44 protein-coding genes and 14 pseudogenes (1 of these 58 only partly in view) are annotated in these 57,671 nt (G+C 43.6%); 33 read left to right on the top strand and 25 right to left on the bottom strand.

Going from position 1 to position 57,671, the window contains the following annotated elements; all coding sequences use genetic code 11:
* The 11 genes and pseudogenes from V6N89_RS09235 to V6N89_RS09285 all read left to right on the top strand — a co-directional run.
* Positions 1 to 303, top strand: the 3' end of a protein-coding gene (locus tag V6N89_RS09235; protein WP_338517297.1) for a beta-ketoacyl-ACP synthase III. 663 nt of this gene lie to the left of the window's left edge; 303 of the gene's 966 nt are visible here — the last part of the coding sequence; the start codon falls outside the window, past its left edge; its stop codon occupies positions 301 to 303.
* 62 nt (positions 304 to 365) lie between these two features.
* Positions 366 to 1,297 (top strand): annotated as a pseudogene (fabD, locus tag V6N89_RS09240) (ACP S-malonyltransferase).
* A gap of 9 nt (positions 1,298 to 1,306) precedes the next feature.
* Entirely contained in the window at positions 1,307 to 2,047 is a 741-nt protein-coding gene (gene fabG, locus V6N89_RS09245; protein ID WP_338517298.1) for a 3-oxoacyl-ACP reductase FabG, read from the top strand.
* Between the two features lie 199 nt (positions 2,048 to 2,246).
* Positions 2,247 to 2,486 (top strand): acyl carrier protein, encoded by a 240-nt coding sequence (acpP, locus tag V6N89_RS09250; RefSeq protein WP_012518211.1) that lies wholly within the window; start codon positions 2,247 to 2,249, stop codon positions 2,484 to 2,486.
* Between the two features lie 83 nt (positions 2,487 to 2,569).
* Positions 2,570 to 3,809 (top strand): annotated as a pseudogene (gene fabF / locus V6N89_RS09255) (beta-ketoacyl-ACP synthase II).
* A gap of 135 nt (positions 3,810 to 3,944) precedes the next feature.
* A complete protein-coding gene (pabC, locus tag V6N89_RS09260; RefSeq protein ID WP_338517299.1) occupies positions 3,945 to 4,775 on the top strand; it encodes an aminodeoxychorismate lyase in 831 nt (276 codons plus the stop codon).
* Between the two features lie 41 nt (positions 4,776 to 4,816).
* Positions 4,817 to 5,836: an endolytic transglycosylase MltG gene (gene mltG / locus V6N89_RS09265; protein WP_338517300.1), complete on the top strand. Its 1,020-nt coding sequence runs from the start codon at positions 4,817 to 4,819 to the stop codon at positions 5,834 to 5,836.
* Between the two features lie 75 nt (positions 5,837 to 5,911).
* Positions 5,912 to 6,552 (top strand): annotated as a pseudogene (tmk, locus tag V6N89_RS09270) (dTMP kinase).
* 23 nt (positions 6,553 to 6,575) lie between these two features.
* Positions 6,576 to 7,457, top strand: a complete 882-nt coding sequence (holB, locus tag V6N89_RS09275) for a DNA polymerase III subunit delta' (RefSeq protein WP_346993686.1) — start codon at positions 6,576 to 6,578, stop codon at positions 7,455 to 7,457.
* Between the two features lie 64 nt (positions 7,458 to 7,521).
* On the top strand, positions 7,522 to 8,301 hold the full coding sequence (locus V6N89_RS09280; RefSeq protein WP_338517303.1) for a TatD family hydrolase: 780 nt from the start codon (positions 7,522 to 7,524) through the stop codon (positions 8,299 to 8,301).
* Between the two features lie 27 nt (positions 8,302 to 8,328).
* Complete coding sequence (locus V6N89_RS09285; protein WP_338517304.1) at positions 8,329 to 8,667, top strand: pyridoxamine 5'-phosphate oxidase family protein; 339 nt, start codon at positions 8,329 to 8,331, stop codon at positions 8,665 to 8,667.
* 275 nt (positions 8,668 to 8,942) lie between these two features.
* Here V6N89_RS09285 and V6N89_RS09290 read toward each other — a convergent pair whose 3' ends face one another.
* Both V6N89_RS09290 and V6N89_RS09295 read right to left on the bottom strand, forming a co-directional pair.
* Positions 8,943 to 9,578 carry an SDR family oxidoreductase gene (locus V6N89_RS09290; protein WP_338517305.1) on the bottom strand — a complete coding sequence of 212 codons (636 nt, stop codon included), beginning with the start codon at positions 9,576 to 9,578 and terminating at the stop codon, positions 8,943 to 8,945.
* Positions 9,579 to 9,782: 204 nt separating this feature from the next.
* A pseudogene (locus tag V6N89_RS09295) lies at positions 9,783 to 11,606 on the bottom strand (M2 family metallopeptidase).
* Between the two features lie 526 nt (positions 11,607 to 12,132).
* Between V6N89_RS09295 and V6N89_RS09300 the strand changes: the two are divergent.
* The 5 genes from V6N89_RS09300 (at position 12,133) to V6N89_RS09320 (ending at position 13,963) form a co-directional block, all read left to right on the top strand.
* On the top strand, positions 12,133 to 12,468 hold the full coding sequence (locus tag V6N89_RS09300) for an iron chaperone (protein ID WP_338517306.1): 336 nt from the start codon (positions 12,133 to 12,135) through the stop codon (positions 12,466 to 12,468).
* A 259-nt stretch (positions 12,469 to 12,727) separates the two neighbouring features.
* Positions 12,728 to 12,862 (top strand): hypothetical protein, encoded by a 135-nt coding sequence (locus V6N89_RS09305; RefSeq protein WP_338517307.1) that lies wholly within the window; start codon positions 12,728 to 12,730, stop codon positions 12,860 to 12,862.
* A 130-nt stretch (positions 12,863 to 12,992) separates the two neighbouring features.
* Positions 12,993 to 13,358 (top strand): DUF4870 domain-containing protein, encoded by a 366-nt coding sequence (locus V6N89_RS09310; RefSeq protein WP_338517308.1) that lies wholly within the window; start codon positions 12,993 to 12,995, stop codon positions 13,356 to 13,358.
* A 2-nt stretch (positions 13,359 to 13,360) separates the two neighbouring features.
* Positions 13,361 to 13,621: a hypothetical protein gene (locus V6N89_RS09315; protein ID WP_346993687.1), complete on the top strand. Its 261-nt coding sequence runs from the start codon at positions 13,361 to 13,363 to the stop codon at positions 13,619 to 13,621.
* Between the two features lie 96 nt (positions 13,622 to 13,717).
* The gene (locus V6N89_RS09320; protein ID WP_346993688.1) at positions 13,718 to 13,963 is read left to right on the top strand and encodes a hypothetical protein; all 246 of its coding nucleotides are present in this window, start codon (positions 13,718 to 13,720) and stop codon (positions 13,961 to 13,963) included.
* On the opposite strand, the gene V6N89_RS09325 is transcribed toward V6N89_RS09320, so the two are convergent.
* Positions 13,948 to 14,709, bottom strand: coding sequence for a hypothetical protein (locus V6N89_RS09325; protein ID WP_338517309.1), 762 nt, complete (start codon positions 14,707 to 14,709; stop codon positions 13,948 to 13,950). The genes V6N89_RS09320 and V6N89_RS09325 overlap by 16 nt on opposite strands.
* Before the next feature lie 263 nt (positions 14,710 to 14,972).
* On the opposite strand from V6N89_RS09325, the gene V6N89_RS09330 reads away from it, so the two are divergent.
* Positions 14,973 to 15,575 carry a hypothetical protein gene (locus tag V6N89_RS09330; protein WP_346993689.1) on the top strand — a complete coding sequence of 201 codons (603 nt, stop codon included), beginning with the start codon at positions 14,973 to 14,975 and terminating at the stop codon, positions 15,573 to 15,575.
* Here the strand turns inward: V6N89_RS09330 and V6N89_RS09335 are convergent.
* Together V6N89_RS09335 and soxR are read right to left on the bottom strand one after the other, a co-directional pair.
* Positions 15,544 to 15,720 (bottom strand): hypothetical protein, encoded by a 177-nt coding sequence (locus tag V6N89_RS09335; protein WP_346993690.1) that lies wholly within the window; start codon positions 15,718 to 15,720, stop codon positions 15,544 to 15,546. The genes V6N89_RS09330 and V6N89_RS09335 overlap by 32 nt on opposite strands.
* 162 nt (positions 15,721 to 15,882) lie before the next feature.
* Positions 15,883 to 16,332, bottom strand: coding sequence for a redox-sensitive transcriptional activator SoxR (gene soxR, locus V6N89_RS09340; RefSeq protein WP_338517311.1), 450 nt, complete (start codon positions 16,330 to 16,332; stop codon positions 15,883 to 15,885).
* Between the two features lie 88 nt (positions 16,333 to 16,420).
* On the opposite strand from soxR, the gene V6N89_RS09345 reads away from it, so the two are divergent.
* Complete coding sequence (locus tag V6N89_RS09345; RefSeq protein ID WP_338517312.1) at positions 16,421 to 16,741, top strand: antibiotic biosynthesis monooxygenase family protein; 321 nt, start codon at positions 16,421 to 16,423, stop codon at positions 16,739 to 16,741.
* Between the two features lie 74 nt (positions 16,742 to 16,815).
* On the opposite strand, the gene V6N89_RS09350 is transcribed toward V6N89_RS09345, so the two are convergent.
* On the bottom strand, positions 16,816 to 17,220 hold the full coding sequence (locus V6N89_RS09350; RefSeq protein ID WP_338517313.1) for a YchJ family protein: 405 nt from the start codon (positions 17,218 to 17,220) through the stop codon (positions 16,816 to 16,818).
* A gap of 271 nt (positions 17,221 to 17,491) precedes the next feature.
* Complete coding sequence (locus V6N89_RS09355; RefSeq protein ID WP_338517314.1) at positions 17,492 to 17,890, bottom strand: deoxyguanosinetriphosphate triphosphohydrolase; 399 nt, start codon at positions 17,888 to 17,890, stop codon at positions 17,492 to 17,494.
* A 284-nt stretch (positions 17,891 to 18,174) separates the two neighbouring features.
* Between V6N89_RS09355 and V6N89_RS09360 the strand changes: the two genes are divergently transcribed.
* Complete coding sequence (locus V6N89_RS09360; RefSeq protein ID WP_431189794.1) at positions 18,175 to 18,573, top strand: YqaA family protein; 399 nt, start codon at positions 18,175 to 18,177, stop codon at positions 18,571 to 18,573.
* Here V6N89_RS09360 and V6N89_RS09365 read toward each other — a convergent pair.
* Together V6N89_RS09365 and msrP are read right to left on the bottom strand one after the other, a co-directional pair.
* A complete protein-coding gene (locus V6N89_RS09365; protein WP_338517316.1) occupies positions 18,565 to 19,218 on the bottom strand; it encodes a sulfite oxidase heme-binding subunit YedZ in 654 nt (217 codons plus the stop codon). The genes V6N89_RS09360 and V6N89_RS09365 overlap by 9 nt on opposite strands.
* Positions 19,219 to 19,234: 16 nt before the next feature.
* Positions 19,235 to 20,242: a protein-methionine-sulfoxide reductase catalytic subunit MsrP gene (gene msrP, locus V6N89_RS09370; protein ID WP_346993691.1), complete on the bottom strand. Its 1,008-nt coding sequence runs from the start codon at positions 20,240 to 20,242 to the stop codon at positions 19,235 to 19,237.
* Between the two features lie 271 nt (positions 20,243 to 20,513).
* Here msrP and V6N89_RS09375 point away from each other — a divergent pair, with 271 nt between their 5' ends.
* Positions 20,514 to 21,341 carry a hypothetical protein gene (locus V6N89_RS09375; RefSeq protein WP_338517317.1) on the top strand — a complete coding sequence of 276 codons (828 nt, stop codon included), beginning with the start codon at positions 20,514 to 20,516 and terminating at the stop codon, positions 21,339 to 21,341.
* Positions 21,342 to 21,620: 279 nt separating this feature from the next.
* Here V6N89_RS09375 and V6N89_RS09380 read toward each other — a convergent pair.
* Positions 21,621 to 23,052, bottom strand: a pseudogene (locus V6N89_RS09380) (anti-phage deoxyguanosine triphosphatase).
* A 155-nt stretch (positions 23,053 to 23,207) separates the two neighbouring features.
* Between V6N89_RS09380 and V6N89_RS09385 the strand changes: the two are divergent.
* Positions 23,208 to 23,837 carry a hypothetical protein gene (locus tag V6N89_RS09385; RefSeq protein ID WP_338517318.1) on the top strand — a complete coding sequence of 210 codons (630 nt, stop codon included), beginning with the start codon at positions 23,208 to 23,210 and terminating at the stop codon, positions 23,835 to 23,837.
* Between the two features lie 439 nt (positions 23,838 to 24,276).
* On the opposite strand, the pseudogene yfbR reads toward V6N89_RS09385, so the two are convergent.
* Positions 24,277 to 24,877 (bottom strand): annotated as a pseudogene (yfbR, locus tag V6N89_RS09390) (5'-deoxynucleotidase).
* A gap of 1 nt (position 24,878) precedes the next feature.
* Positions 24,879 to 26,101, bottom strand: a pseudogene (locus tag V6N89_RS09395) (pyridoxal phosphate-dependent aminotransferase).
* Positions 26,102 to 26,369: 268 nt separating this feature from the next.
* Here V6N89_RS09395 and V6N89_RS09400 point away from each other — a divergent pair.
* Both V6N89_RS09400 and V6N89_RS09405 read left to right on the top strand, forming a co-directional pair.
* Positions 26,370 to 27,164, top strand: coding sequence for a DUF2189 domain-containing protein (locus V6N89_RS09400; RefSeq protein ID WP_338517320.1), 795 nt, complete (start codon positions 26,370 to 26,372; stop codon positions 27,162 to 27,164).
* Positions 27,165 to 27,545: 381 nt separating this feature from the next.
* Positions 27,546 to 27,878, top strand: a complete 333-nt coding sequence (locus V6N89_RS09405) for a DUF3718 domain-containing protein (protein ID WP_338517321.1) — start codon at positions 27,546 to 27,548, stop codon at positions 27,876 to 27,878.
* A 132-nt stretch (positions 27,879 to 28,010) separates the two neighbouring features.
* Here V6N89_RS09405 and V6N89_RS09410 read toward each other — a convergent pair.
* The 5 genes and pseudogenes from V6N89_RS09410 to V6N89_RS09430 form a co-directional block, all read right to left on the bottom strand.
* A pseudogene (locus tag V6N89_RS09410) lies at positions 28,011 to 31,116 on the bottom strand (efflux RND transporter permease subunit).
* Positions 31,113 to 34,453 (bottom strand): annotated as a pseudogene (locus tag V6N89_RS09415) (efflux RND transporter permease subunit). The pseudogenes V6N89_RS09410 and V6N89_RS09415 overlap by 4 nt, the downstream one beginning before the upstream one ends.
* Before the next feature lie 25 nt (positions 34,454 to 34,478).
* Positions 34,479 to 35,589: pseudogene (locus V6N89_RS09420) on the bottom strand (efflux RND transporter periplasmic adaptor subunit).
* Positions 35,590 to 35,790: 201 nt separating this feature from the next.
* Positions 35,791 to 36,183, bottom strand: coding sequence for an OsmC family protein (locus V6N89_RS09425; protein ID WP_338517322.1), 393 nt, complete (start codon positions 36,181 to 36,183; stop codon positions 35,791 to 35,793).
* An 8-nt stretch (positions 36,184 to 36,191) separates the two neighbouring features.
* Positions 36,192 to 37,085 (bottom strand): CvfB family protein, encoded by an 894-nt coding sequence (locus tag V6N89_RS09430; protein WP_346993692.1) that lies wholly within the window; start codon positions 37,083 to 37,085, stop codon positions 36,192 to 36,194.
* 65 nt (positions 37,086 to 37,150) lie between these two features.
* Between V6N89_RS09430 and V6N89_RS09435 the strand changes: the two genes are divergently transcribed.
* From V6N89_RS09435 to V6N89_RS09450, 4 genes are read left to right on the top strand one after another with little or no spacing between them, the layout of a single operon-like run.
* A complete protein-coding gene (locus tag V6N89_RS09435) occupies positions 37,151 to 37,876 on the top strand; it encodes a 5-oxoprolinase subunit PxpA (RefSeq protein ID WP_346993693.1) in 726 nt (241 codons plus the stop codon).
* A 58-nt stretch (positions 37,877 to 37,934) separates the two neighbouring features.
* On the top strand, positions 37,935 to 38,666 hold the full coding sequence (locus tag V6N89_RS09440; RefSeq protein ID WP_338517325.1) for a 5-oxoprolinase subunit B family protein: 732 nt from the start codon (positions 37,935 to 37,937) through the stop codon (positions 38,664 to 38,666).
* Positions 38,656 to 39,606, top strand: a complete 951-nt coding sequence (locus V6N89_RS09445) for a biotin-dependent carboxyltransferase family protein (RefSeq protein WP_338517326.1) — start codon at positions 38,656 to 38,658, stop codon at positions 39,604 to 39,606. The genes V6N89_RS09440 and V6N89_RS09445 overlap by 11 nt, the downstream gene beginning before the upstream one ends.
* Entirely contained in the window at positions 39,603 to 40,469 is an 867-nt protein-coding gene (locus tag V6N89_RS09450; protein WP_338517327.1) for a D-amino acid aminotransferase, read from the top strand. Before V6N89_RS09445 ends, V6N89_RS09450 begins: the two co-directional genes overlap by 4 nt.
* 52 nt (positions 40,470 to 40,521) lie before the next feature.
* On the opposite strand, the gene fur is transcribed toward V6N89_RS09450, so the two are convergent.
* On the bottom strand, positions 40,522 to 40,950 hold the full coding sequence (fur, locus tag V6N89_RS09455) for a ferric iron uptake transcriptional regulator (protein WP_338517328.1): 429 nt from the start codon (positions 40,948 to 40,950) through the stop codon (positions 40,522 to 40,524).
* Between the two features lie 465 nt (positions 40,951 to 41,415).
* On the opposite strand from fur, the gene V6N89_RS09460 reads away from it, so the two are divergent.
* Positions 41,416 to 43,269 (top strand): methyl-accepting chemotaxis protein, encoded by a 1,854-nt coding sequence (locus V6N89_RS09460; protein WP_338517329.1) that lies wholly within the window; start codon positions 41,416 to 41,418, stop codon positions 43,267 to 43,269.
* Positions 43,270 to 43,339: 70 nt separating this feature from the next.
* On the opposite strand, the gene fldA is transcribed toward V6N89_RS09460, so the two are convergent.
* From fldA to V6N89_RS09485, 5 genes and pseudogenes are all read right to left on the bottom strand, one after another.
* The gene (gene fldA / locus V6N89_RS09465; RefSeq protein ID WP_338517330.1) at positions 43,340 to 43,864 is read right to left on the bottom strand and encodes a flavodoxin FldA; all 525 of its coding nucleotides are present in this window, start codon (positions 43,862 to 43,864) and stop codon (positions 43,340 to 43,342) included.
* A 26-nt stretch (positions 43,865 to 43,890) separates the two neighbouring features.
* A complete protein-coding gene (locus V6N89_RS09470; protein WP_159624996.1) occupies positions 43,891 to 44,109 on the bottom strand; it encodes a DUF2788 domain-containing protein in 219 nt (72 codons plus the stop codon).
* A gap of 117 nt (positions 44,110 to 44,226) precedes the next feature.
* Entirely contained in the window at positions 44,227 to 45,003 is a 777-nt protein-coding gene (locus tag V6N89_RS09475) for an alpha/beta fold hydrolase (protein ID WP_338517331.1), read from the bottom strand.
* An 86-nt stretch (positions 45,004 to 45,089) separates the two neighbouring features.
* Positions 45,090 to 45,488, bottom strand: a complete 399-nt coding sequence (locus V6N89_RS09480; RefSeq protein ID WP_338517332.1) for an H-NS family nucleoid-associated regulatory protein — start codon at positions 45,486 to 45,488, stop codon at positions 45,090 to 45,092.
* Between the two features lie 120 nt (positions 45,489 to 45,608).
* Positions 45,609 to 47,258 (bottom strand): annotated as a pseudogene (locus V6N89_RS09485) (electron transfer flavoprotein-ubiquinone oxidoreductase).
* 371 nt (positions 47,259 to 47,629) lie between these two features.
* Here V6N89_RS09485 and V6N89_RS09490 point away from each other — a divergent pair.
* Both V6N89_RS09490 and V6N89_RS09495 read left to right on the top strand, forming a co-directional pair.
* A pseudogene (locus V6N89_RS09490) lies at positions 47,630 to 48,384 on the top strand (electron transfer flavoprotein subunit beta/FixA family protein).
* The gene (locus tag V6N89_RS09495; protein ID WP_338517333.1) at positions 48,381 to 49,307 is read left to right on the top strand and encodes an electron transfer flavoprotein subunit alpha/FixB family protein; all 927 of its coding nucleotides are present in this window, start codon (positions 48,381 to 48,383) and stop codon (positions 49,305 to 49,307) included. The pseudogene V6N89_RS09490 and the gene V6N89_RS09495 overlap by 4 nt, the downstream one beginning before the upstream one ends.
* A 138-nt stretch (positions 49,308 to 49,445) precedes the next feature.
* Here the strand turns inward: V6N89_RS09495 and V6N89_RS09500 are convergent, their stop codons facing one another.
* Positions 49,446 to 49,718, bottom strand: coding sequence for an isoamylase early set domain-containing protein (locus V6N89_RS09500; RefSeq protein ID WP_346993694.1), 273 nt, complete (start codon positions 49,716 to 49,718; stop codon positions 49,446 to 49,448).
* A gap of 497 nt (positions 49,719 to 50,215) precedes the next feature.
* On the opposite strand from V6N89_RS09500, the pseudogene V6N89_RS09505 reads away from it, so the two are divergent.
* The 3 genes and pseudogenes from V6N89_RS09505 to V6N89_RS09515 all read left to right on the top strand — a co-directional run bounded on the left by V6N89_RS09505 (position 50,216) and on the right by V6N89_RS09515 (position 55,098).
* A pseudogene (locus V6N89_RS09505) lies at positions 50,216 to 51,447 on the top strand (efflux RND transporter periplasmic adaptor subunit).
* Positions 51,448 to 51,449: 2 nt separating this feature from the next.
* Positions 51,450 to 54,605: pseudogene (locus V6N89_RS09510) on the top strand (efflux RND transporter permease subunit).
* A 136-nt stretch (positions 54,606 to 54,741) separates the two neighbouring features.
* Positions 54,742 to 55,098 (top strand): hypothetical protein, encoded by a 357-nt coding sequence (locus tag V6N89_RS09515; RefSeq protein WP_338517334.1) that lies wholly within the window; start codon positions 54,742 to 54,744, stop codon positions 55,096 to 55,098.
* Positions 55,099 to 55,171: 73 nt separating this feature from the next.
* Here the strand turns inward: V6N89_RS09515 and V6N89_RS09520 are convergent, their stop codons facing one another.
* A complete protein-coding gene (locus V6N89_RS09520; protein ID WP_346993695.1) occupies positions 55,172 to 57,448 on the bottom strand; it encodes a TonB-dependent receptor in 2,277 nt (758 codons plus the stop codon).
* Positions 57,449 to 57,671 lie beyond the last annotated feature (223 nt).

Below are 57,671 nucleotides of genomic sequence, written 5' to 3' on the forward strand. Positions count from 1 at the left end.
ACAAAGCTTTCAGAAGTAGTCGAACAGACACTAGCTGCAAACGGGATGGAAAAATCTGATCTTGACTGGTTAGTCCCACACCAAGCAAACTTTAGAATTATAAAAGCGACAGCCAAAAAGCTAAATATGTCGCTTGACCAAGTTGTGCTTACCTTGGAGCAATACGGCAATACGTCAGCGGCAACCGTGCCTACAGCACTAGATACCGCAATCCGCGACGGGCGTATCCAACGAGGACAGCATTTATTGCTAGAAGCATTTGGTGGTGGTTTTGCGTGGGCATCTGCATTGGTGCGTTACTAAAACACGTTTTCAAATTTGGTTCTCTTGTTCCTAGCGACAATTAAAAATAATAAGGAATCTTCATGACAAAAACAGCCTGTGTATTTCCAGGGCAGGGCTCGCAAAGTGTGGGCATGCTAAAAGAGTTGGCAGAAACCTCTCCTGTAATTGAAGCGACGTTTAAAGAAGCGTCAGACGCATTGGGCTATGACCTTTGGGACTTGGTGCAAAACGATACAGACGGCAAGTTGAACGAAACACACGTTACTCAACCAGCTTTGCTAACGGCAAGTGTGGCAATTTGGCGTGTTATTCGAGAGCAAGGCATTGACGTAGATTATCTGGTAAGCCACAGTCTTGGTGAATATTCAGCCCTTGTTTGTGGTGGTGCCATGGACTTTGCTGATGCAGTCAAACTAGTAGAAGCGCGCGGTAAATACATGCAAGAAGCTGTACCAGCAGGTGCGGGCGCAATGTATGCGATCATTGGTCTTGAAGATGCTGCCATTGCAGACATTTGTCAGCAAACTGCCATTGCTACTGGCGATGTTGTTGCTCCAGTAAACTTTAATTCACCGGGCCAAGTAGTTATTGCTTAGGTGAAAAGAGCGCAGCTGAACAAGCCGCTACCGCGTGTAAAGAAGCCGGTGCAAAGCGTGCACTGCCGTTAGCGGTAAGCGTGCCTTCTCATTGTGAACTAATGCGTCCGGCTGCTGATAAACTCGAAGATGCACTATCTTCTTTAAATATTCACGAACCTGCAATCAACATCGTTAATAATGTTGATGTAACTATTGAGACGCAAGGTGAAGCAATTAAAAATGCTCTTGTTCGTCAGTTGTATTGCCCGGTTCAGTGGACTCGTTCGGTTGAGTATCTCGCTGCCGCTGGCGTGGAACGTATTATAGAAGTAGGCCCTGGTAAAGTACTAACCGGGCTAAACAAACGAATTAACAAAAGTCTTGAGTCTATTGCTGTTAATACACCTGAGGGTGTGGAAGCATTAAAACAATAAGGAATTGCAATGAGTCAATTAGACGGAAAAATTGCTCTTGTCACAGGTGCCAGTCGCGGAATCGGTAAAGCGATTGCAACGCAGCTTGCGCAGCAAGGTGCAACGGTAATTGGAACGGCGACAAGCGACAGCGGCGCTGACGCCATTTCTAGCTACCTTGGTGAATTTGGCGGTAAGGGTCTTGCACTCAACGTTACTGACAAAGACAGTGTTGATGCGGCTATCAAAGCGATAAATGAAGCGCACGGTGGTATCGACATTTTAGTCAATAATGCCGGTATTACGCGTGATAATCTGCTAATGCGCATGAAAGATGCAGAGTGGCAAGATATCATCGATACGAACTTGACCTCTATTTTTACTCTGTCAAAAGCAGTACTACGCGGTATGATGAAAAAGCGTTTTGGGCGCATTGTAAACATTGGGTCGGTAGTAGGTAGTGCAGGTAATGCGGGTCAAGCTAATTATGCAGCAGCGAAAGCTGGCGTTATTGGTTTTTCAAAATCAATGGCGCGTGAGGTCGCTTCTCGTGGTATTACTATTAACGTAGTAGCGCCTGGTTTTATCGACACAGACATGACAAAAGCATTAAGTGACGACCAAAAAGAAGCCATTTTTAAAGATATTCCGGCAAATCGTTTAGGTGAACCTGATGAAATTGCCGCCACTGTTGCTTTTTTAGTGAGCGACGGTGCTGCCTATATTACAGGCGAAACTATCCACGTAAATGGTGGGATGTATATGGGCTAAATTCGCAAAAATTGCGAATTTTCCTTAGTTTGGGGTGGTATTTACCCGAACTTGGATGTAAAAATAGTATTTTACGAATTTGGAATGTCGCTGGTTTGACCAGAAAAATTGTTTAATCTGGTGCTTGCAAGGGCTGACCTTGCAAAATAAACTAGCGGCAACTTTATTATCTAGTGACGTTTAAGGGAAACCTAGAATTATGAGTAACATTGAAGAACGCGTTAAGAAAATCATCGTTGAACAACTTGGCGTGAAAGAAGAAGAAGTAAAAGCAGAAGCTTCATTCGTTGACGATTTAGGCGCTGATTCACTTGACACTGTTGAACTGGTAATGGCTTTAGAAGAAGAATTCGATACCGAAATTCCTGATGAAGAAGCTGAAAAAATCACTACCGTTCAATCAGCTATTGATTACATCAACGCGAACAAAGACGCTTAAGTCTTAAGTAGCGAAAAAGCGGCTCTACTCTAGAGCCGTTTTTGTATCTCCTACCTTTTTTAGTTCCAAAGCGAGGACTTTTTGTGACAAAACGTCGCGTAGTGGTTACTGGTCTTGGAATGCTTTCACCGTTAGGTCTGAATAGCGAAGACACATGGCGCAAATTGCTAGCAGGCGAGAGCGGCATCGGTGAAATCACCCATTTTGATTGCAGTAATTATTCAACCCGTTTCGCAGGTCAGATTAATGACTTTGACCCGCAGGAATATATTGAAAAGAAAGAAACGAAAAAGATGGACCGTTTTATCCAGCTTGGCATTGCCGCGGGTAAACAGGCACTCATCGACTCGGGTCTGACTATTTCAGAAGACAATGCGCATCGCGTAGGTGTGGCAATTGGTTCTGGTATCGGTGGTTTAGAGCAAATAGAGCAAAACCATACGAAATTGCTAAATAGCGGTCCTAAGCGCGTTTCTCCTTTCTTTGTGCCTTCAACTATTACCAACATGATTTCAGGGTTTCTGTCTATCATGGAAGGGTTGAAAGGGCCGAACATTAACGTTGTGACTGCTTGCACCACAGGCGTTCACAATATTGGTATTGCAGCACGTACGATTGCATACGGCGATGCAGATGCAATGTTAGCTGGCGGCGCAGAAGCGTCTATTACGCCACTAGGCATTGCAGGTTTCGCTTCTGCGCGAGCGTTGTCATCGCGTAATGATGACCCGCAAGCCGCTAGCCGCCCATGGGATAAAGACCGTGACGGTTTTGTCATGGGTGAGGGCGCTTAACGTTGTAATGTTAGAAGAGTACGAAGCTGCTAAAGCTCGTGGCGCATCTATTTATGCTGAGCTAGTTGGTTTTGGTATGAGTGGTGACGCTTATCACATGACATCACCGCCTGAAGACGGCGAGGGTGCCGCGGCCTCAATGCAAAACGCTTTGGTTGATGCGAAGCTTGATGGCAAAGAGATTGGCTATGTAAATGCCCACGGCACATCGACGCCAGCAGGTGATGTTGCTGAAGTTGCTGCGGTTAAACGCGTGTTTAACGAACATGCATATGATTTGCTAGTGAGTTCAACGAAATCAATGACGGGCCACTTACTTGGCGCGGCTGGTTCAGTAGAAGCAATCTTCACTATCTTGGCGCTACGCGACAAGATGGCACCGCCAACAATTAATCTTGATGAGCCTGGCGAAGGCTGTGACTTAGATTTTGTTGCTAACAAAGCTAAGGCATTCTCGTCTGATTACGCTTTATGTAACTCATTTGGGTTTGGCGGTACAAACGGCTCATTGATTTTCAAGCGCGTTTAACACCTAAGTTCGTACGCACTCGATGTGTTACGTTCTTTTTTAAAAAAGGCAGCAATCACGCTGCCTTTCTTGTTTGGCTACAGCAACTTGGTATACTCGCCATATTAAAATTAAAAGAGCGGTACTGAAAAAGTAGTGCAAATACTCTCTAGTGATACCCCTGTCAGCGTCAGTGATAGAGCGTTTAATTACGGCGACGGTGTATTTTCAACTTTGCTGGTTGAAAACGGAAAAGCACAACTGCTCTCCTATCATATTAATCGACTGGTTCACGATGCCAATGCCATTGGTGTTCATGTTGACTCTGCGCCCTTAGAACAAGCGATTATCAGAGAAATAAGTTCCGTTGACGATAAACGTGTCTTTAAAGTGCATATTTCTAGCGGGGTTGGCGGAAGAGGGTATGCGAGAGATACCGCAAACCTTGTCAATGTACGTTTTTCTTTTCATGTTTACCCAACTCACTATCGCGCATTAACACAGCGAGGAATGTCGTTGATTTGCGCAGAAACCAACCTTGCTATTCAACCTCGCTTGGCGGGTGTAAAGCACATGAATCGCCTAGAGCAGGTTTTAGTAAAACAAGAAGTCGATGCTCACAATGCCGATGACGCGGTTGTGTGCGATACACAGGACAATATTGTTGAATCAAGCGCAGGTAACCTCTTTTTTTACCTTAATGGCTGTTGGCATACGCCGTCATTAAAAGGAAGTGGAGTGAACGGAGTGGTAAGGCAATGTCTTATTCAGGCTTTGTTTAACGAAAATCACCCTCTTAATGTAGGAGAATACTCGTTAGAGCAACTTAAGCAGGCCCAGGCTATTGTAGTTACTAATGCACTTATGGGAGTTATGCCTGTGAAATCGGTTGTGTATCCTGACACCCAAGTTGTTGAGTATACCCTTGATAGTATGCCCCAGCGTCACCTCAGTAACCTTCTTCATCAGCAAATTAAATCAGAATGAACTGTGATTGTTTACACACTGCACCCAAGGAATAGATGTTAATGAAGCGGCTCTTTGTTTTTTTGCTCGTTGTATTGGTATTGACTGCTGTTGGCGCTGGTGCTGGCGTGCTATACATTTCAGATAAGGTAAACTCCTCGTTGTCACTGCAACAGGAAACCCTTTTTACCATTGATAAGGGAAGCAACGCTTATCGCACTATCAAACAATTAAGAAATAAAGAGTACACCAATGTAACGCCGTTAGTGGGCAAGCTCTGGCTTAAATTTTTTGCAGGAAATACATCTGTAAAGTCTGGAACTTACATGATTAAGCCAGGTGACTCTTTGGTGAGTGCCTTTAATACCTTTACACAGGGTGATGAATACTTATTTGCTGTGAGTTTAGTGGAGGGGTTAACGCTATCTCAATGGATTGAAATCCTTAACGGACACGGTGAATTGGTCTTTGATATAGACCGCAGAACACTTAATCAATCTATAGGCCAATCGACAGCGTCATGGTGTTGCGACGAGGTTGAACACAATGAAGGTCTCTATCTCGCTGACACGTATTTTTTCACAAAAGGTACCAAAGCCAGTGAAATATTGTCTCGGGCGCACAGTGCGCTAGTTGACTATATCGCAGTAGCGTGGCAACAGCGCGCCGTTGATTTGCCATTGCACAGTCCCTACGAAGCGCTTATTTTGGCTAGCATTATTGAAAAAGAAACGGCAGTACCTGAAGAGCGAGATCTTATTGCAGGCGTGTTTGTAAATAGACTCAATAGCAACATGCGCTTGCAAACAGATCCCACAGTGATTTACGGCATTGGGCCATCATTTGATGGAAACATTACGCGAAAACATTTGCGCACACCGACACCGTACAATACCTATGTGATTAAAGGGCTGCCGCCAACACCTATTGCCATGGCAGGAAAAGCCGCAATAGAAGCCGCGCTAAAACCTCGGGAAACTGACGCGCTTTACTTTGTTGCAAAAGGTGACGGAAGCCATCAATTTTCAACAACACTGGATGCACACAACGCTGCTGTGCGAAAATACCAACTTAAACGTTAATACGTGTTAGGAAGGGCTGAACTATTCGGCTTTTCACGTTCACCAAAGCTTATTAAAGAGATAAAGAAATACATGATGCGCGGAAAATTTTTGGTAGTTGAAGGTCTTGAAGGTGCTTAGGTAAAAGTTCAGTCATAGGCCTCATTGTAGACGCGCTAAAAGCACAAGGAATTACGGTCGAACAAACCAGAGAGCCTGGTGGCACGCCAATGGCAGAGGCTATTCGTGAATGTGTAAAACATGCTTGGGAAGAGCAAGTGGCTGAAGAGACCGAGCTGCTCTTAATGTATGCTGCACGCGTTCAACTGTTGACTAATAAAATAACGCCCGCACTTGAGAGTGGACATTGGGTTGTAGGCGATCGACATGACTTGTCTTCTCAAGCATATCAAGGCGGTGGAAGAGGTGTAAATTCAAACACGATGTCGGCTATTAGTGACATCGCGCTTAAAGGCTTTAAACCTGACATTACCATCTATCTAGACGTAGAACCCGCAGAAGGGTTGTCACGTGCTCGAGGTCGTGGCGAATTAGATCGAATAGAACAGGCAGGCCTTGCTTTCTTTGAGCGCACTCGAGCGCGTTACTTAGAACTGGCAGAGCAAGACGAAAATATCTTTGTTGTAAGCGCTATGCAGCCGATGGAAGATGTCCATAAGGATGTTTTGAGCGTAGTAGCCACGTATTTATCACGTAATTCTGATACCACTCACTAACTCGACATGAAGCACGAAAACTAATGTATACCTGGTTCACCGATTTATATGCGTCGCTGCTTTCGCGATACTTAGCTCGCAAACTCCATCACGGGCTATTGTTTAGTGGTGCAAAGGGAATAGGAAAGTTCAGTTTAGCTGAACAACTCAGTCACACATTACTGTGTAAACAGCCAACTGTTGACGGTCCATGCGGACACTGTCAAAGCTGCCATTTACGCGCAGCAGGCAATCATCCTGACTATCATATTTTAGAAAGTGAGAAGCAACTTGGTGTAGACAAAATAAGAGAAGGAATTGCAAAGTTATCGGGTACTGCACAAATGGGAGGCAATAAAGTATTGCTCATTCCTAAAGCAGATACGATGACTGAGGCGGCTGCCAATGCGCTGTTAAAAACGCTAGAAGAGCCTACAGCAAATACTTATCTCGTGCTCATCACTGATAGTATTAACAAGTTAATGCCCACTGTTTTGAGTCGATGCGAAAAGCATGTGTTGCCCTTACCATCCATTCAACAGAGTTTGAACTACTTGCATGAAAAGGGCGTAAAAGAGGCTGACGAAGCGCTACTTGGTGCCTATGGAAATGCACCGCTGCGCCTTGAAGAGGCCCTTGAGGGTGGTGATGAATTTAACTATCGCGTATTTAGTGATGGCATGCAGGCACTTTTGGTAAGCGACCCTAAAATGCAACCTCAAAATCTTTCCAGTAAATGGCAAGATGACGCTATCCAGGTAGCGTTGTGGTGTCAGTTGCAGGCACAGCAAAACTATATTCAGCACCAAAGCCCGCGATATTACGCGCATTACAGCGCTTGTGTAGAAGCCGTTAGAACGCTGCAACACCCAGGGGTGAATAAATCGATGGTGCTATTTGGTTTACTTAAAACGTTTCAGCGGTAATACGGGCCACGTGGTGTCAACGCATGGTAAGCGCGTATTACTCAATTAAATTTATAGGTGTAGTTTGTTTGTAGATTCTCACTGTCACTTAGACAGATTAAAACAAGGGCCAGACGCCCTGTCAGAAACCCTTAACTTTGCCAGAATGCGTGGTGTAGAGCACTTCCTTTGCGTTTGTGTCTCTGTCAACGACTATGACACCATGCTGGACACGGTAAGAAGTTTCGAGGATGTATCCGTTTCTTGTGGTGTGCACCCGCTTCATCAAGACGAAGCATGTAGTTATGATGAATTACTGGAAAAAGCGCGGCAAACTGAAGTTGTCGCTATTGGTGAGACTGGTTTGGACTATTTTTATAGCCCAGAGAGTAAAGCCGTTCAACTGACGTCTTTTGTTGACCATATAAAAGTGGCAAATGAAACCAGAAAACCACTCATTATTCATACTCGCGATGCGAGAGAAGACACCATTAATTTGCTAAAAGAGCACAAAGCGCAGCACACCAACGGCGTACTTCACTGTTTTACAGAGTCACTGGAGATGGCCGAAGCGGCTATCGAAATGGGCTTCTATATATCAATATCCGGTATTGTGACCTTTAACTCTGCTGATGAACTGCGAGAAGTGGTAAAAGCGATACCGCTTGACCGTTTACTTATTGAAACGGACTCACCATGGCTTGCACCTGTCCCTCACCGCGGGAAACAAAATCAGCCTGGCTATGTGGTTGAAGTTGCAGAGTTTATAGCTGAATTAAAAGGTATCGATGTTAAAGAGTTGGCTAAGGTCACCACAGAAAATTTTTACAACTTGTTTCCTTTGACGAAGAAGTCAGCGAGTTAACGTTGAGACATTGAGGAGTGTGCAGTTATGCCACGCTGGCGGCAAGAATTAACAAAAAGCCTTCACCAATCTCGTAGCATGCCAGAAAGCCGATACTTTCAATTAGCGTCAGTTGGACTATCTGGAGAGCCGTTTTGCCGAACTGTAGTCTACAGAGGACTAACTGATGACAATCATTTGATTATCATTTCTGATACGCGTTCTGAGAAATTCACGCAGCTTATGCACAACGCAAACGCCCAAGTATGTTGGTATTTTTCTAAAACTCGTGAGCAGTATCGATTTAGTACACGCGCAAACATAAAGACACTAGAACACGATGAAGCGTTTGTTCAATCGTATTGGGAGAAACTCTCAGATGCTTAAGCAAAAAGCAGTTTCTGTGGGGCGAGCCCGGAAGCGTGAGGAATGATGATCGTGCGCTCACCGTTAGTGGTGACTTCAAAACCGTTCCCACGCATTTTTGTGTAATCATGCTATCTATTTATGAGGTGGATTACTTAAACCTACGCGGAAACCCTCAGTACAGAGAACGCCATCATATTGATACAAGTGGAAATTGGACAAGCCAGTCACTTATACCATAGCGTGATAAAGCCCCTGTATTGGGGCTTTATTTATATACAACGCTTACATCGCTTCTATTGAAACACCTGTGCAATAGGCGTTTCACCTTTGAATAAATAAGTAATAACGTCATTGTTGTTTTCACGCGCGACGCTTTCAACAATAGCGGTTGCGACATCTTCTCTGGGAATGACCGCTTCATTTTTATTTGTGGGCATATCTGTGCGCACTAAGTGGGTGCCTGGCTCGTTAAGTAATGTACCAGGGCGCAAGATAATATAGTGCAAACCACTATGAATTAGATGTTCATCTGCCATATGTTTTGCCACGAGATAAGGTTTTATTGGCGACTCAACTGCATCTGGGTCTCCGGCACCAATAGAGCTCACCATTATAAACTTTGGCACTTTTGCTGACTTTGCATAATTGACTGCATTGCGTGCAGCCCAAAGGTCGATTAATAATGTTTTTTCAGCGCCAGTATTGCCACCTGAGCCAGCAGTAAATACGACAGTATCAACGCCTTCAAAGTGAGCAGAAAAGTCCTTCTCTAAATCCTGCTCAACCACGCTTAGGTGCGGGTGTTCAATGTCTGATAGTTTGTCTTTGTTGCGAACAGGTGCAACGACGTGGTGTCCCGCATCCAGTAATTTGCCAACGGCTTGTTTTCCAATTTGTCCTGAAGCGCCAATAATAAGTGCATTCGCCATAATACTCCTCCTTGGGTTAATTAAGTCAGTAATTTATAGGCTTGAACCCAGAACTAGATCACCACTGTCGCTGAAATGCATATGCTCTCGGCCAGTAACTTTATGTGTTAACTCACGGTAAATATATGGCTAAATACAAAAAAGCCTCGCAAAATGCGAGGCTTTATCGATGTTATGGGTTGTGTTGGTTAATCCAGTTTTTAACTACCAACCACACTGACGAGTAGCGTTTTGCTCGTCTAGCCACGTTTTCAATGGGGCAAAGTACGCTGCTATCGTGCTTGCATCCATTTCCGGAGAACCAGTCAGCGTTTCAAGTGCGTTTTGCCAAGGTTGGCTCATGCCCATCTCTAGCATTTTATTTAACGCCTTACCTGCTTCTTCACTGCCGTAAATTGAACAACGGTTTAGCGGACCTTCATCACCCGCAATATCACACAGCGCTTTATGGAATTGGAACTGTAAGATGTGCGCCAAGAAATAACGTGTATAAGGCACATTTGCAGGAACGTGATACTTCGCGCCTGGATCAAATGCGTCTTCACCACGTGCAACGGGCGCCATCACACCTTGATATTTTTCGCGTAGCTCCCACCACAGATCGTTGTATTGTTCAGGTGATACTTCGCCAGACATGACCTTCCATCGCCATTGGTCAACCATTAGGCCAAATGGGATAAACGCAATTTTGTCTAACGCAACTTGCATGAGCATGCCAATATCATTAGATGCATCTGGAATCTCATCAATCAAACCTATTTGCTTCAGATACTTTGGCGTAATTGAAAGGGCAATAGTGTCGCCAATCGCTTCGTGGAAACCATCGTTTGCCGATCCACGATAAAGCAGAGGCTGGTCTTTGTAAGCTCGTTGATAGTAGTTGTGACCAAGTTCATGGTGAATGACGTTAAACTCTTCACCTGTCTTTTGAATGCACATTTTGATGCGCAAATCGTCTTTGTCATCTAGATCCCACGCAGAGGCGTGGCATTGTACATCACGATCCTCTGGTTTTTGGAACATAGAGCGCTCCCAAAACGTCTCAGGAAGCTCTTCAAAACCGAGAGAAGAGAAGAATGACTCAGCTTGTTTAACCATGCTGATTTCATCATAACCTTGTGCATTTAATGCCGCAGTAACATCTGGCACCTTCATTTCTTGTTGAGGTTTTACTATGTCATAAACGTTGCCCCACGTTTGTGCCCACATATTGCCCAACAAATGCGCGGGAATTGGCTTATCTTGAGGAACTACATCTTCGCCGTAATGCTCGCCAAGTTTAGCGCGCACATGACAGTGCAGAGACTCGTAGAATGGCTCTACTTGCGACCACAATCTGTCTAGCTCTTTAGGGAATTCGTCGGCTAAGCATGTCATACTTACCACGCCATAGTTCACTGACATTAGCAAAGCCAAGTTCAGCTGCTCCTTCATTGGCTATGTTTACTTGTTCGGCATAAAGCGGTGCCATTGGTTTAGACACTTCGCGCCAGCCCTTCCAGTATTCAAGAAGTAAATCTGCATCGCGTACCGTTGCCATTTCGCCGCTCATTTCAACCAAGCTTTTGCAGACGCCTTCAGTATTACAGTATTCACCAGAGCCATACATAGCGCTTAGGTCAGAGCCAATTTTAGCCAAACGTTCTGCTTTTTTGGTATCAGACGGTGGCGGCATTGTCAGACCATTTTTAAGTAAGTCGAGTTGACGACGGGTATCAGCATCTACTTCTACGTCGTTAAACTTAGCAGCTTCCTTCGCTAACTTTGCAACCTTGGTTGAAAGTACTTCGCTAAAATATGCGCTTACTGCAGCAGTATCGAAGTTGATATTAGTGGCATAACTCCATTGCGCATGTGCTGCAGGTACCTGCATTTTTTCAATGTCGCGTTGTGCTTGTTCTAAGAATGCTTTTGCATCTTGTGCATTTAGTTCAGGTGCTTAAGCGCACTTTGCGTTGCGCTCTCCCCACAACCAAATAGCGACACGCTAACAAGAGCGGCCAAAAGAGTTCGTTTGTGCTTGATCATTGTCTGTCCTTATTTTTTGTGTTTTTACTGTGTTAAACAGAGACATGCTCAAACATTGTGAAACGCTGCTGACAATTTGTAAAACAATAAAAGAACACCAGGTACTTTTAGTTGTAAAAATGAACACACATCGTCTTCTCTGTTCCAGTTCCTTACTTTTGATTAATGTACAAATACTTACAAATTTTGCGTAGGCACCGTTCGTTTTTTGAGACTGATAGGGTTATTGTGTGAAGTCTTAGAGTAAACATTGTGATTACGGCAACTATGTCGTTCACGCTGACAAATTAAGGAGTCACCATGAGAGTGATACTGCGTATTGTTGGTACTTTGGGGTTACTCGTGGCAGCGTTGGCTTTCTATAGTATGGGAATGAAAACCTAGCGCACTCTTTTTTATCTTACTTGGCTTTATTTGTGAAGCGGGTTTTTGGCTAGGACTGTTTCCGTTAAAGCGGAAAAAAACAAGTTCCCCATAAAGCTACTCGTGCCCTATAGTAAGAGGGCAGGTCGGTTGGAGGTGAGAAATGGTATTGAATTCGTATTTAGAAGCCCTTCCAAAAGCGCGTCGCATCAAGTTACAGCGTTTGGCTGACCTAATAATTTCACTCTATCCCAGTGCCGAAGTTTCAATGAAGTACAAAATGCCTACGTTCTCTATAGACGCTGGCTGGGTGGCGATTGCCAATCAAAAAAATTACGTATCGCTCTATACTTGCTCCGCGCAACACCTTGAACAGTTTAAGCAATGTTACCCTACCATTAAAACAGGGACAGGTTGCATCAACTTTAAAGACAAGGATGATTTGCCCATTGATGCGCTAAAGCAGGTCATAACAAGTGCAATGGATTTTGGCCATTAACACCGCAAGATTTTAAACGCCTAAGTAATAGATATTTAACTATGACCTCAGACAATTTATTTATATATGGCTCTTTGGCACCAGGTTGTCCAAATCATCATGTCGTCTCTCATATCAAAGGCAATTGGGTTGAAGGAAAAGTGAGAGGTAGGCTTGTTGAAGAAGGGTGGGGCGCTGCTTTGGGTTTTTCCGGTATTATCTTAGACACCGAGCAACGTTCGGAGTACTTTGTTGAGGGGGGATCTTATGCTCAGCCTGTTTGTCAGATAACTGGCCTATGCTTGATGAATTTGAAGGCACTGGCTATGAAAGAGTTATCACTGAAGCACTGCTTGCAACTGGTGAAAACGTTGCGGTGCATGTTTATCAACTAAAACGCGCTACAGAGCTTTGAAGTGATGATAAGATAAACAAAAATATCGATGTGGTGATTAGTCCCGAAGTCGATTAAAGTATAAATAATACGCACAAAACAAGCATGATGTAGATGCGTAAGGTTTATAAAAATCATAAAAAAGGAAGCGATGTCAATGGAAGAAAAAATGTATTGGGGTATGACAAGTCGTACTTACTGCACGGTAATTCACCTTAGTCAGTTATCTAGCTTTATAATCCCTGGTCTTGGTTTGATCTTGCCAATTGTTTTGTGGATTGCCCACAAAGATCAAGACGAAGCAATTAACCAGCACGGCCGAGTAACCGCAAATTGGTTGTTAAGTTTACTCATCTATTCCGTAATTTGTACCGTGCTTGCTTTTATACTTATTGGCTTTTTGGGTTTTGCTTTGTTAGGTTTACTCAATCTGATATTTGCAATTGTTGCTGCAATGAAGGCGAATAACGGCGAGTTGTGGCCATATCCTTTGAGTATTCAATTCTTTAAAGGGTAAATGTGGCAACGCCAGGAGGCAAAGTGAATATCGGTATTTTTATCTATGATAACGCTGAAGTACTCGATATTGGCGGACCATTTGAAGTATTTAGTGTCGCCAAAAGGCTGTTTGAAGAAACATGGAACGTCTTCACAATAGCTGATACCAAACATACCGTATATGCTCGTGGCAATCTGCCTATCGTGCCGCATTATTCCCTAGCTGAACACCCTCCCATCGACATACTTTGTGTAGTGGGGGTGAACATTTTGCGATGCTAGACAACGAGCGTGTGCTTAGGTGGCTTAGGCATTGTAACGGTAACACTACCATTACCTGTAGCGTGTGCACAGGCGCCTTCATACTAGCGGCGGCCAATGTTTATCAATCCATGCTTAGTCACTACACATTGGGAAGATCAAGACGCGCTTGAGACCATGTTTCCACAGCTTGATGTTGTTCGAGACAAGAGATGGGTTCATCACGGAAAGTTTATTTCATCAGGTGGTATTTCAGCGGGTATTGATATGAGTCTTTATATGGTTTCAACCTTGATTAGCCTTGATGCGGCTAAAGGGGTAGCGCGACAAATGGAGTACGAGTGGTCTTACTCATGCGAATAGCGCGTATTGTTGATATGTCTTTGGAGCGATTCTTCATACAAGTTTTGCGCTAAAAATGCTTTGATGTAGCCATTGATTACGTCTTTGGCTTTATTCTTGGACGGATGCATTATAAGTCGAGCGGCTACTACACTTGTTGGTGACTCAAGACGGTAAAATGGTATATCTTTAAACATATCTTGTTGCTGTAATGCCCTCATGTTTTTCACATTTAACTCGGCAGCATCGCATCTGCCTAGCAACAACATTCTGAGCATAGTTTCATGATTAGATGAGTCTATCCGCACATAGTTACCTTTTTCAAACCATGGTTGAAGGCCAGGGTAGTGAAATCCGCGTCTCGTGCATATTCGAGCATGAGTACTAGCGTTAGCGCCAAAGCCTGCAGGAAAAGGTTGATGTGAATATAGGTAGCTTTTATGCAGAAATATGGGGTCTGTGGCAATAAATCTCCCAGGCTCATCCAGCCATTCAAGGCTTGAATAGAACATGTCTAGTTGCCCTTCAGCGACAAAGGTTTCACTTCTGCTTCGGTGAGAGTCAACATAAGTCACTTCGATAGCATTGTCATTTTCAGCAGTTGCTAATATGTCGGCAATGACGCCGACATAGCGATTTTGTGTGGCATCAAAATACAAATGCGGGGGAGTGCCTGGAGAGTTGATAGCAAGAGACAGCTTAATCGGCTTGGCGTTTAAATGATTGCACAGCAATACCAAAGAAAAAGCCAAAATCAAGCGAAACATACTTAAAACCTCTAATGAAAGTAATCCGCCTTGTTAAAAGGGGTGTAGCTTAAAATATAAAACAGTGTGCTGCCCATTTGCACTGCGTTTCAATTTTCTTCCATGAGAATGTAACTCGTCAAATTAATAGTGCCTTAAATGCGATAACGCGGTTATTAGCAATTAGGATGAATTTACATTTTTGCCGATGTATTAGGTACTTACCTTTGCTACATTCCGGCTCAGCGCTAATTCAAAAATAACAAAAAACGAAAAGGTATCTCGTGAAATTAACTATTGTCTTAATGCTAGTTATAGCATTAATTTTCCCTTTTTGTGCATCAGCAGGCTTTATCACCGTCATCGGCGATGTAAATGCTGACGAAAGACCCAATACACAACTTTATAAAAACCTTCTCGGCTCGTCCAATAATGTCTTATTTAGCCGTCTTCGGTATCTGGGGGTAGATGGAATTGCTAATCTTTACTATCAACTCAATGTTGAATCCGTTGTTATCGGAAGTAGTACCATTACGCAAGACATACTAGCCGATGTTGATTTACTAGTATTTAATCAGTTTCGACGCAATAACACGTTGTTTTATTCTCAGGATGAATTAAACGTAATCAATTCCTTCGCAAAGAGTGGTGGCAATCTCATCGTGGTAGCTGAAACTCAGTTCGATAGACACTATGACAATATTAATAGCTTTTTATCGGGCGTGGGAAGCAGTATCCGTTTTGACGGTTTCTCGGTCGAAAGCGCCATTGCTAATGCGGCAAAACACCCATTTACACAAGATATCGCCACCTTGGCTGTTAGTAGTTTCAATATGTTAACCGGGGAAGCGCGCTTTATACCACTCGCAATGGCCATACGGTTGTAGCGACCGAAGAGATAGGCGGCCCTACGTTAGCAAATGCCGCATTTTCAATATTAAATGCTTCAAATGGCAGCACGGCTACTTCGCTACCAAGCCCTTCAAGTTCGTGGCTTTTATTACTTGTACTGCCGCTGATGTTTACGCACAAGGGGCGCTCGAAATAGCCAGCGAAACAACGCAGATAGTCAAAAAGAGCGTTCTCAAAGTTGTCAGTATAGGGCTTCAGTGAAGTGCGCTCTCTTAATACATGAACAAAATTAAGCGCGAGGTAGCACGATACACGCGAGCGAATTCAACAGACAAACGCAACTTACTCGTTACGCAAATTATCTAACAAAACTGCACCAGTACCTTTTTTGCTCAGTTCGTCATTTGTATTGTATATAGGGCAATTTTCCATAGACAGGCATCCGCAGCCAATGCATCCGGTCATGTTTTCGCTTAAGTTCTGAAGAAAACTAATTCTTGAATCTAACTCTTTCTTCCAATATGTCGCTAAGTTATTCCAGTCTTTGTTCGAAGGAGCAGTTCTGAGGGGTAAAAAAGACATAGCTTGTTTTATTGATTCTAGTCCAACCCCCATTTTCTGAGCGGCTTTGATGACTGAAACTCGCCTGAGTACATCTTTCTTATAAATTCTATGATTTTGGTTATTTCTAAAGCTAGCTATAAGGCCTATCGATTCATAATAATGAAGTGTGCTCACCTTCACACCAGAGCGTTTTGCGACAGCCCCAACAGTCAAATTATCTCGCGACATTCATATCTCCCAAAATAAACTTGACCTCAAGTTAACTTGAGGGGGTAGAGTTGTCTATAAGTTTTATGGCTGAATAGGAGCAAGATGGATGTATGCGATCGTTATTGAATTTGATGTAAAAGCGGGAAAGGAAACTGAATTTGTTAAATACTGGAGCCAAACAACAGAGTATTTCTTAAACGTTCACAATAGCTGCGGTTCGAGGCTACATAAGTCGGATACTGGCCTGTACGTTGCATACGCGCTTTGGCCGAGTAAAGCTATATATGAAGAAGCAACGAGGAAAGCGCCTGAGGTTTCCGCACGTGTGCTTATGCGGAAAACGTTGAAGAACAGTTCCCCTAAGGTATTACAAAAAATGAATGTACAGTCTGATTACTTGGTGAATGTTTATGAAGGAAAGCAATAGACAATACTAAGAGGATGAGTTGCGCATCTTACTGCGCTTTACTTTAGTACAGAGCACTAACTTAACACTCAACTTTAGCGTAACTTAGTTGAACAACACTGTTTAAATTTCTTTTTGCTACCACAGAGGCAGGGAAGGTTGCGACCAACTTTTATTTTTCCGCAGTCATTGTGCAAAGCTCCATCGTGGTAGCGCCATACACCGTTCTCTTTGATGAAATTTGATGTTTCATGTAGTTGAAATACCTGCTTGTTCTCAAAATAATAAGCGGTAAATTCTACAGTGTCTCGCTCAAGCGTATCTCTGCTAAATTCAGGTAATGACGGTGATGATGCGTTAATAGCAAGTGCAAACCATGTTGAGCCTTGCGCACTTTCAGCAAGGTTTTCAACACTAAGCCCTGCTTGTTTTTCCTCTGTGTACGTTTGCAATACATAGCGGTAATTTCCCTGAGCATAAGCAGAAAAGCGCGAGCGCATGAGCTGTTCAGCATAATCAGGTATAGCAGCCCCAGTTAAGAAAGGTTCGCAACATTGATTATAGGGAAGAGGTGAACAGCAAAAACAACGCATTATGAAAGCCGCAAATAGTAGAGAATTAGTCGGCTATTATATTCCCGATGTAACACCTTTCCAGTACTTTTGCTTAATTCAACGGGCGGTTTACATCCAGTATAAACTGCGAAGGAAAGCTGGCCACGAGGCTGTTTACTTAATGGTCTTTACCCAGAGCTATTTAACCAAGGGCCATTTACCATGGGCCTATGGCTAGGCCATTGTTCAAACTAGAGTGGTCTACACGCACGTTAACTAGGCTTACAGAGTACATTTCACAGAGCTTTTTGATCATTTCACTATCAGTTGGCTGTAAGTCTAAATCAATATTTTCTACATATAGCGTTTTACACTGACCTCCAGTAATCAGTTTGCTGATCCACTCTGGTACTTTCTCTTTCTCAGGCTTCTGAATACGAATTGCGTGGTCAACGCTTTTAGAAAATGAAACTGTGTTTGCCAGTAGATAGTTCCACCCTTTTCCATTGCCGCCTTTTCCATCGCCGGGGAACCCTTCGAAGGGTAGAGGTAGTTGTACAACATTTGAAACCGATGTGCGAAGCGCGTTGAATCGTGAAACTGAAGATGTGCTCATAACTAGACCTCTTTAATAAACTGTTTGCCTATACAGTGTGTATGTTTATACAGTAGTTTTAATTAAATGGTTTTGCAAGCAAAAATTGTTTTTTTTTCAATCAATATGCTCGTGTGGCTGAAATTTTCATATTCCACGTGGCTTGTACAACAATGTCTGGTATAACGACTGCGCGCTTGAAGGCATTAAAAGCGCGAACAATGAGCAGTTTTAAAGGTTAGAAAAGCGTGCAACGACGCAGAGGATGATTCGTGGGTAGTTTGGCAAGTCTTGGGTATATTGGCATGTTTCTATCTGCCTTTTTGGCAGCAACCATTTTACCTTTGAGCTCTGAAGTGGTGCTTGCAGCTTTATTTGCAAGTGGTTTTTCGCCCCTACTGTTACTTGTTGTTGCCTCTATGGGTAACATTTTGGGTTCGCTTGTGAACTATGTCCTGGGCTACCGATACGGAAGAGTTGTTGCTACGAAATGGTTAAGAATCGACAACAACAGCTTTGTACGTGCGAGTCACCTTTTTGAACGATGGGGAAAGTGGAGTTTATTGCTGGCGTGGGTCCCCGTTATTGGAGACCCAATCACCTTAGTAGCGGGTGTATTACGCACAAACGTATGGTTTTTCCTATGCTGCGTGATTGTAAGTAAAACATCACGCTATGCGATTTTGCTGTTTGTATTAAGCTAATTGTGGTTTGGTTTTTCTTTTGCGATCTCTCTGGCGCCTGACCATCCACGCTTTCACGCGAGGACTTAAAACGACTAAACCAATGAGCCAATACCAAATAGGCTCTTGCCAAAAGGTTTTTTGAGACCAGCTGAAATGAAGTAGGGTTAATGGCAATATTAAATACACGGTGTTGTGCAGCGACTGCCAACGTTTCCCCATTTTTCTTTGAATGCGTTTAAACGACGTTGCCGTTAAAGCAAGTAACAAAATAAGCGCGATCATTCCCACCACAATATAAGGGCGGCTGACGATTTCGCTGAGCACCAGCGCCATGTCTAACTGTAATTCAAAGAACACATACGTAAAAAAATGGGCAAATGCATAGACAAAACTATAGACGCCAACCAAGCGTCTAAATTGTATAGGCTCAGGGCTGGGAAGCCATTTGGCCAACGGGCTAAGGGTTAATGTAAACAGTAAAATGTGAATGGCCCAAATACCTGTTTCATTGATAAGAACTTCGACGGGATCTGGCCCTAGAAGATCGTTCACCCCGGCGTAAAAAAGCCAAAACAAGTATCCCGATGCAACACTATGGATTATCGCTTTAAGTGTTCTGCGCTGCCAAATAGGCAAGCGCAGTGGTTTTTTTCTTAATGGCATAGTGACTACATTGCCCTTAATAATAGCGAGACAAATTCATGCCTTCATACATAGGCGCAACTTCTGTATAGCCATTAAACATTTGCGTTTCAATGCGGTTCCTTGCTAACAACCCGCCGGTGGTAATACGCCTCTCACTGGCTTGACTCCAGCGTGGGTGGGCAACGCTCGGGTTCACGTTGGCATAGAAACCGTATTCATTGGACGCCAGTCTATTCCAGGTTGTCGGCGGCTCTTTGTCAGTTAAGCGAATACGCACGATTGACTTAATGCTTTTAAACCCATATTTCCACGGTACGACTAGGCGAATAGGGGCGCCATTTTGTGGAGGCAGCGTTTTTCCATAAAGCCCAACAGCCATTAATGTAAGAGGGTGCATTGCTTCATCAAGACGTAGCCCTTCTACGTAGGGGTAGTCGATACCTCCACCCATAAATCGACTGCGTTGCCCTGGCATTTGATCTCGGTCGTACAATGTTTCAAACGCCACGTACTTCGCAGACATCATAGGATCGGCTTGTTTGATAAGAGAGGCCAGTTCAAAGCCCACCCAGGGCACAACCATTGACCATGCTTCAACACATCTTAGTCGATAAATACGTTCTTGAAGCGGAAAGCGTGCGGTGAGTGCGTCGTAATCCAGTGTCAAAGGCTTATTAACTAAGCCGTCTACTTTTAGCGTCCACGGGTTGGTTTGAAATTCAGTGGCGTTTTTTGCAGGGGCATCTTTAGATGTACCGAATTCATAAAAGTTGTTGTACGACGTAACCTTATTCTCTGGCGTTCTCGTCTCGTTAATTTGGTACTTAGGAGGCTGTGTAAACTCTAGAGGTTGCGCTTGAAACGGCGTTTTTTCTTCGTCATCACTCCAAAACCATCCGGCAGCGCTCGCAGGTGTCGAAAGTAATGTAGACGCCCCTAAAAAACCCATAGATTTTAATAAAGAGCGTCGATTTAAATAAACCTGCTCATCGGTTACGTCGTTTTCTGTTAATCGCACTGATGGTCTAAATAGCTTTGGCATTACTTCACCTTTGTTTATTTAACAATGCGGTGTATCGAGCATCCGCATTCTACGTACTGTTTTGCGTGCAATGTAGCATTGCATACGTGCCTACATCATAAATACGAAAACAGTACAATTTGGTTTCAAACAGCTATTCATTAAGACCAAGCGAGTTGAATTTAAATTTCAAAAATTACAGCTGTTTATCGCTTTTGACATAGCTTCACAATATCAGTAGTGTTGAATGTAATAAGGATATTATTGTTAGGCTTACAGGGAAAAGTCCATTATGAGAGTTTTTTCATTTCTCAGTATATTGATGCTAATCGGCGCTGCTAACGTGTCAAACGCGCAACCGCTGTACTCAAATCACGCTTTCCCGTTTATCGACCGCGCCTCACACACGAGTACATCATTGTACCAATCTTTGATAACTGGCGAGTTAGCTGGCAAAGAGAGTTCAACGCTATCCCAAATAGAAGACATACTACATTCTCCCTACGTGCAACTTGCCGACATGGTTGTTGCCACGCTTGCACTGCAATATGTTACTGAGCAACAACCAGTAGAATCTTCTGCAGTTATACTCGACAAGATAACTAACCTTTTTGAAAGAACAAAAGCGCGCTACATGCATGACAAACTTAAGCGACGCAATTTTCTTAGCTGCACGCTTTACGGCGACAAAAAGCGCAAATTTGCACTCAAGGCATTAGATACACTGGTAGGCGCAAACGATGCGTATTTTGAGCAAGTCCACGAGACCCGCTTTAGCAAAATTGATCAAGCGACAAAGCAGTTATCAGCCCAAATGTATGGTGTCGTGACAAAAGAATCGGTGTTCATGGCGCAAACACATCGCGCAATTCTCGATTTTCATAAGCGCTCACCAGAGGGAGTGTTAGACGAGCGAATTGATATTGCATTGCTTTTACGCAACTTGGCCGTGGCTTACAATCAAATTAGAGCGACGTCTTTTGAACAAAGTACAAAGGCGTTGATCAAACAACTTGAGCGTGAGGGCATTATTCCAGCAGCATCGCTTAAAGACAGAGTTTATAGTTATATTGAAGTTGAATATATTCCCTGGCTGGAAACAGCTTTAAGAGATTCCTGATCAAAACACACAGCCTTTGTGTTATCGCCTCTTGGAATCAAATTCTGAAAAATGAGTAGGTACGTCCGCTTTTACAACATTAAATGTGGTCTTGTACCAAGAAATGGGAGACTTAAAGCAAGATATCTCAGACAACACGCGTCAAATGCTAACTGAAAATATAAAGAGCAGGTTAAGGATAGTGCAAAATTAGCTATCAGCGTGGTAAGCAATTTATACACAGCGTGTGGTTCGCGCGAGGTAGCCATCAATATATTGAAAGACCTATCATATGGAGCACTACATATGAAAACTGTCTTGAATGCCGCCTTGTTTGGGAGAGAAAATACTGCCATAGAGGCGCGACGCAAATTCATCTGTCATACCTGAAATATAATCTGCTAGCACGCGCATGCCGTTACCGTGCGCCTGCTCACTTCGCCAGCGGACTTGCGTGTTTTCTGGCAGAAGGCGAGTTGGGTCGGACGCAAAGGCTTCAAATAGTTCCATTACAACCAGCTGACCTTTGTATTCAAGCAGTTGTACATCTGGACGGCGTATTACTTTTCGGTATACAAAGCGTTTAAACAGCTCAAGTGCTTCTGCAAAGCGATGTGGCATAGTGGCATTAAAGGCCAAAAGTGGGTGTGTGAAGCCTTCTACACCCTGTATGTCAATAGCCGTTATGAAGCTGTTTACTAAAGCGCCAATGGCATTTTTTCTTTCGTGATGTTGCGCACTAAAAAGCTTATCAGTCAGTATTTCAATATTGTCAGAAAGCCAAGGCACTTCTAATGCTTTTAGGGGGAGGGTTACATCATCAACAAAATGAGACTTGTGCACCATGTCCATAACAATGGCATCTTCGAGGTCATGAATCCCATAAGCGATATCATCTGATAACTCCATTATGGAGCAGTCAAACGACTTAAACTGTGTTTTGCTGTGACCGTTTTGTTTTGGGCTAAATTGCATTAAGCGGTCTTTATCACTTTGACAAAAAGGGTCGAGTAACCAATCAAATAAAGGTTCATCGCAGCGGAACAATCCTTTGGGCGGGTGCCAATCTTCGGCTTTGACTCTACGCAGTGATGTGGGACGCTCGGGTAAGGCTTCTTGACTGTGAAGTGCGTCAATGAAGTTTGGGTATTTCACTAAACCTAACACGCTTCGGCGGCATAAATTCATACCGTGCTCGGCGGTGTAGGGTTCTAACTTAGAGATTATTCGAAATGTTTGCCCATTGCCTTCAAAGCCGCCGTGCTCATGCATCATGTAATTAAGTGCTATTTCACCTCCATGCCCAAATGGCGGGTGGCCTATATCGTGGGCGAGGCACAGCGTTTCAATAAGAGTTGCATCAAGTGCTAGCGTGTCAGCTATATCAGGAAACTTGCCACAAAGTTGCGCAGTAATACTTGGTTCCAATTTGTGCTGCTTCCAATGAGTGGGTGAGGCGAGTTCGATAAAAGTCACTTAATCCAACACCCAATACCTGTGTTTTGGCCTGTAAGCGCCTAAACGCGGCACTGTGAAGCACGCGTGCTTTGTCGCGCTGATATGGGTTACGATGATCGCCATCGCGGCTCACACTTCTAGGTAAGCGTCGTTCGTGTAATGCTTTTTCCCACGTTGCTACCACTGTATAGCCTCCATAGATCCTTCTTTTTTCGAGATTATTTGATATTGCTGTGCTACTTTTATAACCGTTTGTTGAATGCGCTACAACCATTAGTGTATGCAGGCGGCTAATTACGCGAATTTAAGTGCAAGCTTCAGGTATCTCAGCGCAAGCGCAGAAATTTCAGAGAAACGCCAAAGTAACGACTTGGAAGCGAATTGAGCATTAGGATAAACAATCGGAAAAGACAATAAAGAGGTGTCATTGTGCGTTATTCAATACTACTTCGAGCCCTAGCAGTAACATGTACATTTTTTGTTTTGAGTGCCTGTGTTTCTACACCACCCGCAACGCTTAAAACTACCTTCGTTAGTGAATCGTTACCAAAAAACGTAAAGTCCTTCCTTGTTTTGGGGCTAGGCGAGAAGCGCGCCAACAGTATTGAATTCGAACAAGAGTTTATCAATGCGCTTCAAGACCAAGGCGTTGAAGCGTACAGCGTTCATAAAGAAATTGGTCGCAAACAAGAAATTACTAAGGCATCAGTGATCGCACTTGTTAAAAAGCTCAATGTAGAAGCCGTTTTAGTGACTAGGCTTAAAGACATTGAACTAGAGATTAATGAACAACGTGTATCAAAAACAAAAACGATACAAAAACCTCAATTTAGAAGGCTCACCGATATCTTTGTTTACGAATATGAAGAAATAGAAACGGAAAGAGACATGGGGCTTGCGGCAACCGTTACACTGACCACTGAAGTGTATTCAACGACATCTGGCGGCCTTATTGCTGAACTTGAAACAAAGAGCTTTGAGAAAACAGAAAAAGGCCTAGTTGAAAGCGAATCCATAAGCAAAATTGTTACTTTTCTTAAATCGAACCGCATTTTGTAATGGAACATATAACGACGTGATATAAGCTGTGCATTAATTAACGCAGCATATATTCGCGCACGCTGCCCGATCACAGTTGCGTCATAACTTCCAGAGCTTAGCAAGGCTGGGTGTTTCTATTTATCTCTTCGTTGTCTTAGGAAAAAACATGTGGTGGTAAAGATAAATGCGATAAAGACCACGACGGAGGCTTCTTTTCTTGATAGAAAGGATGACGACGCTAGCGCGGCAATTGTTGAAACAACAATAGTGACACATGCAATAGAAAGTAATGTTTTTTCTAAATGCTTCATAACTGTATAAACCGCTAGAGCGAAACACAATAATATTAAAATGACCATAATGATCTTTGTTTGAATAAATCTTTGGATATTGATCGCATTTTAATAGATGGGCGGTGCCTGTGGTGCGCAATTATTGTTCAATTGCGCAACGCATCTTACATTTCATCTAGGGTTATCTCATCTAAACTCAATGAAAAGCTTGGCACATAGCGTGTTAAAAAGTAATCAACCTCATCAGAGTGATATTCTTTGAGAATTTTATCTAACCGCTTCTTTGCAAGTTTGAACTCTTGATTGCCCGCGGCAAGTTCTTCTAGCGTTTTTAAGTAGGCGCACAACACATCGGCTGCTTTTACAATAAAAGCTTCTTCTTCGCTATGGTAATGGTGGTCGATAAGCGCAGCATAGTCTTCCCGAAACGCTTCTGGTGCCATTTCTATCAGTTTGTTTTCTGCAATTTTTTCTATCTTTTTATATTCTTCTTTTATGGCAGGGTTGAAATACTTTACTAGGTGTGGGTAAATCGCCAGTAAGTACTTCTGATACGTCATGAAACATGGCAACTGTGGCAATGCGGTCTGGATTTAGCGTACCACCAAAAAACTTATTCTTAATAAGCGCGAGTGCGTGCGCCACCATGGCGACTTGCAAGCTGTGCTCTTGTACGTTTTCTGTTCGCACATTGTGCATTAACGGCCAGCGATTAATAAGTTTTAAACGCGCTAAGTGAGCAAAAAAGTGGCTTTTATCAGACACACTACGCTCCTTGCTTGTACGTTCTAAAGAAGTTTCCAATGCGGTGTAGCGCAGGCACTAGTACATCACTGTGCGGTAAAAACACGAGTCTGAAATAAACCCCTTCGTTTAAATTAAATGCACGGCCATGTACAAGAAGAATTTTTTCGGAACTTAGTAAGTCCAGCACCATTTGCTCATCGTTATGAATATTAAACTTTTTCTCGTCGACACGAGCAAAGCAATACATAGCGCCCTTGGGTTTAACACAATGAATCCCGTCTATGCCATTTAGCATGTCAGTTGTCACGTCTCGCTGTATCCGCAGGCGACCATTCTCTCTTACTAAGTCATCAATACTCTGATAGCCACCAAGCGCCGTTTGAATTGCGCTTTGACAAGGTACGTTTGCGCACATTCGCATTGAGGATAAAATATTTAGCCCTTCAATGTAGTCAGATGCCAGACGTTTATTACCGCTAACTAGCAGCCACCCTGAGCGAAAGCCCGCGACGCGATAGTTTTTACTTAACCCACCAAAAGTGACAAAAAACACGTCATCCGCTAGCGACGCTATACTTGTGTGCTTTGCATCATCGTAGAGAATTTTATCGTAAATTTCGTCGCTAAAAACAACTAAGCCGTGTTGGCGTGCTATCTCTACCACTTCTTGAAGAAGGGCTTCGTCGTAAACCGCACCTAGGTTGGGTTGTTGGGATTAATAAGCACAATTGCCCGCGTCTTGCTGGTAATTTTACTTTTTATATCGTCTAGGTCCGGAAACCATCCGGCTTGTTCGTCGCAGCGATAGTGCACGGGTGAACCAGAAGAGAGGCTCACCGCAGCGGTCCACAAAGGGTAGTCTGGGCTAGGGATCAGCACTTCATCACCATGGTTAAGCAATGCTTGCATGGCCATCATGATTAGTTCGGATACACCGTTTCCAATATAAACATCGTCAACGCGAATCTCTTTAATGTTGCGCTGCTGGTAATACTGCATCACGGCAACACGGGCAGCATAAATTCCTGTCGAGTCAGAATATCCTTGAGACGTGGGCAGGTTATGGATTACGTCCTTTACAATATCATCAGGGGCTTCAAAACCAAATGGGGCAGGGTTGCCGATGTTCAATTTTAAAATACGATGGCCTTCATCTTCCATCTTTTTAGCCTGTGCGGCGATTGGGCCTCTGATGTCGTAACAAACGTTATCTAATTTATGTGAGCGAGATACAGTTTTCATGGTCTATCTGGTTGATTTACATACCCTGAGGTTATCGCAAACTAACGCACTATGCGATGGGATTCTCATCTATATTTACTATAAATGATGTGTTTATTCATGTTGCGGCTAATATTTAAACAGAAAGAGGGATATTTATCTCTTTTGTCATTAATCCATAAAAATATTGTTAATAGCTTGTGAACTTTTTAATCTAAGCCTATCGTAGTAATAAGGCGTGTATAAAAAATGCGCCAGTACTAGGTATGCAACTAGAGGTGATAAGAATATGTCGCACCATTTTAAAGAGACACCAGAGAACGCCATCACGCAGAGCGGTATCGCGAGAGTGATCCCTTGCAAGGAGCTGGATGTTGGCGATCCCATTAAATGGTTGTCCCTTGGTTTAAGGGATGCCATGCGCGCGCCGGGCTTAACGGTTTTTTACGGAATACTGTTCGCAGTTATTCCATGGTCAATCATGTATCTTGTACAAATGACAGGATGGCATCTCGTTATTTTACCTGCCATTGTGTGCTTTATGCTCGTTGGGCCTTTTTTAGCTGCTGGGCTTTACGATGTAAGTTGGGAGATGGAAAAAGGCCATAAACCAACGCTTCGTCACTCACTTCGCGCTATGCGCCGCAACGCATTCAATGAATGGGGCTTCGCCATTATGCTTATGGTGATGATGATATTCTGGTTGCGCGTAGCGTCGTTGATTCACGCACTCTATCCACCTTATATCGAAAACAATTTAGAAAGTCTGCTGCCGTTTCTTATGTTGGGCACTATTGTTGGCGCTATTTTTACTTTGGCTATGTTATTTGTGACAGCATTTACTCAGCCCATTTTGATGGAGCGCAAAGTCGACTTGGGTACAGCAGTGTTAACCAGTGTAAATGCGGTATGGCTTAACAAAGTCCCTATGCTGATTTGGGGGGCTATTATTTTTAGCGCAGTAGCTATTGGTTTTGTCACTGGGTTTGTCGGGTTTATCATTTTGATGCCGTTAATAGGGTATGCGTCTTGGCATGCTTACATTGATGCGATTGAGACTAAACGCGAGAGAAAGTACGAATAAAGTGTAATTTAATTACGTTTCTATGCAGCTTAATTGCAATAGAAGCACATAATAATGTGACCAGTTTTGTTAAAATTACAATAAAAGGCCTTTAACGAGGCCTTTTTTGTGTCTGTTCTTATAATAGTTTTTTCTTATTCGCTGTACTTGACTTTAAATATGTTATATCAGTTTTGTTTATAGTTATGCATATCAATAGCTTATAATTTTAAAGTTTTCGTAACATCCTGTTTTACCAAATATTTACTGTCCTTCCACAATCTTTAAACAGCAAAATTTTAGCGCTTGGTGCATAACTTAATGGTGTTCAGCAACAAGCGACTCACGCTGTGTTGACCACAAAAAGAAGCATTTAATTAAATACCAAGAGAGGACAGAAACATGAAATTATTTAAATCAACACTCGTCACCAGCGCTTTGGTCGTAACATCTGCCATGGCCTTTAATGTTAGCGCAGCAGCACCGCAAAAAGATGTTCGCTTTGTTGGCGAAACGCAGTTTGCTGGATTTTGTAAAGCGATTATCAACGATGACATTAAAGTACTTCGCTCTAGTTTGTCGCGTAATGTTGGTCGCATTGGTGCAAGTCAGCGCGAAGTATTGCGAATGGTAACGTCAGAAGAAGGGTTAACTTGTAATGGCAGTAGCCTTATTGAGTTTTCAGTTGAGCGAGATGCAAACGCTGTCTATGAATACTTAACGTCGCGCAGTTAAGCGAGTGGCTGTGTTTTACAAGAAAGGCAAAAAAAGAAAAGCGGGTTAGCACAACATTCGACGGTTCTGAATGTGTTGCAAACCCGCTTAATTAGTTCAAGATCTTTATCTTAATCAAGGTTTATTTAACGTTTATACCTTTACCCAACGCCCAACTCTGGCCTTGCTACTTCTAAACAGTCGCTGTGTTTTGAAACGCAGTTTTAGCAGCAGTACGTAAGCTAACGGTACTAAAAACAAGCTCGTTAGTGTAGAGAAGACCAATCCACCAATAATGGCAATGGCCATGGGTGAATATGGAGGGCCGTCACCACCAATGCGCGTACTCCCCATCGCTAACGGAATAAGCCCTAGCACAGTGGTCGCCACTGTCATAAGAATTGGACGTATACGGGTTACACAACCTTCTATTACAGCGTCATAAAGCGATAAACCTTCGTTAACCAATTGATTAATTCGGTCAACAAGAACAATACCGTTGTTCACCACAATACCCATAAGGATAAGCATTCCAATCATACCCATTACTGACATAGGGGTGCTTAGGTCACCATAAAGGCCCAGAATACGCCAGTGAATGAGAATAATAATGATGTTATTACTGACGTAGGCAGGACTAACGATTCAAACAGTGCGGCCATAACCACATATATCATACAAAGCGCCAGCAGCATGTTCATCTGCATTACAGCATTTGCCTCGTTTTGACGCGTGAAACTGCCATCAAGTGTCCACTTATATCCAGTGGGTAACTCAATGTTTGATAGCATTTTTTCTATACGTTCACGGGCTTGCTCTGTGGTGGTTTCACCTTCTAAGTTTGCACCGATGGCTAGGGCAGTTTGTCTGTAGTTGCGATTTATCTGCGAAAGCTGAGGCTTCACTGAGAAATCGGCAATCATATTCAAATTCACAGACTGTCCTTGCGCGAAACCAATATTGATATTTTTCAGTTCACTTAGCGAGGCTTGAACATCGCTACCAAACTTAAGCTGCACATCTACTTCATAAGCATCACCGTAGCGGAACGTACGCAAGTTGTTTCCACGAAGGGCTGTAGCGATAAGGCCAGCGACAGTGTTAACTTGAATGCCAAATCGATTAGCTTTTTCTCGATCAATACGTATTTGCACTTCATCACGCGTAGAACCTGTATCCGCCTTTACATCTTCCAAGCCATCAATATTGGCAAGGATAGGAATGATCTGCTCTGAGATAGCAAGAAGCGTTTCAGACGACTCGCCAAGCAACGTAAGGCGAATGCCGCCACCGTTACCGCTATCCCATTGAAAAGACGGGCGGGCGCGCACAAAAGATGGCATGCTCTCGCGAATGTCTTCCTTAATTTTGCTTACCTAAGCACCGGAAGCTCATCATTTAACGTGATCCCGCTCACAGCGTGACCTGCGGTAAAGTAAGTGTATACCTGTTTAATATGGAATCGCTCTTGATTGTCATATAAATAGGCTTCCATCTTGTCTACGGTTTTTTCAACTTCGTCTAACGTAAAGTTTTGTGTGATGTGGTAGTTCAACCAAATACGCTCTTGATTGTTGTTGCCCTCATCATCACCAGTGACAGCCTGCATTGGAATAATGGTAGACGCCAAAATGAACACAGCAATAAGGCAGGTTTTTCCTTGGTTCTTTAGCATCCATTGCAGCGCCTTGCCATAGCCTGCAATGTAACCAGGCGTTTTAGGTGTTTTGACCACAGGAATTGACACTTTAGTCGTCAGCAGTGGGATCAGTGTTTTGGCAATAAACAAAGAGGCAAATAAAGAAATACAAATAGCCACAGCTACGTGTTCAAGAAATATAGTGACATCTATTTTCACGCCAACGATATTGGGTAAAAAAACAATTGCCGTGGTCGCCGTACCCGCAATGACCGCCAAGCTTACTTTGTTAACCCCAATTTGAGTTGCTCTACCGACGTTACTGTCTTGCTGACGTTCTTGAAAAACACTTTCTGTGATAACAACTGCATTATCTACTAGCATACCGACGGCTAACATTAATCCCATCAAGGAAAGAATATTAAGTGTATAGCCCAATAAATACATAACGCCTAGCGTGATGCAAATAGAGAAAGGCACCGACAGTACAACGATGAGTGTGGTGGTGAGCTGTCTTAAAAATAAATACAACACAATGACAGAAAGTAGGGCACCGAGCAAACCCGCATTAAGCAAATCACTCAATGAAGACGTTACGCTTTTGGCGGTATCGTCCATAACAAATAAGCTTATGCCAGTAAACTCTGGGTCTTCTTCTGCTGCATCAATAACTTCCATCACGGCGTCTGAAACCTCAACTAAGTTACTACCAGACTCGCGAAATACGTTAAAGCCAACGGCAAATGTACGGTCGAGGTGGCGGCCTTCGTTGCGCTCTGGAAGTTCGTAGGTGACAGTTGCTATATCTGACAAGCGCACGCTGCGGGTAACCCACATGTTTTTGAAGTCATTGACATCAGTGAACTCGCCAGTAGGGTTAACCAGGATTTTCTCACCGTTGTTATACATGTAACCAGCGGTTAGTGAGAAATTGGCGCCCTCTAATTGCTGTTGCAAACGGGTACCATCAATTTGATAGGCCGCCATTTTCTTAGGGTCGAGGCGAATGGTAATTTGGCGCTTCATCGTGCCGTAAAGCTCTACCTTTGATACGCCCGGCACACGCTCAAGTGGGCGTTTTAGATTACGTTCCAAAAGATCGTATGCATTGGATAAGTCCCGGTCGCTAGAGACGCGAAGTTGAAAAATAGGCATGTCGTTGGTGTTAAACTTGTACACCATTATGCGCTCAATATCGTCCGGCAATTCATGCCGTATCGCGTCAACCTTTTCCCGTGCTTCAATACTTTTAGCTTTTAAGTTTTCATCCCAGTCAAACTCAACAATCACTTCAGCCATATTGTCGTAAGAACGCGCACGAAGACGTTTTATACCTGACATGGTGGCAATTGCTTCTTCAATAAGCCGCGTGATCATGGTTTCAATCTCTACTGGCGTAGCATCAGGGTAGGGGATTTGCACCACCATTTCAGGAATATCGATACCGGGAAACTTCTCAAGTGGTAATAGTCTGCCCGACACGACGCCGAAAAGGAGCATCGAAATGAATAACATACCGACGGTGACAGGTTTATTAAGCGCAAATCTCGCCAGTGCAGCACCAATGCCAGCTATTTTACCAAGCGGTGGGGTAGAGGTGTTATTAGATGGTGTGCTCATAGCACACCTCCTTTGCCCATATCGCCTTGTTGCGCAGCTACTTCTTTGTCACTGACAGGCGCTAGCATTTTTTTCGTGTCGAACAAGCTATATAGCACTGGCAACAGAACCAGAGTGAGTAAGCTTGCAAACAGCAACCCGTATATGACGGTTATTGCCATTGGCGTGCGAATCTCAGCACCTTCGCCCAGGCCAAACGCCATAGGAAGTAAACCTAAAATTGTGGTCAGCGTTGTCATAACAATTGGACGTAAGCGTGTTTTTGCCGCGTCAACAATAGCCGCTTGTTTTTCCATGCCTTGACGACGTAACTGATTAATGCGGTCCACTAAAACAATGGCGTTATTCACTACGATTCCGCACAGCATGATTAGGCCGATAAATACCACAACGTTTAATGGCGTACCTGTAAGCCATAAACCATAAACTGAACCAGCACCAGCAAGCGGAACGGCAAACAATATCAGTAATGGGTGCAGCAAAGACTCAAACTGTGAAGCCATTACTAGATAGACCATAAACACGGCTAACCCCAGGGCGAACTGCAAAGAGCGAAAGCTATCTTGCATATCTTCACTTTGCCCTGTTACATGCGCACTTAGTGTTAGCGGAAGCTGTGTTTCATCAAGTACTTTATTGGCCATCAATACGGCCTCATCAAGCTTGCCTCTTGCCAAGTTAGCTGACACTAGCGCTACTCGTTGTTGACCTACGCGCGTTATTTCGCTCGGACCAACACTCATGTAGACATCAGCAACGGCGCTAAGTGGAATTGGCTGTGTTGCACCAGGGTTTACAACAATGGCGCGTACACTTGCCATATCATCACGTTGACTCTCAAATGTGCGTACCAAAACATCTACTTTTCTATCTTCTACACTGTATTGGGTAGCAACACGTCCGCCAATTTTAGCCGCAATAAGTTCAGATACTGTGGCTGCATCAAGGTCGAGTCGGGCAAGTTTGGCGTGATGGAACGCAATCTTTAACTCTGGATTGCCGTCGCGAATGCTAGTCGTCACATCAGCAAAGTTTGGATAGCTTGCCAGCTTTGTTGCAATTGCGTCGCCGTATTGCTGCAGCTGATTAAGATCGTAGCCTGCTATTTCAATCTGTATTGGCGAGGCAAAACTAAATAGTTCAGGTTCTGAGAACCTAGCTTGTACCTGTGGTTTAAATGCAAGGTGGTCACGCAGTTGTTGCTTTACAGCAACCATTTCAGCCTCAGTGGCACTGGGTTTCATTACGATATTCAGGCGTCCCCAATGATCGCCACCCTGATTTGGCGCAGCGCTTATTAGGCTTCCTGTTCCTGACATCGCATATGTGCGCAGCACCAAACTTTCATTGTCACTGTTCACAGGGGCAACAGCAACTTGGGCCAATTCACTCATTACATCATCCGTTCTAGCAAGCGGAGACCCTGCAGGTAAGGTTACTTCAACAGAAAACTCGCCTTGCGACAGGGTTGGAATAAGCTCCATACCCAACTTCGGAATCAGTGTTACCGCTCCGGCCGCTAGGGCAAAAGCAGTGATAAGCACAAAGGTGCGTGCACGTAAACTTACTGCAAGTAGCTTTTCGTACCCTTTGGCAAGTAAGTCAAACCCTTTGTTGAAAACAAAAATAAGCGGTGCAAACATGAACCCTAGTAGCTTGCTCATCACTTGCCAAACGCCAATTGCAAGTGTTACCAATGATGCTAATAGCAAAGAGAGAAGTTTAAAAACTAAGCGAACCTAGGTAGGGTGATGAAATAACCAATTTTTCCCAATAATGTAGAGGGGCGAGGCGCTGGAGCGTGGTCAAACGTATCTTCATGGTCGAGTTGCTGTTTTTTCTTTTTGTGCGCCATGGCAGGTATAAGGGTCAACGCAACCACAAGTGATGCAGCAAGTGCGAAGGACACGGTGAGTGCTTGATCTCTAAATAATTGCCCCGCAATACCTTCTACAAAAATAAGAGGAACGAACACAGCCATTGTGGTAAGTGTCGAAGCAACAATAGCGCCAGATACTTCCTTTGTGCCTTCACTGGCAGCAAGTGTTTCTGTGTCGTCATTACCTAGAGCATGCTTGTGCTTTTTATGACGGTCAATGTTTTCAAGTACTACGATACTGTTGTCTACAAGTAGCCCCACCGCTAACGCAATACCTCCCAAACTCATCATATTAAGGCTGATGTCGTTGGCATACATTAAGTTAAAGGTGGCGATCACCGAAACGGGGATTGATACCGATATAATGACGGTAGCCCAAAAGTCACGTAGGAATAGATAAAGCACGAGCATGGCAAGGATACCGCCTATCACCGCTGCCGACTTAACATTGTCGATGGCCTGTTTGATAAATACACTCTGGTCATAGATTTGTGCGAGTGTATAGTCGCTTGGCAAATTCTGATTCACCTCACGTAGGCGCGCAGCGACTTTTTGAGCCACATCCACGGCATTTGCATCGCCTTCTTTGTATATCGCTATTTCAACCCCTTCTTTCCCATTAAAGCGGGTAACTACATCACGATCCTTGTAAGCACTTTGGACTTTCGCGACGTCTTTTAGCTGGATATTCTTGCCGTCAAAACGGCCTATAAATAGGTTTTCGATATCGCTTAAGCTTTGAAATTGATTTAGCGTGCGCACCAAAAATGCCTGGGCTGCATTATCAATTCTGCCTCCCGCTGCATTGATGTTCTCTGCACTGACACGGTCGATGATTGTCGTAATTGGAATGGAAAGCTGACTTGCTTTTTGCTGGTCGATAAGAATGTGGATCTCGTTTTCAAGACCGCCGCCAACACGCACGGCTGCAACACCCTCAACAGACTCTAGCGAGCGTTTAACTTGTTGTTCAGCATACAGACGCAAGCGTTTCATTTGTTCGACAGAGAGACTTGCGCTTTCAGTTTGCGCCGTTAATCCCATTTTAATAACGGGGTCTAGGCTTGGATTAAAGCGAAGCAAGCGAGGCTTTTCAATATCAAGAGGGAGTTGCAATACATCTAACTTTTCACGAACTTCTAAACTGGCAAAGTCCATGTCAGTGCCCCATGCAAAGGACAATACAACATCAGACTGCCCAGCGCGTGAAGTAGAGGTCACTTTCCTAACCCCCTTAACCACGCCAATAGCTTCCTCAATGGGTTTTGATACAAGCTGTTCTACTTCTGCAGGCGCTGCGCCATCATAATCAGTACGAATGGTAAGAGTAGGGTAGGACAGGTCAGGGAGAAGGTTCACCGACAACCTTCCCAATGACACCATGCCAAATAACAGTACAGCAAATGTAAACATGCTCACCGCTACTGGGCGTTTAACTGCGATATCGACAATACGCATGATAGTAACTCCTTGTCTCGCCAGCTTAGCTATTTACAACTTCAACAGGCGCACTGTCTTTAAGATTTTGGTGACCAGCAGTCACTACTTCTTCATTACCTTCTAGACCGCTAATAACTTCAATTACATCGTTATTCTCAAAGCCAGTGGACACATTTACTTTTTTGACTTTTCCGTTATCAACGACGAAAACGCTGTGGTTGTTGTCGATGGTTACCAATGCTCGGCGTGGTAGTAAAGTTGCATTGGCATGTGTCGCATATTCTAGTGATACATCAGTAAACATGCCTAGCTTTAAGGCGATTGTCTTCGTTAGGTACCTTCAAGGTCACTTTAAATGTTCCCGTGGTGGCATCGATAACCGGACTAATGCGTTCTACATTGGCAACAATGGCATGGTTTCCTAACGCTGCGACGGTTAATGTCGCACCTTGACCAACCGTGACATTAGGTAGTTCATTTTCTGGTAGATAAACCACACCTTGCAAGTTGCGTTGTTGAACAATATGGAACATGCGCTCACGTTGAAACGACTCTGTTAAATTACCAACTTTTGCGTTTCGCGATGCGACATAACCACTAATGGGGGCGGTTATTGTGGTTTCTTTCAGATCAAGTTCGGCTAAGCGAACCGACGCTTTTGCCGATTCATACTGTGACTTCAGCTTGTCATAGGTGTCATCACTGATCAGCTTTTTGGAATAGACTTTATTGACTTTATCAAGCTCGCTTTCAATTCCGTTAAGGTCGGCAAGTGCTTTTGATAAATTGAGTTCGTAGCGACGTTTGTCTAGTTGGGCAAGTACCTGGCCCTTCTCAACATAATCCCCTTCTTCTACAAAAATCTCTTCTATAATGCCTGAGGCTCTTGCAACGACAAATGCTTCTTCGCGCGCCTCTAAAATAGCGGTGGTATCGTAAGTAGAGGTAATGTCACCAGTGCGAATGTTTTGTGTTTCAACAGGAATCGCAAATACGACTTCTTCCACCGCTTCGTTATTAGCAGCGCTGTCTACTGCATCTGCATCAGAACAGGCGGTCAGTGACAGGGAAAGTGCAATTAAGCTGCTTCCTATCACAATATTGCGGAGAGTGGATGTGGCGAAAACAGGTGTTGTACGTTGTGTAGTATCCATGGTCAAAAGCCCTAACGTTGTTGTCGTTATATAATAATGACCATATACAGCAGCTAACATGCCAAAGATGTTAACTAATGTTAAAAGCTTTATAAATCAATTGGATGTATATGTAGCAAGGCATGTATAGCAAAAAGCCAACCTAAGCAAGGTTGGCTTTTTTAGCTAAGTCATAGCGTATTTGACTAATTGATGAGTTTATTACACTAAAGTATAGCTGGTGGTGATATCTACATTACCCGTAAGCATAAGCATCACCGAGCAATACTTTTCTGCCGAAAGTTGCACTGCTCGTGCTAAGGCTTTTTCGCTAATACCTTCGCCCGATACCTTGTAATGAGCATGAATTTTAGTGAAAACCCGCGGTGGTTCATCTGCTCGAACCGCCTCTAGTTCGCATTCACACGCTGTGATGTTGAAGCGGCCTTTCTTTATGATATCGACCACATCAACACTTGAACACGCGCCAACGGCTACCAATACCGACTCCATGGGGGAAATAGCGTTGCCATTGCCGTCCATAACCGTTTTATATCCGCTATCAGTTGTCCCTGTGAATGTGAGATCTTTGTCCCAAGAAACGTGCGCTTTCATTTTATGTCCTACTTTTCTGTCTTGTTTAAACGGATTGCATCTGGGCTTAACGTGATTTTTTTCTGTTTGTACAACGCACCCAGTGCTTTTTTATACGCAGCTTTACTTACGTTAAAGTGCGAGTATATAGCCTCTGGTGCACTTTTATCTGTAAGCGTAGAAATACCACCATGCGCAACCAAATCATCTAAAATGGCTTGTTGAAGTGCATCGCGACCACCTTTATCTACGCGCTGAAGTGCCACGTCCACTTTACCGTCATCGCGTATAGTCTTAATTACGCCCTCTGTCGCTTGACCCACTTTTAAAGGCTTGAATGCATCACTGTGAAAAATAAGGCCAAGGCTTTTTTCATTGATGACGACCTTAAAGCCAAGATCGGTTTTCGCATAAACTAAGCATGATACAGTGTCACCTTCATTAAGGTAGGCGCTACTTTCTTTAAGGAAGTAATGCAGCTTAGTTGCACCCAAAATACGCTGTGTTTTGTCATCGTAAAATGTATGAACTACATAGTACATGCCTAAGCGTTTACTCAGCTGAGCTTGGTAATCGTTTGGCACCAAGAGGTCGTTGTCTAGGCCCCAATCAAAAAAGGCACCAAAATTAGTCGCAGAAACCGCCTTTAGTACTTTGGTTTCGCCTACTTGTATTTTGGGTGTTTGCAACGTGGCATAAAGGTCACCTCGCTGATCGCTGCCCACAAACACTTCAACCTCTTGGCCTTCTTTTAACTCGCTGTTTACCTCTTCAAGCGCAAGCGTCACGGTAAGCTGTTCATCTTGATCAGCGTCGTATATGTTGTCTTGAGCAGGTGAGTCCTGTGGGATAGGCGCTAACGCATAGCCGAAGGGATACTGAGCAACTACGCGTAATGTATTAATTTTTCCAATATTTATCATTAGAACTGACTTTTTAAAAAGAACAGGTAACATGATACTGGATTGAGGGTAAGAGCTAAACCATTATGAAGTTAAATTGCGATTTAGGTGAAAGTTTCGGCGCATGGTCCATGCCTGTTGAACAAGACATCATGAAGTATATTGATCAGGCCAATATAGCGTGTGGTTTCCACGCTGGCGACCCACTTGTGATGAAAGCGTCACTTACGCTTGCTGTCTCGCATTGCGTGTCGGTTGGTGCCCATCCTTCTTATCCCGATTTACAAGGGTTCGGCCGCAGAAGCATGGTAGTTCCGGCTGACGAACTCATTGCTATGATTCAATATCAAATAAGCGCACTACAGGGTATGGCACAGCTATGCGGTACGTGTGTCACCTACGTAAAGCCGCATGGTGCACTTTATAATGACATGATGAAAAGCTCCGAAATACGGAAAGCTGTAATGGCTTATGTCGCAGAATTGGGTAAGGGTGATCTCGCGCTTATGGTTCAAGCCACTAATCACAATGACGCGCTGCGTCGTGAGGCGAGCACTTTTGATCTTCCAATATTATTCGAGGCGTTTTCAGACAGACGTTATACAGATGAAGGTCTGCTGACGCCTCGCGGTATAACAGATGCCGTGCTTAACCAACAACAAGCTCTTGAACAAGCTGAACAAATGATAAGTCAAAAAACGGTAACAACATTATCAGGTAAGGTTCTACCCATTGACGCTGACAGTTTGTGTGTGCATGGCGACACGGCCGATGCAGTAGATATCGCCCGTAAAATAAGGGCGATGCTGTAAGTATCACAACAATTCAATAACTTCGCCTCATTAAAAACACAATTTTCAAGGAAAGTACATGCAATCGTTTGGCGACATTAGGTTAATTACGCCAGTAGGTGCTGACGCTGTAATTCTATATTTCAACGGCGAATCGCTTGACGACGCCAATGCGCATTGCCAAAGGTGGTTGACGTTAATAAAGCAAGAGCTTAACGCCCAAAACGGCGGGCAAACATGGCTTAAAGAGTGTGTACCGTCTTACGACAGTTTAATGCTTGTATTTGATTTCGAAAAAATAGATACGCATGGTGTTTATGCTCACCTGGTGTCGCTTGCAAAAAATGCCCAAGCAATTGAAGCACAAGCTGCACATCAGTGCGGCGATGACATAAAAACAATTCCAGTGTGGTACGGCGCACCTAATGCAAGTGATTTTAGCGTCATTACAAAAAGAACATCGTTGAGCATTGATGAGATTATCCACTTACATACAAGCTCTATTTTTAAAGTGTATGCAGTTGGATTTGCGCCGGGTTTTGCCTATATGGGAGAAGTGCCAGAGGCGCTGGCTTGCCCGCGACTTACAACGCCGCGTAAACACGTCCCTAAGGGGGCGGTGGCGATTGCAGATAGGCAAACCGCGGTGTATCCAAGTGTTTCGCCAGGTGGTTGGAACCTTCTTGGATTATCGCCGATTGATATGGTGCGGCACATGGAGAATAAGAGCGAATCACTGCTGAAAGCAGGAGACCGCGTGCAGTTTGTTTCAATTACAGAAGAAGAGTATAACGCGTATCATGAAGGTTGAGATACTTGATAACGGTCTGTTTAGCATTGTCGTCGACAGTGGCAGAATAGGGCGACAGCAGGACGGATTCTGTCAGTCAGGTCCAATGGATGAAGACGCATATTCGTGGGCGAACTTCATGGCTTACAACCCTGATAATACCCCCTGTATCGAAGCAATTGGCAGCGTCACGCTGAACGTTTCCTCTGCCTGTGTAATCGCCGTCACAGGTAGAACAGTATTTCTTAAGGTCAATGAAAAGCATAAAGCGCCGTATCAAAGCGTTTTCGTAGAGTCGGGTGATAAGATACAATTTGGCAGCGAAAGCTTTGGCAGTAAGGCGTACTTGGCCATAGGCGGCGCCTGGCACGTAAGTCATTGTGTTGACAGTGCATGTACCGTTCAAAGAGAGAGTTTGGGGGGATTAGCCGGAGATGGCTCTCCAATAAAAAAAGCCCAGCAAATTGAAATACATGAGTTTTTGCCATCGCAAGAGAAGCGAAGAAAGTTAAGACGTTTAGACTCACATCATAGACCTGATTATGACCTTGGGTCTCCAATTCGAGTTGTGCCAGGATATCAGTATGACCATTTTAGCCATGTTGCGCAGCGCATCTTGGTTAGCAGTCAGTACAAGGTAACCTCGTCTATCGATAGAATGGGATATCGTCTAAGTGGGCCTGAAATAGCATGCAAGATTCAAAACATGCGGTCAGAAGCAATACACGTCGGCGCCATTCAAGTTCCGCCCGACGGGCAACCGATAGTGATGATGAGAGATCGCCAAACATTAGGCGGCTATCCAAAAGTAGGATGCATCAACCCTCTTGATGTTAATCGACTGGCGCAAGCGGTCCCTGGCGAAGAAATACATTTTAGTTACCAAGATCACGAAGCGGCGAGGGCCGACAATTTACTAGCGCTTTCCCGTCGGCGCCAATTACAAGGAGAAATGTTGTGACAATCGCGTTTTTAAATGGTGAATTTTTACCTTTATCAGAAGCGAAAATATCGCCGATGGACAGAGGTTTTTTGTTTGGAGACGGTATCTACGAAGTGATACCCACTTATAACGGTAGTCCCGTAGGTTTTAATGGTCACATGTCGCGCTTAAGCAATGGTTTAAACGCGGTTGAAATCACCAACCCTTTCGATGCGCCAATGTGGAATGACATCCTTTCTCAATTGGTTGAAAAAAATAGGCAAGCGATACCCAGCGGCAATATCGGTGTCTATTTTCACGTAAGTAGAGGAACCGACGTGAAACGCTTCCATGCTTACCCTAAGGATATTGCGCCAACTGTTTTTGGGTTTGCGTTTGAAATAGCGCCGCCGCAACCTACGGATAAATCGCAAGCTAAACCATTGAAAGTTGCGTTGCAGCAAGATAAACGTTGGCAGCGCTGCCATATAAAATCGACATCATTGCTGGGTAATGTAATGCATTTTCAAGCGGGCGTAGATGCAGGTGTCAATGAAACTATTCTGTTTAACAATGACGGAATGATTACCGAAGCGAGCTCATGCAATGTGTTCATCGTTAAAGAGGGCGCTATATTAACATCTCCCTTGAACCATGAATTGTTGCCAGGCGTGACGCGCGCCATAGCAATCGAAGCATTTAAACAAGCGGGTCTTGTTGTAACAGAAGCGTGGTTCAGTAAGGACGAACTATTGAATGCAGACGAAGTGTGGTTAACATCTTCAAGTAAAGAAGTCGCTCCAGTTATTGAAGTTGATGGTAAACCAATAGGCGATGGTAAGGTGGGTGATGTATGGCTTAAAGCGATACATGCCTATCATGCACACAAGTTTAATGCGTAAATAAAAAAAGGCCCGCTAGTGCGGGCCTATTCATAACACATGTTGATGTGTTCTATTCTGGTGTATTGTCGCAATTATCGTCGGTACACTCGCCATACAGATACAAGCTGTGATGCGTAAGCTTCATTTTATGTTGCTTGGCAATCATCTCTTGGCGTTCTTCGATTATCTCATCTTCAAATTCGATAACCTTGCCACATTTAAGGCATACAAGATGGTCGTGATGGTCTTTGTGGCTTATTTCGAATACCGACTTTCCACCTTCGAAGTGGTGGCGGTTTAGAATGCCTGCATCATCAAATTGGTTAAGCACGCGATAAACCGTTGCCAAACCAATTTCTTCACCCTGCTCGATAAGGATTTTATAAACATCCTCAGCACTGATGTGTTGGTTTTCTGGCTCTTGCAGAATTTGTAAAATTTTAAGGCGAGGCAGAGTGACTTTTAGCCCTGCTTTTTTCAATTCTTTATTTTGATCCATTACAACCTACTAAGAACGAGTAAAATCTAATTTGGGGTTATTATAGGTAACTTGAAGCAATTTAAAAGAAAAAGTATGGAAACTTTGGCTTACCGAGTAAATTTCAAGCACGCGAAAAAAATATCAAAAAAGAGGGGGCGCTGTAAGCCCCGTCATATCTGGCCTGACCAGATTGTAAGTGCTAGATAAACCTAACAAATATGCAAAATAAATTAAACTTTTGGTGAATTGAATTAACATCCTGTTAAACTAAACTTTAATAAGGACAGTGTGTCTAAATTTTTAGCATGTTTTTTCGTTGGACGTACCCATGCAATTAACAATAATAAATAAAATAACCCTCGGCTTCGGCCTGTTTGGATGCCTACTTTTATTAACAAGTATTCTCTCTTATTTTGGTCTGAGTGGTATTAAAGACTCCGCCCTCGATGTTGTTGAACAAAAAATGCTTAGGTGCAAACCAGCATGGTTAAGGTCAAAACTGAAATTCTTTCGCTGTCGGTAATCACGGCGAATGGGTATCACGTAGAAACAGCGACTGAGCTGCAACAAAACAAGTCAACATTCGATAATTTATCTGACACTTTCTCAAAAGACTTAGCCACGCTTAAGTCGTTAATGCCTAGCAATGCGATGGCGAGCAACGCTATTGAAGTAAGTACAAGTTATGTCAATAACAGTAACGCAATGTATGGCGCTATTGAAAAGCGCATGCAAATAGAAAAGGCGTTATCAGCGAAACTGGAGAGTGTCTTGATGGTGGCCGATGAAGCCAGCGCACTCATGCTCGACTTGTCTTACCTAGATTCGAACGACCCAAGCATTGAAACACTTATTGGCGCAGGTACGGCAATTGATAACAAACTTCTCACTATGAATGACTCGTTCATTGAGCTTGCGGAGTCGGGGAGTGCTGAACAAAGCGCCAATATTATTGAAGACCTTAAGTATCAGCTAAGCAACTTACAGGTGGATAAAGACTATGTAAATCGGCTCGCGTCGACCGTCGACGACGGTGGCACGGTGGCCGCGTTCAACGAACAGTTCGATATGTTGATTGATGCGGTAAATGGCACAGAAGGACTGATTGCACTGCAGCAAGACAAACTTGCGCAAATCGACAATGCAGCACAGGCTCAAAAACGCGCAAGCGAGTCCTTAACTAGTGCACTAGCAGATATCAATGCCCTATTTGCTGAAGTGCAAAAGCAGTCGCTAGACGGACAAAATGCTATTTTGGAGTCGGTACAGGCCAACTTAGTACGAAATATTGTGGTTGCGGTAGTAGGAATGATTGCCGCAATAGCGTTAGCCGTTATTGTCACCCGCAGTATTTCAAAACCGCTTGGTCGTATTAATAAAGGTTTATCGCTGTTAAGGCGAGGCGACTTAAGCACTAAACTTTCAGAGGAAGGTAATGACGAGTTTTCTGCATTGTCTGCAAAAGTAAACAGTTTAACTGATAGCTTACGCGAACTTGTTGGCAATATTTTAGCGCAAGAGAAGCGGCTGATTGAAATAACCAAAGAAAGCGTTGAACTGGGCGACAAGAGCCTTGCCGAGGTTGATAAACAGCGTGAGCAAGTCAATGTAACATCGACCAACACACAAAACGTACAAGATAAAAGCCGTAGCAACCTTGAGCAAATTAATGAAGCAATGCATGCGTTGCGTGATATTACTCAGCAGAGTAATGAAATTGGACACTTGGTACAACGCAACCGCCAGCAGGTAGAAGGTCAGGCTAAGCAGGCAGATAATTCGGCGTTGATCATAGGACGACTTGACGAAAACTCTCGAAACATTGGCAGTATATTAGACGTGATAAAAACAATTGCTGAGCAAACCAATTTACTTGCGTTAAATGCCGCTATCGAAGCTGCGCGTGCTGGTGAACAGGGAAGGGGCTTTGCAGTGGTGGCTGATGAAGTACGAACATTGGCGAATCGTACCCATGATTCAACCGAAGAGATTGAGCAGATGATTGGGAATTTGCAAAAGGATGCTGCCGAGGCTGTTAAAGCAATCAAATCTGGCCGTGAGCAAGCGCAAGAGGGCGTACAGATTACTCAGCAAGTGTCAGAGCAAGTTGAGAGCGTGAGGGAAATTATAGAGCGCTTAAGCACTATAAACGAACATATCGTAGCAGATACTCAGCAACAGGATGTGTTGCTTGGCGATGTCGCAGAGAGCTTAAACAAAATTGTGGCGCTAGCGGATTCCAGCGCCCAAAGCACGCGTCAGTCCAATGAATCAACCATGTTACTTGATGCGCAAACTGATAGTTTACGAAAAGCCGTTGAGCGGTTTCAGTTGTAGCTAAGTAATGCAGTAGCTAAAAATAAAAAAACCGCTTAATTAAGCGGTTTTTTTGTATAGAGAAGATTTACTAAGCCAGTTCGGCAAGGCAAAGTTCGTCATTAATTTGCTTACACCATGCTTTAACACGAGAGTCTGTTAATTCAGGCTGACGGTCTTCATCGATGCCAAGACCAACAAAGTGATTGTCATCGGCCATGCCTTTAGACGCTTCGAAGTCATAGCCTTCAGTAGACCATTGTCCTACCAAAATAGCGCCTTTTGCTTCAACGATGTCACGGACCATGCCCATTGCATCAAGGAAGTACTCTGCGTAGTCTTCTTGGTCACCGCATCCAAAGATAGCGACTAACTTGTCTGTGAAGTCGATTTGCTCAAGCTCAGGGAAAAAGTCATCCCAGTCGCATTGTGCTTCACCGTAATACCAAGTGGGAATACCAAAAATTAATAAATCAAACTCAGCGATGTCTTCTTTACTGCTCTTGGCAATGTCTTTAACATCAATTAGCTGTTTACCCAGTTCCTTCTGGATCATTTTCGCAACATGTTCGGTATTACCCGTGTCACTTCCGAAAAATAGGCCAACACTTGCCATATATAACCTCTATTAACCGTTACAAATTAAACGCCTGAGCTAAGCCAGAACCATTCAATGATACCCTTCGCAAGAAAGCCTAATGCACCTAAACCAAGTACGCCATAGGTTACCACCCGTCCAATAAGTGGAACGTCATTCTTACGTAATACATCGTGAACTGCGAAACCCATCAATAAAAACAAGATGAATAAGCCGCCGTACAACATAATGGACTCAATGAGTTCGTAGTTTTCTGCAAGCATAGTTTTGTTACTAAAAAAATCTGGCGCAACTATATCACACCTTGAACGTGTGTCAGAGAACAAAACGTTCAAAATAATGTAATAGTTGTTGCAATAAGCACAGTACTGATCTTCGGTTTAGCGCTTAAGCAACGTTCGCTCCACCACGGTATTAAAAGCCGCGGGTTTCTCTGCATGCAGCCAATGACCTGTGCCATCAATGATGTGTGCTTTTGCATTAGGGAAATACTGTGCAATAGCATCGCGATGTTGCGCTGTTATGTAATCAGATAATGCCCCTTTGATAAACAAGGTTACACCGTCAAACTGTTGATTGGTTTGTTCCCAATCAATAATACGATGATAACTGTCATATAACCCTTTGACATTAAAGCGCCACGCCCATTTACCATTCTCATTTTGGTAGAGACTCTTTAGAAGAAACTGTCTTACGCCGGGCTCTTTTACAAACTGGGACATGGCATTTTCAGCCTCTTTTCTACTATTGATAGTATCGAGAGGTACGGCATTTAAGCCATCAAATACTGATTGGTGGCTGTGCTCATAAGAGACAGGTGCTATGTCAGCGACAATAAGGTGAGACACCGCATCGGCATGGTTGAGTGCCAATTTCATTGCGACTTTTCCACCTAATGAATGACCCAGTACAGCGGCTGCTTTAGTGGGAAGCGACGTGATTACCGCATAAACGGCTTCTGATGCTGCGGTAATATCAAAGCCGTCAGTCCACGGAGATTCACCGTGGTCGGGTAAATCGATGCTAACAACATTGAATTCCGATTCAAAATGACGTTTTATGCCCGCCAAATTATCTGCATTACCAAATAGTCCGTGAATTAACACTAACCAAGGTGCCGAGTCATCTTTTTGGGAAATTTTATAATTTAAATTCACAATGTACCTGTAATGTACGTAACGTAAATAAAATAAGGTCTGTGACAACAGACCTTATTTTATAATTAGTCCAAACCCGTTTGTTTTTAATTAATCGAGAACGCGTCCAACGATTTTCCGCTGTCTAGCGCGGCTTTGTAAACTCGAGGCATACGACCAATTCCTGTCCACGGGTGCTCAATACCTTTTTCATCTACCAATCGATATTTAACAGGTCGTTTTTTTGCTGGCTTTTTACTCACTTGAGTAGAAAGTGCTTTTAAGTCGTCAACGTTTAAACCCGCTTCTTCCATTTGTTTTTGGATAGCGGCCAGCTTGTCACGTTTTTCTTGCTCAGCCTTTTCAGCTTCTAATTGCTTTTCTTTTTTCTTTTCAATTATGCCGCTCAGTTTTTCTTGAATTGATTCAAGTTCATCAATGCTTAATTCCTTAACTGCACCTTGTAAACGTCTTCCATGGGTTAAAATATCTAGAAACTCGTTCATTAATTAACCTTTTACGTTGTACTTTTATTTGGTCGAATAATAATTAAAGTTAGCATAAAAAAAAGCGAGCCACGCTCGCTTTTAAAAATAATAAGATTAATTACACGACAGAGTCATTAATTACATATTCGGATAATTCGGGCCACCTGCGCCTTCTGGCACAACCCATCGAATATTTTGGCTAGGGTCTTTGATGTCGCACGTTTTGCAGTGAACACAGTTCTGAGCGTTAATTTGGAAACGCTTTTCACCTTCTTCTTCAATAACCTCATATACGCCTGCAGGGCAGTAGCGTTGCGCTGGTTCAGCAAACTTAGGCAAATTGACTTGAAGTGGAATGCTCGGGTCTTTCAGTTGAAGGTGACAAGGCTGATCTTCTTCATGGTTGGTATTTGATAAAAATACAGACGAAAGTTTATCAAAACTTAGTACGCCATCAGGTTTGGGATATGAAATTTCTTTCGCGTCCTTTGCCTCTTTAAGTTGTGCATAGTCGTTATGCTCATCTTTCATGGTGAAGAACAAATTACCGTTGAAGAAGTTTTGCTCAAGCGTATTAAATGCGCCACCCCAGAAATTACCTAGTTTATGAATGGCAGGACCAAAATTACGAGAGCGGAATAACTCGTCATATAACCAAGACGATTTAAATTTCTCTGTAAAGCTGGTTAGTTCTTTAATAGGTGATTCCGTATTGTCACTGATGGCTTCAAAAATACTCTCCGCTGCCAACATGCCCGATTTCATCGCTGTATGGTTACCCTTAATCTTAGCAAAATTAAGCGTTCCAGCGTCACAGCCGACTAATAAGCCACCTGGGAAAGTCATTTTAGGCAAAGAGTTAAACCCACCTTTTGCAATAGCTCTTGCGCCGTATGAGACGCGCTTACCGCCTTCTAGATACTGCTTAAAGACAGGGTGATGTTTCAGGCGTTGGAATTCGTCAAATGGGCTCAAATAGGGATTGTCGTAGTTCAAATCGACAATTAAGCCCACAAACACTTGGTTATCTTCTGCGTGATACAAGTAGCTGCCACCAGTTGCATCGTCAAGCGGCCAGCTAAGCACTGTGAACAACTAATCCTGGTTGGTGTTTGGCAGGATCGATATCCCAAATCTCTTTAAAGCCGATAGCATAATGTTGAGGCGAGCTCTCTTTGTCTAATTCGAAGTGTGAAATTAGCTCTTTACCTAGATGTCCGCGGCAACCTTCGGCAAACACGGTGTATTTAGCACGAAGTTCCATGCCTGGCATGTAGCCGTCTTTAGGTTCGCCGTTTTCACCTACACCCATATCACCAGTTAATACTCCGCCAACGCTTCCGTCGTCGTTATAGATAACTTCAGACGCTGCAAAGCCTGGGAATACTTCTACGCCAAGCTGCTCAGCTTGTTCCGCTAACCACCGTGTAACATTCCCCATAGACACAATATAGTTGCCGTCATTGTGCATGGTTTTTGGGGTGATACCGTTTGGAAGCTTTTTCGCACCCGTTTCGTCTTTCAGAAGATAAATGTGGTCTTCAGTAACAGGTGTATTAAGCGGTGCGCCTTTTTCTTTCCAGTCAGGGAATAACTCATTTAACGCGCGAGGCTCAAAGACAGCGCCAGACAAGATATGTGCACCTACTTCGGAGCCTTTCTCGACCACGCAAACCATGAGTTCTTGGTCTTTTTCGTTAGCAAGCTGCATTAGCTTGCAAGCAGTTGATAATCCAGCTGGTAAGCACCGACGATGACTACGTCAAACTCCATCGATTCTCGTTCCACGGGAGGCTCCTTATGTTCGTATTTTTATAGTGCACTATTGATGAAACAAATAATGCGATGTGTCAAAAACATGTAAATTAATTATTGCTCTGAAAGGTAATGCAGGTTGACGTTTACGTCAACAGTAAGTACATTGCAGAGCAGTTTACGTTAACGTTAACTGGCGATGCATTATATATGCACGCGAACGTGGTGTTAATGGCGTTTTAGAGCTAGCCTTTATAACACGTACGCTCCACGGTTCCTTTTTTAACGTAGAGTACATTGTTAAAGTTTCAAAAAGCGTGGTGAAGTAAAACGTTTTTAATTTTTAATAGTTAATTATTAGTAAAACGTAATAGACACCGACGAACTCAACAATTGAGGTAAATATGAAAATACTCGTACCTAGGTCAAACGCGCGATCGACTACAACGTTAAGGTAAGAGTGAAGGCCGACGAATCAGGCGTAGATCTTACTAACGCGAAAATGGCCATTAACCCTTTTTGTGAAATAGCGGTTGAAGAAGCCGTTCGCCTTAAAGAAAAAGGCGTTGCCACTGAAATCGTTGTCGTTTCAATTGGTGATAAGAGCTGCCAAGAACAAATTCGCACAGCACTAGCCCTAGGTGCTGATCGTGGTATTCAAATTGATACCGACCAAAACCTTGATTCACTTCAAGTGGCAAAGCTTCTATCAAAAGTGGTTGAAGAAGAGCAACCTCAGCTGGTTATTCTTGGTAAACAGAGCATTGACTCTGATAACAACCAAACAGGACAAATGCTTGCGGCGCTTACCGGTATGCCGCAGGGTACTTTCGCATCAGAAGTGGTCGTTGACGGCGAAAAAGTTAATGTAACTCGTGAAATCGATGGCGGTCTTCAGACGGTGGCATTGTCACTACCAGCTGTTGTGACGACTGACTTGCGCTTGAACGAACCTCGTTACGCGTCGCTGCCAAATATCATGAAGGCGAAGCGCAAGCCGCTTGATGTTAAAGCTGCTGCTGATTTTGGCGTAGCGCTTGAGTCAAACGTTAAAGTACTAAAAGTAACGCCTCCACCACAGCGTGAGGGTGGTATTAAGGTAGCAGACGTTGCTGAGCTAGTAGACAAGTTAAAGAATGAAGCAAAGGTGATCTCATGAGCGTACTCGTATATGCAGAACACGATAATGCAAGCTTAAAAACTGAAACGCACAAGCTTGTTAACGCAGCACAAAAAATGGGTGGCGACATCCATGTACTCGTTGCTGGTGAAGGTTGCCAAGCAGTTGCTGAAGCCGCGGCGCAAATTGAAGGCGTAGCAAAAGTTATCGTTGCGGATAATGCTGCTTATAAACACCAGTTGGCCGAAAATACTGCTGACTTAGTGGTAGAACTTGCCAGCGATTACAACCATGTTGTTGCAGCGGCAACAACGACAGGTAAAAACTTCATGCCTCGCGTAGCGGCATTGTTAGATGTTGCACAAATTTCTGACATCATCGGTGTAGAAAGCGATGACACGTTTGTGCGCCCTATCTACGCAGGTAACGCAATTGCAACAGTTCAATCGTCTGATGCGAAGAAAGTGATCACCGTTCGCGCAGCGTCATTTGACGCCGCAGCTACAGGTGGTAGTGCAGAAGTGACAGCCATTGACGTGGTTAAAGGCAGTGAAAAGTCTGACTTTGTATCGGCAGAGCTTACAGAATCAGAGCGTCCTGAACTTACTGCTGCAGAAGTGGTAATTTCTGGTGGCCGCGGTATGCAAAACGGCGACAACTTTAAACTACTTGAAGGTATTGCCGACAAGTTAGGCGCTGCTATCGGTGCATCGCGTGCGGCAGTTGATGCTGGTTTCGTACCTAACGATATGCAAGTAGGTCAAACAGGTAAGATTGTTGCGCCTCAGCTTTATATTGCAGTAGGTATCTCAGGCGCTATCCAGCATCTTGCGGGTATGAAAGATTCTAAAGTCATTGTAGCTATTAACAAAGACGAAGAAGCACCAATCTTCCAAGTTGCTGACTATGGTTTGGTGGGTGACTTGTTTGACGTTCTGCCTGAATTAGAAGGCACGTTGTAACATTCTCTTCAGCGCTTTTTAATAAGCCATAACGAATAGCAAAAAGGCTGCCTAGAGGCAGCCTTTTTTGTAGGGAATGAGTATTATTATTTTTCGATTAGTCTACACGCGTACAACTGAGTTATCGTCAAGACTTACTTATGAGGGAACATAGGCATCAGCTTCCCAATCGTTCTCCCATTTTTCTCCATCAAGTAAATAACGGAATTGATACTCGTGGTCTGTCTCAAGATTGACAGTAAGAGTAAATTCGCCACTTTTTAGCTTCTTCATGGTAAGCGGTTGTGCTTTCCAATCAGTAAAATCCCCACAAAGTTCTGCTTCTTTGGCATCTCGTGCGGCTTCGGCGTCTAGTCGAAACGTTACTTTGCACAAAGGTTTAGATTTAAGGTATTGTTTTTTAAGACTCATAATGTGTTTTCCCTTCAACGTAGCGAATTCTCAAATTCCAAAACTGCAACGCTTATAAACGTTTAGTAAAACAGTTTTTGGTTAACTCATAATCAATGAGTGTTTAAATAATCAGCGAAAATGTGGGATTTATCAATCTTCGTTTGTAATCTTTTGATAATTTTTTATATTAGGGCGTGTTGATTTTGGGTGTAATGTTTTGGGGTGCAACCCAGTGAAAATATCCAGTGCAAAAAGAGCAACGCAACAATGCGTATAAAAAATATTATGCATGACGACGATGTGGGTTTTTGAATTGCTTTGCTTGATTGTTTTTCAATGTAAGGCATACACATTATTTAACAAAGTTAAATGAGCGCTTCAAACCTAAAATAAGTACACTAGTGTTGATACAATAATAATTTAATTTTGCTTGGCGTGGATGTCACAATTCTATTAACAAAAAGTCATTCTTTCAGTGGCTTACCGTCCATGTTTAGTTTTCCTAGGGATAGTAAATGAAAAACTCCGTTTTGATGAAAAGTGGTCTTCCGCTTGGCATTATCATTGTGGCTTTTGTCGCTGCAGGTGTAATGATTAATTCTAAAAAGCCGCCAGAGCAGGTACCTGTGGAAGTTCCGGCTTTTTTGGTTGATGCAAAAGCGACCAATGCCGAGCCTGTTAATTTTATTGTAAATTCGCAAGGCAATGTTGTTCCGCGTAATAAAACGTCATTGAGTGCTCAGGTAAGTGGCCAAGTTATTAGTCTTTCAGACAGTTTCATTGTTTAGGTGGTACGTTTAAAAAGGGCGATGTACTAGCAACGCTAGAGCAAGATGACTACAGAACAGATTTAAAATTGGCTGAGGCCGAGTTAGCTCAGGCACAAGCTGCGTTACAAGAAGAAATTGCTCGCGGTAAAGTTGCAGAACAAGAATGGCGCTCAGTAAATAGTGTTGCGCCACCTGAGCTTGGATTGCGCAAACCTCAACTTGCCAAAGAGCAGGCTAATGTTAAAGCTGCACAAGCCAAGTTAGAACGTGCAAAACGCAACCTTGAGAGAACCAAGATTACCGCACCGTACAATGGCATTGTGGTGGAGCGCAATATCGACTTGGGTCAGTTTGTTGCCACCGGGTCGCCAATAGGTACTATTTATTCGACAGACACAGCCGAAGTGCGTCTGCCAATTACAGACAGTGATTTGATGTTTGTTAACATTGCTTACCAGTCTAGTGAGGGCGCGCCAGTATCACTAAGTGCGTCAGTAGGCGGAGCAAATCGCACGTGGGAAGGTAAATTAGTTCGTTCGGAAGGTATTCTTGATACGGGCAGCCGCGTGGTTTACGCCATTGTTGAAGTAAAAGACCCGTACAATGTTAATGGCACACATCAAGCTCCACTGCGTTTTGGTCAGTTTGTCGAAGCGCAAATCACCTCTCGTCAAAATGAATCGCTCATGGTATTACCGCGCAGCATTCTACGATTAGATAACACCATTTTGACAGTAAACGGCAATAGAGAGCTTGAAATCAAGGCGGTAGACATTGCGCGAACAACCGCAAAAGACGTGTTTATTCGCGGTGGTATTGAAGAAGGAACTCTTGTTGTCATGTCAGCCGTACCAAATCCGTACAACGGAATGAAAGTGCGTCTTCCAGGCGATGAACCTGTTTTGTCTGAAGAAGCCGAATCTGATAAAGGCGAAGACAGCGACGCCATCGATACCACAACTGCTGGTGGAGAATAATCATGAGTCGTATAGATACGCAAAGCGGCCTGATAGCCTGGTTTGCTCGCAACAATGTTGCAGCTAACTTGCTTATGTGGCTGCTCATTGTTGGGGGGCTATTTGGCGCCGCCAATATTCAAAAGCAAGTCTTTCCCAACTTTGAAATTAATGTCATTAGTGTGCGAGTCCCTTATTTAGGTGCAGCACCGCAAGAAGTTGAAGAGGGCGTACTGCTCAAAATTGAAGAAGCAGTGAAAGACCTAGAAGGTATTAAGCAGCTTAACTCAACCGCTGTCGAAGGGATGGGCACGGTGAGCATACAAGTTGAAGAAGACTATGATGTACAGTCACTTTTAGATGAAGTTAAAGTGCAAGTGGATGCTATACCACGTTTTCCTGCTGATACCGAGAAGCCGGTAGTTTATCGACAAAAAATTCAGCAAGACGTTATTTGGCTGTCCGTATATGGTGATGCTTCAGAGCGTGAACTGAAAGAATTCGCAAAAGACTTAAGAGACGATATTGCCAATTTACCTGGCATATCAAGTGTGCAAGTTGTTGGCGCTAGAGATTATGAAATATCTGTAGAACTTTCAGAAATTGATCTGCAAAAATACAACCTAACTTTTGCCGATGTGGTGGCGCGTCTTAGTCAAACCAGTATCGATTTGCCTGGCGGCTCTATCCGAACTGAAAACGGCGATATCTTATTGCGTACGAAAGGTCAGGCCTACACTGGCTGGGACTTTTCCCAAATTGTGTTGGTGACAAACGCTAACGGTACGCGTGTAACTCTAGGCGATGTAGCCTACATTAACGACGGCTTTATTGAAAACAACCAATATGCCATGTTTGATGATAAGTTGACGGTGAGCCTACGTGTCCGCGCAGTTGGCGATCAAAACGCCCTCGAAATATCAGAACAGGTTAACAATTACGTAGACACCAAGAAGTCAGAGTTTCCAGCGCATATCACGGCTGATACATGGGGAGATAGCTCATTTTATCTTGCCGATCGTCTCAATATGATGCTTGAAAACATGTTTTTTGGTGCACTATTAGTATTCTTGGTGCTTTCCTTGTTTCTAAAAATAAAGCTGGCATTTTGGGTCATCGTTGGTCTTCCTGTATGTTTCCTCGGTACACTGCTTGTCATGCCGCTAGACATGATTGGCGTATCCATCAATATGCTTAGCCTATTTGCGTTTATTCTGGTGCTGGGTATTGTTGTTGATGACGCTATTATTATGGGCGAATCGGCTTACTCGGAAATAGACAAAAAAGGCCACAGTACAGATAACGTCATTGCTGGTGTTAAAAAAGTCGCTATGCCCGCCACCTTTGGGGTATTAACAACGATAGCGGCGTTTTCACCAATGCTTATGGTGTCAGGTCCGTTTGGCATAATTTGGAAGACCATTGGCATGGTCGTTATTGTGTGCTTAGTGTTCTCATTGATTGAGTCTAAGCTTATCTTGCTTAGCTCACTTAGTGCACATGAAGCTAAAGCCTTATGACCCATCAAAAGCAAATGCATTTCAGCGCTTCAGAGACTTTTTTAGTGAAGGCATTAAGACATTTATCAGCAATAAATACGCGCCGTTTTTAGCAAAGGCTGTGCGCAATCGTTATACCACCGTAGCGGTATTTCTTGCCATGCTCATTCTTACCATTGGTATGTTTGGCGGTGGTATTGTGCGATTTGTGTTCTTCCCAAGTATTCCCAGTGACTTTATGATCGCGAGTTTTGAGTTAGAGCCCGGCTCATCAATTGAACAGCGTGATGACGTGCTCGATACACTGCGAGCGGCTATGCATCGTATGGATGATAAAGTGGCAAGCGACACTAAGCGAGAACGTGATAAAACACGCGGTAACTTATGATAATGGTAATCTTGGCGGTGAAATTTTCGCTGAGTTAACAAAGGGCGAAACGCGTACATTGACTGATTTTGAAATTCAAGAAATGTGGCGTGAAGAACTGCCTGAAATTCCTGGCGTTAAAGTACTTAATATTAGTTCACCGGGTGGCCCTGGCGGTGGTGCAGACCTCAGCTTCGAATTTAGTTCAAGCGACATCAAAGCATTGCGTGCAATTAGCAACGAACTTAGGGATGCATTGAAGAGCTACGAAGGTGTCACTGATATTAATGATACGTTCTCAGGAGGAAGCGAAGAGATTCAGCTTGCGCTTAAGCCACAGGCCGACGCGTTAGGCATTACATTACAGCAGCTAGGTCAGCAAGTGCGCTTCGGCTTTTATGGCGCGGAAGTCCAGCGTATTCAAAGGGATGACGAAGAAATAAAAGTGATGGTTCGTTACCCTAAGAATGAGCGTAGTTCGATAGAACATTTAGAGAATATGCGTATACGCGCTCCAGGCGGGCAGGAGATTCCGTTTGAACAAGTAGCGACTTTCACGGTAGGACAAGGCTTTGACTCTATTATTCGGGTTGATGGCAAACGCTCAGTCACGGTTACTCGGCGTTGTTGATAAAGCGCTAATGGATCCATCTGAAATTACCAACGAAGTGATCGAGACTGTCATGCCTGATCTTCTTGACCGTTACCCTCGTGTAGAATTCCAATTGCAAGGTAACGCGAAAGAACAAGCAGATGCCATGTTTAGTCTGTTACAAGGTCTTTTGTTTGCGTTATTTGCCATTTATACGCTGTTGGCGATTCCATTAAAATCGTACAGTCAGCCATTCATTATTATGTCTGTTATACCTTTTGGTATAGTAGGGGCTATCGTCGGCCATTTAGTATTGGACATGGCGGTAAGCGTATTGTCTATTTGCGGGATAATCGCATTGTCTGGCGTAGTGGTAAACGATAGTTTGATCATGGTCGACTTCGTAAACCGAGCAAGAAAAGAAGGTCTTTCGTTGATGGACGCGGCAATAAGTGCAGGTACTCAGCGCTTTAGAGCCATTATCTTAACGTCATTAACGACGTTTATGGGATTAATGCCTATCGTTTTCGAACGTAGCTTGCAGGCTCAAATTGTTATTCCAATGGCCATCTCTCTGGCATTTGGTATTTTGTTCGCAACAATAATTACCTTGCTGTTGGTGCCTGCACTTTATCTTATTTTGGACGATATTAAAAAAGTGTTTAAAGGCCGCAAAAACGCCCAAGTCTCAACAAAGGCGCATGCAAATACGACAAGCTAAACGCAGTTTGTTAAGCCATTCAAAAAGCCGCTCATTAGAGCGGCTTTTTTTTGTTTGCATTTTAATCAAATAAACATATACTGTATAAATATCAGTATGGTTTATTTTGAGTCTAATCTTTCGCGGGAGATATCCAATGCAAACAGGAGTAAAAGCCGTTGATCAGCTTATATCCAAGCATGGAATAATGGCTGATTTTGGTTACGATTCTTTTCAACGCAGAGCAAGGCTAACGGGCGGTGATGAGCGCGCAAACGCGTTACCTTTTTGTATGTATCAAAAAGTAGTGAGTGCACCTTTATCTCGCAGTTTTACAGTGCATCACTTTTACATGCCAGGAAATAAAGGAAAGTTGGCTAGTTTTCTATTTGATGAAAAAGGCGAGTTGATCGAGCAAGTTTATTATCAGAGAGTCGCTCGATGGGTAAAGGTATGTCGTAAGCTACATCAACTTGTGCAAAGAACGTCGACAGATATGCAGCTAGCAGCATAAAAAAAGCGGCGGTACAGAAGTACCACCGCTTTTTATGTAACTGTATAGGTAGCGTGTCTACCCAGACAATGTCTTAGAAGTAAGTGTATTTAAACTCAACACCCCAAACGCGAGGCTCGTTTACGATACCTGTTAGGTTGTTGAAGTCGATAGCACCTTTTACGTTATCTTCATCAGTAATGTTACGACCGAATAAAGCAACAGTGTAGTTGTGCGCGAAGTTTTCATAACCGATACGCAAACCACCTTCAAAGTTGTTATCAGTTGTGAATTCTACAGCTTCGTATAAGAAGATGTTAGTTTCACCCTGGAACGCCCAGTCAGTGAATACAAAGAACTCACCATCGTCACCCATAGGTACCGCATAGCGTGCCGTAAAGTTAAATATTGACTCAGGCGCTTGTGGGAATGGGTTGCCGTCGATAGATGCTACGAAACCATCTGGACGAGGATCTGTAACTGTACAGTTACCAGTAGAGCCAAACGCAGGGTTTGTTCCACAAGGTGATACAGTAAGTGTGTCGTCTTTTATTTCAGTGTGGTTGTAGCTGTAGCCTGCTGTGAACGTTAGTTCATCAGTAGCTAGCCACTGTGCATCAACTTCTAGACCGTACGCTTCACCTTTGTCAGCATTTACTAGTGCTGTAAAGTTGTTACCACCACCGATAGCAGAGAACTGCATGTCGTCAACAGTGTAGTAAAACGCAGCAGCGTTAAGACGCAGCGTATCGTCAAGAAGGTCAGACTTAATACCCACTTCAAATGAGTTAATGGTTTCTGCATCAGCAACTGACGGTGCACCTTCAAATGCAACGTCACGGCCTTGAATAGTTTGTGCACGGAAACCGTTAGCAAAACGAGCAAACAAAGACATGTCGTCAGTAACACGATAGTTTGCGCTTAGTTCAAAACTCATTTGACCATCATCAACATCGATGTCTTCATAGTCTTGAATGCTTGCCGCGCCAATAACTACTGCAAAGCCGTCTACGTTCTGGTCACCAACAACAAGGCTCTTAGAGTCATGCGTATAGCGAAGGCCACCAGTAATGTTTAACTTATCTGTTACCTGATAAGAGCTTTGACCGAATAGGGCCCATGTTTGGTTATCGTGGAAAACCGTTGTCGCACCAAAGAAGCCGTCGATACTTGTTACGTTGAATGATGCGTCATAGTAGAACGCACCAACTTGCCAGTTAACCGCGTCGCGAGTATTGCTTGATAAACGGAATTCTTGAGTGAACTGTTCAAGGTCGTTAAGACGGTCTTGAGTCACTGCAGAGAAAGGGATGAAGCCTGGACCAGACGTACCGTCAGGGCGGTTAAAGCCACCGTCGATATCACCTAGGCTAGAACCTTCAGCCGTTTCAAGGGCAGAGATTGACGTGAACGTTACGGTATCCATGTCATACTCAAGTTTTAGTGATGTACCAAAACCTTCGTACTCTTGAGGGTTGTTATCGATGCCGTCACCAGTTAGGTCGCCATCATAAAATACAGTTTCACGATCGTAGTTCGCGTTTAGATCGTTGCTGCCTTTATCGAAAATGTTCGCACGGAAGATTGATGCTGTGCCTTCTAGGTCGCGGCCATGCACATTTAATAGTGCAGAGAAGTCCGCTGATGGTTCCCATAAAAGCTGTAAACGATACGCTTTTTCATCGTATCCGCCAATAGCGTCATTCTCACCCGTGAACGCGTTATCAATGTAATCGTCACGCTCTTGTGAAAGTACAGATAAACGTGCTGACAAATCGTCAGTTAAGCCGCCGCTAATAGCGCCTTCAAGGTTCATGGTTCCAAATGAGCCAAAGCCAACCTTGCCGTAGCCTTCAACGTCTTGTGTCGGCTTAACAGTATCAAACTTAATAATACCGGCAGTGGTGTTTCGACCAAATAAGGTGCCTTGTGGACCGCGCAGTACTTCTACTTGCTGAACGTCAAATAATGGGAAGCTCTTAAGAACCACGTTTTCCATTACCACTTCGTCCATGATAATCGAAACAGGTTGAGATGCCGCTAGGTCAAAGTCAGTGTTTCCAAGACCGCGAATGTAAAAACGCGGAGCAACACGACCGTTCGAAGACTCGGCATATAGGCCAGGTACACGAACTGCTAGTGCAAGGATATCTTCACCACCAGAGAATAGGCTTTCGAATTTTTCACCGCTAAGTGTTGCGACAGAAATAGGTACTTCTTGAATTGATTGAGTACGCTTTTGCGCAGTTACGGTAATCTGTTCAAGTGAGGCTTCTTTTTTTTGTGTTGCTTCGGCCTCTTGTGCAAGAACTGATGAGCTGAACGCGGCACTAACAGCAAGCGCTAGCGAGGCGATTTTATGTGTTCTCATGTTTCCACCAAGATGATTTGTAACATTATACTTTTGTAGTGTTTTAGGCATAAAAAGAATTACTTCATGCTTGGCGTTGCATTTTACACAAACTTTGTCATAAAAACCCCATATTTGTGCACAAATTGCGTAAATTTGGCGAGACCCTTTTATTTATAAGGGATCCAGGATGCCTGTAATTTGACCAATTGCACAGCTTTGAAGCATATTGGCCGTAACCCCC

The sequence above is a fragment of the Alteromonas gracilis genome (assembly GCF_036870955.2).
Classification (GTDB): domain Bacteria; phylum Pseudomonadota; class Gammaproteobacteria; order Enterobacterales; family Alteromonadaceae; genus Alteromonas; species Alteromonas gracilis_A.

What these genes read in the sequence shown, in the direction of transcription:
- fabG (WP_338517298.1), top strand. Translation starts at nt 1,307, where the DNA reads ATGAGTCAATTAGACGGAAAAATTGCTCTTGTCACAGGTGCCAGTCGC.
- acpP (WP_012518211.1), top strand. Translation starts at nt 2,247, where the DNA reads ATGAGTAACATTGAAGAACGCGTTAAGAAAATCATCGTTGAACAACTT.
- mltG (WP_338517300.1), top strand. Translation starts at nt 4,817, where the DNA reads ATGAAGCGGCTCTTTGTTTTTTTGCTCGTTGTATTGGTATTGACTGCT.
- holB (WP_346993686.1), top strand. Translation starts at nt 6,576, where the DNA reads ATGTATACCTGGTTCACCGATTTATATGCGTCGCTGCTTTCGCGATAC.
- V6N89_RS09285 (WP_338517304.1), top strand. Translation starts at nt 8,329, where the DNA reads ATGCCACGCTGGCGGCAAGAATTAACAAAAAGCCTTCACCAATCTCGT.
- V6N89_RS09290 (WP_338517305.1), bottom strand. Translation starts at nt 9,578, where the DNA reads ATGGCGAATGCACTTATTATTGGCGCTTCAGGACAAATTGGAAAACAA.
- V6N89_RS09300 (WP_338517306.1), top strand. Translation starts at nt 12,133, where the DNA reads ATGGTATTGAATTCGTATTTAGAAGCCCTTCCAAAAGCGCGTCGCATC.
- V6N89_RS09310 (WP_338517308.1), top strand. Translation starts at nt 12,993, where the DNA reads ATGTCAATGGAAGAAAAAATGTATTGGGGTATGACAAGTCGTACTTAC.
- V6N89_RS09320 (WP_346993688.1), top strand. Translation starts at nt 13,718, where the DNA reads ATGTTTATCAATCCATGCTTAGTCACTACACATTGGGAAGATCAAGAC.
- V6N89_RS09325 (WP_338517309.1), bottom strand. Translation starts at nt 14,709, where the DNA reads ATGTTTCGCTTGATTTTGGCTTTTTCTTTGGTATTGCTGTGCAATCAT.
- soxR (WP_338517311.1), bottom strand. Translation starts at nt 16,332, where the DNA reads ATGTCGCGAGATAATTTGACTGTTGGGGCTGTCGCAAAACGCTCTGGT.
- V6N89_RS09345 (WP_338517312.1), top strand. Translation starts at nt 16,421, where the DNA reads ATGTATGCGATCGTTATTGAATTTGATGTAAAAGCGGGAAAGGAAACT.
- V6N89_RS09350 (WP_338517313.1), bottom strand. Translation starts at nt 17,220, where the DNA reads ATGCGCTCGCGCTTTTCTGCTTATGCTCAGGGAAATTACCGCTATGTA.
- V6N89_RS09355 (WP_338517314.1), bottom strand. Translation starts at nt 17,890, where the DNA reads ATGAGCACATCTTCAGTTTCACGATTCAACGCGCTTCGCACATCGGTT.
- V6N89_RS09360 (WP_431189794.1), top strand. Translation starts at nt 18,175, where the DNA reads ATGTTTCTATCTGCCTTTTTGGCAGCAACCATTTTACCTTTGAGCTCT.
- V6N89_RS09365 (WP_338517316.1), bottom strand. Translation starts at nt 19,218, where the DNA reads ATGCCATTAAGAAAAAAACCACTGCGCTTGCCTATTTGGCAGCGCAGA.
- msrP (WP_346993691.1), bottom strand. Translation starts at nt 20,242, where the DNA reads ATGCCAAAGCTATTTAGACCATCAGTGCGATTAACAGAAAACGACGTA.
- V6N89_RS09375 (WP_338517317.1), top strand. Translation starts at nt 20,514, where the DNA reads ATGAGAGTTTTTTCATTTCTCAGTATATTGATGCTAATCGGCGCTGCT.
- V6N89_RS09400 (WP_338517320.1), top strand. Translation starts at nt 26,370, where the DNA reads ATGTCGCACCATTTTAAAGAGACACCAGAGAACGCCATCACGCAGAGC.
- V6N89_RS09405 (WP_338517321.1), top strand. Translation starts at nt 27,546, where the DNA reads ATGAAATTATTTAAATCAACACTCGTCACCAGCGCTTTGGTCGTAACA.
- V6N89_RS09425 (WP_338517322.1), bottom strand. Translation starts at nt 36,183, where the DNA reads ATGAAAGCGCACGTTTCTTGGGACAAAGATCTCACATTCACAGGGACA.
- V6N89_RS09430 (WP_346993692.1), bottom strand. Translation starts at nt 37,085, where the DNA reads ATGATAAATATTGGAAAAATTAATACATTACGCGTAGTTGCTCAGTAT.
- V6N89_RS09435 (WP_346993693.1), top strand. Translation starts at nt 37,151, where the DNA reads ATGAAGTTAAATTGCGATTTAGGTGAAAGTTTCGGCGCATGGTCCATG.
- V6N89_RS09440 (WP_338517325.1), top strand. Translation starts at nt 37,935, where the DNA reads ATGCAATCGTTTGGCGACATTAGGTTAATTACGCCAGTAGGTGCTGAC.
- V6N89_RS09445 (WP_338517326.1), top strand. Translation starts at nt 38,656, where the DNA reads ATGAAGGTTGAGATACTTGATAACGGTCTGTTTAGCATTGTCGTCGAC.
- fur (WP_338517328.1), bottom strand. Translation starts at nt 40,950, where the DNA reads ATGGATCAAAATAAAGAATTGAAAAAAGCAGGGCTAAAAGTCACTCTG.
- V6N89_RS09460 (WP_338517329.1), top strand. Translation starts at nt 41,416, where the DNA reads ATGGTTAAGGTCAAAACTGAAATTCTTTCGCTGTCGGTAATCACGGCG.
- fldA (WP_338517330.1), bottom strand. Translation starts at nt 43,864, where the DNA reads ATGGCAAGTGTTGGCCTATTTTTCGGAAGTGACACGGGTAATACCGAA.
- V6N89_RS09470 (WP_159624996.1), bottom strand. Translation starts at nt 44,109, where the DNA reads ATGCTTGCAGAAAACTACGAACTCATTGAGTCCATTATGTTGTACGGC.
- V6N89_RS09480 (WP_338517332.1), bottom strand. Translation starts at nt 45,488, where the DNA reads ATGAACGAGTTTCTAGATATTTTAACCCATGGAAGACGTTTACAAGGT.
- V6N89_RS09495 (WP_338517333.1), top strand. Translation starts at nt 48,381, where the DNA reads ATGAGCGTACTCGTATATGCAGAACACGATAATGCAAGCTTAAAAACT.
- V6N89_RS09500 (WP_346993694.1), bottom strand. Translation starts at nt 49,718, where the DNA reads ATGAGTCTTAAAAAACAATACCTTAAATCTAAACCTTTGTGCAAAGTA.
- V6N89_RS09515 (WP_338517334.1), top strand. Translation starts at nt 54,742, where the DNA reads ATGCAAACAGGAGTAAAAGCCGTTGATCAGCTTATATCCAAGCATGGA.
- V6N89_RS09520 (WP_346993695.1), bottom strand. Translation starts at nt 57,448, where the DNA reads ATGAGAACACATAAAATCGCCTCGCTAGCGCTTGCTGTTAGTGCCGCG.